The following is a 57,089-nucleotide window of genomic DNA, read 5'->3' as shown; positions in this document are numbered from 1 at the left end:
CCCGCGTCGTCGCTCCACGACGGCAACTTCGGCTACCCCACAGGGGGTAGAACGGGATACCCCGTTTGGTCCGCGACACCGCGGGCCCCGCCCGATTACGGTGTTCACATGGCGATGACCATGAAACCGGCACTCGGCGACATCCTGCTCGCCGCCGTGCTGATCGCGATCACCATCGCCACCATGGCCTGGCACATCACCGCGCCCCTGCCCGCCTACGTGCTCGCGGTGCTCACCGCGGCCCCGGTCGCGCTCCGCCAGGTCACGCCGGTGCTGACCATGGTGATCATCGCCGCCGCGCTCGCCGTCTACATCCTGGTCGGCTACGGCATGTTCCCCAATGCCGGCATGGGCATCATCGTCGCGCTGTTCACCGTGACGACACTGCGGCCCCGGCCCGTCGCGGCCGCCGCCGTGCTCGGCACGGTCGCGCTGATCGTGCTGTCCTACGCCACCAGGCCCGGTCCGTTCCAGTGGCCTGACTTCTTCCAGGACAATCTGCTGGTCGCCGGCGCGTGGGTGCTCGCGGACAGTACGCGGCGCTGGGGCGAACGTACGCGAAGGCTGGCGGAGGAGGCGACCCGCGCGGCGGCGAACGAGCGGGTGCGCATCGCCCGCGAACTGCACGACGTGGTTGCGCACCACATGTCCGTGATCTCGTTGCAGGCGGGCGTCGCCGGATACGTGCTCGACACCGATCTGCCGACCGCGCGGACCGCGATCACCACCGTCAGCGACGCGACCCGCGAGGCGCTCATCGAGATGCGCCGGCTGCTGGACGTGCTGCGGGTGGACCCGAGCGGCGAACTGGACGTGTCACCACAACCCGGTCTCGCGTTGCTCGGCGAACTCGTCGACCGCACCCGTGCCGCCGGCCTGCCGGTCGAGGTCGTGATCACCGGCGCCCCCCGGCCGCTGCCGCCCGGCACGGACCTGTGCGCGTACCGCATCCTGCAGGAATCGCTGACCAACGCGCTCAAGCACGCCGGCCCGGCCAGTGCCCGCGTCGAGGTCGGCTACGGCGAACGCACGCTCACCCTGCGGGTCAGCGACGACGGCCGTCCCGGCCACCGGGAGCCGGCCAACGTCTCAGGGTCGCACGGCATCCGCGGCATGCGCGAACGGGCCGAGCTGTACGGGGGCGTGCTCACCGCCGGCCCCGCCGAGGAGGGCGGGTTCCACGTCGTCGCCCGGCTGCCGATGGCGGACGTGCCATGACGATCCGCGTGCTCATCGCCGACGACCAGGCGCTGATCCGGGCCGGGCTCATCGCGCTGGTGAACGCCGCTCCGGGCCTGGAGGTCGCGGGCGAGGCGGCCGACGGCGAGCAGGCCGTCACCCTGACCGCCTCGGCCCGCCCGGACGTGGTGCTGATGGACATCAAGATGCCGGTGCTCGACGGAATCGCCGCCACCCGGCGCATCCTCGCCGCGCCCGAGCCGCCGCACGTGATCGTCCTGACCACGTTCGACCTGCCGGAGTACGTTTACACCGCGCTCGGCGAGGGCGCGTCCGGGTTCCTGCTCAAGGACACCCCGCCGGACCGGATCATCGCGGCCGTGCATACGGTGGTGGCGGGCGACATCCTCATCACCCCCCGGATCACGCAGCAACTCGTCGACACCTACGCCCACCACCACCGCACCACCTCCGTGGGGACGGCCGAACTGTCCACCCTCACCGCCCGGGAGACCGAAGTGCTCCGCCTCGTCGGCAACGGCCTGTCCAACGCCCAGATCGCCAACCGCCTCACTCTCAGCGAGGCCACGGTCAAGACCCACGTCAAGCGCCTGATGGGTAAACTCGGCCTGAGCAGCCGTGCCCAGGCGGTGGTCGTCGCGTACGAGACCGGCCTGGTCGTACCGGCGAGCCGGCCCCCGCACGACAGCGGGCCAACGGCGGGCTGTACCTGCGGGGGCTGATGCCGGACGGGCGGCGTAAGCCGATGGTGCCGACGGCGGAGCGGCTCATCGACGCCACGCCGGACAACCTTCGCCGCTCGAAACGCAGGCACCGCCATTCGCTGAGCCGCGGGAACGTAACACTCACCCCGGACGGATCTGTCCAGACAGGCCCGTACAGGATGAGTCGGTAGCTCACGGAGCGCACATGTACCGGGGCGGTGATGGCAGCGGAGGCCGAGCATCCGTCCGGTGAATCCGGAAGCGACCTCGGTGGACAGGTAGCGGCCGTCGATACGGGCCAGTTCTTGTGTGCCGAGCGACAGGACGATGTCATCCGGCCCGCGTTCGGGGTCTCCCTGCGCGTCCCCGACGGTGGCGAACCCGTGAAGGACCTGCACGTCCTCGTCGCGCACCAGCTGACTGGAGCCTACCCACGGCCTGCTCCTCCATCTTCGACGAGGTGATCGACCGCCGCCGGTCGAACTCGATGAAGTGGGCCTGCGCGCACGCGCTGCTGCCGGTCGGCCAAGCTCAGCCGCTTCCGTCTCTGGCTGCGCGTCTTCGATCGGTTCGGCCTGGGCTTCGACTCGCGAACGCCTCCGCACGTTCGTTGGGGCCCGGACGCGCCGGCGCGGGCAGCACCGAACGGCGTGCCCGCCCCTCGCGACGGCCCGCGCATGGTTCAGGACACGACCAGCCGCACGACCTGGTAGGGGACTCTCACGGTGCCGTGGATTGAGCGCCACGGTGCATCTGGCTTCTGGTGGCATTGGGCAGCGGGGAGTGCCCAAGTGTGCGTCGGACGACCAGCCGGAACGTATCGCTTCGGTATTTGTTTATTGTGTTACACAACGAGCGTTATACATACTGGTGACTTGCCGGGCTGGACCCGCGATCGGGCCGTGCCGGAAGAGCGCCGAGTAGAGGGATGCGGAATGAGCCCAGTGGATGTCGTGGTGGCCGGAGGTGGGCTGGCTGGTCTGGTTGCCGCCCGCGGCCTCGCCGAGGCGGGGATCGATGTCGTGCTGCTGGAGGCGCGGGACCGGGTCGGCGGCCGTGTCTGGACGACAGAGTTCGAGGCGGCCGGAGCCGCGGTGGATCTCGGCGCGGAGTGGGTGGCGACCACCTTTCACCACGCGGTCGTGCGGGAGGCGCGGCGCTACGGCCTCGAGCTGGTGCTCCCCTCCACCGAAGAGCGAGAGGAAAAGGTCCTTCCGGGCCGGGCTGCGCTGGCAGAGTACGAGCGCCTGCTCGCCCGGCTTGATGCCGATGCCGCAGGCATCGACTTCGGCCGTCCCGACTGGTACCGCACCGTCGAGCACCTGGACGTGACGATGGCCGAGTACATCCAGAGGCTCGGCTTGCGGACGAACGCGCATGAGGTGCTGCTCGCCGAGGCGTTCGCGCTGATGGGTGCCGGCGAGCACGACTACTCCGTGATCGGCCTCCTGCATGAGATCGCTGGTTTCGGGAATGCCCGCACGGCGTTCGGGGGCGGCTTCGCCCGGATCGGCGGCGGTGCCGACGGCATCGCCCGCGCCATCGCGAGGAAGCTGGGCGGCATCGTCCGGCTGGGCCACCGGATCGAGGCGATCGGGCCGCACGCCGACGGCGTGATGCTGTCCGGGGAGGGGTTCGCGGTGACCGCCACAGCAGCGATCATCGCTCTGCCCGTCAACGTCCTGCCTGATCTGCGGCTGGACGTCCCACTGGGGACGGCAGCCGCCAGGGTGGTCGCGCAGCGGCACGCCGGCCGTGCCGCCAAGGGGTGGGCGACGGTCTCGGGCGAGGCCGCCGGCCTGCACTCGACGGGCTGGCCCGACGCGATCGAGGCGTATGCGGTCCAAGGCCGGCGGCGTGCGGCGGTGGCTCGGTTCGGCGTGGCCGTACCCAGCCACGACGGGGCGCTCAGGCGGGCCTGGACGGCACTCGGCGAGCGGCACCCGCAGATCGGGCAGGAGTTGGAGGCTCTGTCGCACGACTGGATCCGCGATGAGTTCGCCCGGGGCACGTGGCATGCCGCCCGGCCTGGTCAGGGGGCCGGGTGGCGTGAGCTCGCGGCGATGCCCGCTCCGTTCTTCTTCGCCGGCGGCGACCTGTCCTGCCGCTGGTCGGGGTGGATGGACGGCGCGATCACCTCCGGCGCCGACACCGCCCTTCGCGCGGCGGCCTTCATCCAGGGCGGCCCAGTCCCGCACGCCCGCGGATGAGGCGACCCGGGTGGGCGGCAAGGGCGTCGGGTCGGTCGCCCGCCTGGAGGTCACCGCCACCAAGGGGTTCGCGCTGCGCGAGGTTGCGGCGATCCAGGTGGAGCGCACCGGCATCGTCGGCAACCGCGCGGAGACCGAATGCGCGCAGACCGTCCGGCACGTCGGCGACGTCCGGCCGTTCGCCTTCGACGCGCGCACGGTCGCGGGCCTCGTCAGGGCAGGTGATCCCGTCTGCCTGCAGCCGTAGTGTGCGGGAACGACGAAGCGGTCCACCGACCTGTCGCTGGACCGCTGGAGCGCCGGGATCGGCAACACAGGCGAGGTCAGAGCCGGGGGCGACGGGTGTGCCAGTCGGTCGCGCGCTGGTAGCGGGCGGCCACCGAGATCACGTCGGCGTCGGCCCATAGGCGGCCGATGAACTGCAGGCCGATCGGCAGGCCGTCGGAGTCGAAGCCGCCGGGCACGGTGATCGCGGGGAGCCCGGCGTGGCTGGGCGGCTCGGTCATCGAGTGGATCAGGAGGCCGAGCGGCGGAGCCTCCTGCCCGTCGACCAGGCGGGTGGGGCCGATGTCGCCGCCGTGTGGGAAGGCGGGAACGGGGGTCGTAGGTGTCACCAGGATGTCGGCGCCGGTCATCGCCGCGGTGAAGGCGTTGTAGATGTCGGTCTTGCCGCGCCTGAAGGCGGCGCTGACCTGCCGCCCGGTGACACTTTTGGCTCGTTCGGCCAACTCCAGGATCATCGGCCACAGCTCGACGCCGCCGGCCTGCATCTCCTCGGCGAACTCCAGGTACTCGTATCCGTTCAGATGGTCGAAGAACAGCATCGTGTCGGGCAGTTCGATGCCGACCTCCTCGACGGTTGCGCCGGCGGCCCGCATGTCGTCCAGCGCCTGAGTGAAGAGCCTGCGCACGCCGGGGTCGAGGACCTTCTGGCCCAGGTCGTGGCAGGCGGCGACGCGCACCCCGGTCAGGTCGCCGGGGGCCAGCGCGGCCTCGACGTAGCTGCGGGTGTCGCGGGGCACGGAGAACCGGTCGGAGGGATGGTGGCCCGCGGTCGCCTCGAACACCATCGCCGCGTCCAGCACGGTCCGGGCGATGGGGCCGTCGGTGCTGTCGCCGTCGGTGCTGTCGGCGGTGGGAATTCGTCCGATGGACGGTTTGATCCCCACCGCGCCACACAGCGACGACGGCACGCGGATGGATCCGCCGCCGTCCGAGCCCCAGGCGACCGGGCCGACGCCCGCGACGACGGCAGCGGCCGCGCCGCCGCTGGAGCCGCCCGCGTTGTAGCCCGGCCGCCAGGGAGTACTGGTCGAGCCCGTCAACTTGCTCTCGGTCACCCCGAGCAGCCCGAACTCCGGGGTCGTGGTCTTACCCAGCAGGATCACGCCCTGCTCCTTCAGCCGTGCCCAGCCGATCGCGTCCTCCTCCGGCACGTGGTCGGTGAAGGCCGTACAGCCGTAGGTGGTCCGCACCCCGGCCGTCTCGGCGAGGTCCTTGACCGTCATCGGCACCCCGAACAGGGGCGGCAGATCTTCCCCCGACCGCAGCCGCCGCTCGGCCACCTTGGCGTCCGCTCGCGCCTGGTCGGCGGTCAAGGTGACCATGATGTTCAGCTGCGGGTCGACCTGGTCCATCCGGTCGAGCACGGCGTCGACCACCTCCACCGGGGACACCTTGCCGCCGCGATACAGCTCACCGAGTTCCGCGGCGCTCTTCCAGTAAAGGTGGTCTGACATGGGCGTTGTGTCTCCTTCGAACTCAAGCCGGCCACAGGTGCTGTGACAAGCGTTGTGTGACGTAGCGAACATCACGTCACCCTGATTTCGCAAGAGGTGTCTTGCGGGTTATATGACGACGGTTATATGTTCACGGTTATGTCACCAGCATGATCTAGGTCACATGCAGGAAGTAGGAGAAGCCATGGACCTTGCCCATCTGGCCGGGCGCCGGCTCATGTTCGCGGCCATGGCCCTGATCGTGAGCGCCACGGTGGCCGCCTGCGGCGGAAGCTCCACCGAGACCCCCACCGCCCGGAAGCTCGACCCGGCGAAACTGACCTCGTCCCTGCCGGCCGCGAAGGGCGACGTCGATAAGATCATCTGGAATCTCACGACAGGTGAGCCCGACACGCTCGATCCGCGCAACGCCGCCGGCTACAGCTCCGGCCAGGTCGTCAAGAACGTGTGCGACTCGCTGCTCAGCATGAACGCCGACTTCAGCACCCGCCCGAGCCTGGCCACCATGGAACAGCGCTCGCCCACGGAACTCGTCTTCACCCTGCGCGACGGCGTCACCTTCTCGGACGGAACGCCGGTGACCGCCGACGACGTCGTCTACAGCCTGAAGCGCTCGGCCGACCCCACCGCCATCGTCAGCTTCGTCTTCCTCTACGTCGAGGCGATCAAGAAGACCGGCGACAAGGAGGTCACGGTCACCTTCAAGCAGCCTGACGCGCTGTTCGCCGACAGCATGGCGACGATCTCGGGGGCCGTCGTCAAGAAGGAATGGGCCGAGCGGGCCGGTAAGGACGTGGGCACCCCATCGGGCGGGCTGGTGTGCAGCGGCCCGTTCACGCTGGGGGAGTGGAAGAGCGGCAGCGGCATCACCCTCACGCGCAACGACGGCTACTGGAACAAGGAGCTGCGGCCGTTCGCCAAGGAGGTCGGCTTCACGTTCGTCACCGACGCGACCGCCGTGGCGCAGGCGTTGAATGCGGGGGAGATCGACGGCGCGTACGAACTGCCCTTCTCCACGGTGCCGAGCCTGCAGAAGTCGCAGAAAGGTCGGCTGATCTTCGGCCCGTCCACGCAGACTGTCTCCCTTGCCGTCGCCCGCCCCGACGGTCCTCTCGCCGACAACAAGCTCCGCCGGGCGCTGCAGCGCGCCGTCGATCGTGACGCGCTGGCGAAGGTCGTCTTCCACGGGGCCGCCGAGGCGAACTACACCTTGCTGGCCCCGGCCAGCTGGCCGGGCGGCCAGCGTGCCCTGTACCAGACGGCCTATGACGCCTACGTCAAGGAACGCTCCTATGACCTTCAGGCGGCCAAGACGCTGGTCCAAGGGTCGTCGTACAAGGGTGACACGGTCGTCCTCGCGACCATGGCCGGCGACGAGACGATGTCCAGGACGGCTCAGCTTGTCCAGCAGCAGGCCAAGGCCATCGGTGTGACCGTCAAGATCCAGACGATGCAGCCCCTGGTGTGGGCCGAGGCGTCCTACGACGCGTCCAAGCGTCCAGGAGTGGACCTGATGCTGAGTCAGAACTTCAACGCCGGACAGAGCCCGCTGGAACCGCTCGGCTTCGACCTGCTGCCGGAGCAGCCGTACAACTACACCGGCTATGCCAACGCCGAGGTCACAAAGCTGCTCACGGAGGCCCGGCAGACGCTCGATCCGGTCGAGAGCGCCCGGAAGATCATCGAGGCGCAGGAGATCTTCGAGCCGGACGCGAGCTCCGTCCCGTTGCTGTCGACCAACACGATCACCTTCCTGGGCAACCGCCTGACGGGCGCGGTGACGTCCTTCGCTTACTGGTCGATGCCGCAGATGGCCTACGTCGGCGCGGCCGGATGAGGCGCGATGGCCAACGCTGACAAGGCACCCGTGATTCGGCGGGTCGCCGGTACGGTGTCCGGCGCCCTCGGCACGATCGTGGCCGCGTCCTTCGTGATCTACGCCGGGCTGTCCATGGCGCCGGGGGATCCTGTCGCCAGGATCCTCGGCGCGCGGGCCACCGACGAGGCGCGGGCGGCGGTGCGCGCGCAGCTGGGACTGGACGACCCGCTGCTGGAGCGATACTGGCATTGGCTGATCGCCGCCCTGCGGGGCGACCTGGGCAGATCGCTGACCTACCGGCAGGACGTCACCGCGCTGCTGGGGCCGCGCCTGCAGACCACGCTGATGCTCGTGGCCATGGCGGCGGCCCTGGTGCTGGTCGTCGGGATCGTCGCCGGCGTGGCGGGCGGTGTCGCCCGCCGTGGACGGCCGATCGTCGCGACGCTCGTCGCCCTCGGCGTCGCCGTCCCGAGCTTCGTCGCGGCCAACGCCCTCATCGGGGCGTTCGCCGTCCGGCTCGGCTGGTTTCCCACCTATGGCGCGGGCGACGGGTTCCCGGACCGCATCTGGCATCTGACGCTTCCGGCCATCGCCCTGTCGATCGGGTACGGCGCGTACGTCTCCCAACTGACCTCCGCCGCGGTCGATGAAGAGTCGGGCAAGGAGTACGTGGAGACGAGCCGGGGCCGCGGCATCCCCGCCGGGATCATCGTGCGCAGGCACGTGCTGCGCAACGCCGCGCTTCCCGTGCTGACGGCCTCCGGCCTGGCGATCGCGGGCCTGGTCTCGGGGACGGTGGTCGTGGAGCAGGCGTTCGGGGTGGACGGCGTCGGCGCGCTGCTGGTGCAGAGCATCTCCAGCAAGGACTACGACGTGGTGACCGCGGTCAGCCTCATCATCGTGGTCGTCTTCGTCGTGATGACCACGATGATCGACCTGGTGCAGGTGGCGCTCGACCCGCGCGAGAGAGCGGGGGCGTGATGACGCTCACCTGGACCAGAACGGTGCCGAACGTGCGGTGGCGACAGGCCGGTGCGGGTGGCCCGCTGCTGCTGGTCTCCGGCGTCGTCGCGGGCCTGCTCACCGTGCTGGCGATCGCCGGGCCCTGGCTCGCGCCGTACGAGGCCGACGCCGCCGACGTGCTCGCCGCGAGCCAGGGACCGAGCGCGCAGCACTGGCTCGGCACCGACTCCCTGGGGCGGGACATCTTGTCCCGCGCGCTGGTGGGCGCCCGGCTCAGCTTCGCGGGGCCGGCCATGGTCGTGCTGATCAGCGCGGTGCTCGGCACCGCATTGGCCCTCTTCAGCGCCTGGCACGGCGGATGGGTGGACCGGACCTGCAACCGGGTGCTCAACGTCATGTTCGCCGTGCCCGGCATCCTGGTCGCTGTCCTGTCCTCGGCGGTCTTCGGCGCCGGGTTCTGGGCGCCGGTGCTCGCGCTCGGGCTCGTGTACGCCCCGTACATGGCCCGGGTGGTGCGCAGCGTGGCCGTGCGGGAGCGGCGTCGCGGCTACGTGGAGAGCCTCCAGCTCGCCGGCATGTCGCCGCTGCGGATCGGGCTGCGGCATCTGCTGCCCAACGTGTTCCCCATCCTGCTCGCCCAGGCCACCTACGGGTTCGGCACCGCGCTGGCCGACTTCGCCGCCGTCTCCTTCCTCGGGCTGGGCATCCAGCCGCCCCAGGCCGAGTGGGGCGTCATGGTCGCCGAGGGGCGTTCGGAGCTGCTGGATGGGGCCGTGCAGCAGAGTCTGGTCGCCGGCACCCTGATCGTCGTGACCGTGGTGGCGTTCAACGTCCTCGGCGCGCAACTGGCAGCCCGATCCGGAGGTCGCCGATGAACACCCTGCTGGAAGTGCGCGACCTTCACGTACAGGTCGCCGACCGCACCCTGGTCGACGACGTGAGCCTCACCGTCGGCGCCGCCGAGTCCGTGGGGCTCGTGGGCGAGTCCGGGTCGGGCAAGTCGTTGTCGATCAGAGCGGCCATGCGCCTGCTGCCGCGCGGGCTGAGAGCATCCGGCGAGATCGTCTTCGACGGCAAGGACGTCCTGACCACGTCCCGCAAGGAGCTGGCCCGCTACCGCGCCGGTGAGGTGGCCCTCATCCACCAGGATCCGCGTGCGCACATCAACCCGAGCCGGACTGTCGGCCAGTTTGTCACCGAAGGAGTCGTCGACACCCGCCGGATGCCGGCGGCGCAGGCGTGGGAGGCGGCCTGCGCCCTGATGCGGGACGTCGGCATCGTCGACGCGGAGCGGCGCATGCACCAGTACCCGCACCAGCTCTCCGGTGGGTTGCTACAACGGGTGATGATCGTCGCGGCGCTGCTGCCGGGCCCACGGCTCATCTTCGCCGACGAGCCGACCACCGCACTGGACGTCACGGTGCAGTCGGAGGTCATGGCCGTCCTGCTGGAGCAGATCCGGGAACAGGGCCGCAGCCTGCTGTTCCTCACCCATGACCTGGACCTCGCGGCGGCCGTCACCGACCGGCTGGCCGTCATGTACGCCGGGACGATCGTCGAGACAGGCCGCTCCGCCGAGCTGTGCGCACGGCCGTTGCACCCCTACACCGCCGGCCTGCTGCGATCCCGGCCATCGGCCACCCAGGTCCGGCGCCTTCAGGCGATCCCCGGACGGCCGATCGCCGCCTACGAGGCGGGGGCCGGCTGCCCCTTCTCGGCCAGGTGCGCGTTCGCCCAGGAGCGCTGTCACAGCGAGCGTCCGCCGCGGCGGGTGTTGGAAGGGCGGGAAGTGGCCTGCCACAGAGCCGAAGAGGTCGCCGGCTCGCTGCGGGAGCGTGCCTCATGAGCGCGCTGCCACCGGTGCTGGAGGTTCGCGACGTGTCGAAGATCTTCCCCGCGCGCCGGGCGCCCTCGCAGATCGCCCTGAGGGGCGTGAGCTTCTCGATCGACCGCGGCACCTGCCTGGCGCTCGTCGGCGAGTCGGGCTCGGGCAAGACGACCGCCGCCCGGATCATCGCGGGCCTGGAGCAGGCCACGTCGGGAACGGTGGTGGTCAACGAGCCGCGCGCGGCGCGAAGCGTGCAGATGGTCTTCCAGGATCCCTACGGCTCCCTTGACCCTCGCCAGACGATCGGCGCCGGCCTGCACGAGCTGCTGTCGCTGCACGGCCTGCGCCGCCGCGGCGAACGCGGCGAGCGGGTGACGAGGCTGCTCCACGACGTGGGGCTGGACGACCGGCACGCCGGGCAGCGGCCCGGATCGTTGTCGGGCGGCCAGCGCCAGCGCGCGGCCATCGCCCGGGCCCTCGCCCTGGAGCCGGCGCTGCTGATTCTCGACGAGGCCGTCTCGGCCCTCGACGTCAGCGTGCAGGCCCAGGTGCTCAACCTGCTGGCTGACATCCGCGAGCGCAGCGACATCAGCTACCTGTTCGTCTCCCATGATCTGGCGGTCGTACGGCAGGTGAGCGACACCTGCGTGGTGCTCCAGCATGGTCGCGTGGTGGAGCAGGGGCCGACGGCCGACATCATCGATCGTCCGGCTCAGCCCTACACCCAGGCGCTCATCGACGCGATCCCACGACCGAACTGGCGCCCCCGCCGCCGATCCACCTGACTCGCACGGCTCACGCCGCACCCGGTCCTTACCGGAATTGTTAATGTAACGGAGGTTATGTAACGTGGAATATATAAAGGAGGGGTGATGGGCATCGATGTCACGGACACGTCCGAAGTCGTCATTCTGACGGTGCCGCATCCACGCGACCTGCCCACGCTGGTGGGCAGGACGTTCACCACGCCCTGGTTCACCATGGACGCCGACCGCTCGGCGCGGTTCGAGTTCGCCACGTACCTGGACAGCTACCCCCACCCCTACGGCTCGGAAGAGGACGACGGGTACGGCGAAGACCTTGTCGAGGGCTTCCACCTGCTCGGCATGCTCGACTACCTGCTCAACCACGTACTGGTCTCGCAGACCCCGTGCACGCCGTGGAACTACGGCCTCGACCACGTGCGCTTCGTGTCCGTGATCCGCCTGACCGACCGGTTCAGGATCGCCGGAACGTTGCGCGAGGTCGTCGAGCGCGCAGAGCGGGGCCATCTCGTCGTTCTCGACCTCGTCGGCGAGGTGCAAGGCCGCGAGAAGCCGGGCTTCGTGGCCACCCAGCGAGTCCTGTGGACCCTGGCAGCCGCGAACGGCGGCTCCCCCGAGAAAGGACGAGAGCAGTCACATGTCTGACACCGCGATCGCAGGACTCGCCGAACACCACCGTGCACTGCTCGGCAAGACCATGCCCGAAGCCCTCGACGCCGCCGCCGAGCGCTGGGGCGACCGGCTCGCCCTCCACGAGATCGAACGGCTCCAGCGCTCGCGCACCTGGGGCGAGCTGCGGGCCGAGGTGAGCGCGCTGCGCTCGGGGCTGGAGGCCGCGGGCCTGGAACCTGGCGCCAAGGTCGGCGTGCTCATCAGCAACCGCATCGAGTTCCCCGTGACCTGGCTCGCCGTTGTCGAAGCGGGCGCCGCCACCGTGCCGCTGAACCCCAAATACACCAGCCGCGAGATCGACTTCGTGCTGTCCGACGCCGGGGCGACCTGGCTGGTCGGTGAGGGCGACCTCGTGGACCGGCACCTGGCCGACGGGAAGATCGGGCCGGTCGGGGCGGATCGTGTCGCCGCCGTCGGCCCGAGCACCGGCGCCGGCCTGGACTACGCTGGGCTGCTCGCCACGCCGGCCACCGCGCGCCACCACCAGGCCCAGCCCCTGGACGTGACGAACGTCCAGTTCACCTCCGGAACCACCGGCCTGCCCAAGGGCTGCCTGCTCACGCACGAGTACTGGCTGCAACTGGGCATCTTCGGAGCGGTCGCCTCCGTGGATCCGCAGCGGATGCTGGCCGATCACCCGTTCTACTACATGCAGAACCAGGCGTACTTGATGGCCGCCATCGCCTGTGGCGCGGCGCTGTACATCACGCCCGGGCTGAGCCGCCGCAAGTTCATGAGCTGGCTGCACGACTACCAGATCGACTTCGCCTGGATCGACGAGGACCTCCTGGAGTTCCCCGCCGGCGAGCTCGACCAGGAGCTGGCGCTCAGGCGGGCGCCGGTCGCCGGGCTGCCGCCCCAGGCCTACCGGCCCATCGAGGAGCGCTTCGGCATCAAGGCCCGCGAGTGCTACGCCAGCACCGAGATCGGAACGGGCACGATGGTGCCGTACGACCGCGACGACCTCGCCGGGAACGGTTCGATGGGCTTCTGCGCGCCGAACCGGGAATCGAAGGTCATCGACGAGCACCTCAGCGAGGTGCCCGCTGGCACCCCCGGCGAGCTCTGCTTCCGCGGCCCCGGCATGATGCTCGGCTACCACAACCGCCCCGAGGTCAACGCCGAGCTCTTCCTGCCGGGCGGCTGGTTCCGCACGGGCGACCTGGCGCGCAAAACCGAGGACGGCCAGCACTTCTTCCTCGGCCGGATCCGCGACATGATCCGCCGCAGCGGTGAGAACATCTCCGCCGCCGAGGTCGAGCAGTACCTGTGCGCGATGCCGGAGATCGACGACGCCGCCGCCGTCCCCGTGCCGGACCACGACCGGGAGGAGGAGGTCAAGGCCATCGTGGTGCCCGCCGAGGGCGTCACGCTGACGGCGCGGCAGGTCGTCGAGTGGGCCGGTACCGGGCTGGCCCCGTTCAAGGTGCCCCGGTACGTGGAGTTCCGGGACGAGCTGCCGTACACGCCCAGCGGAAAGATCCACAAAGCCGCGCTGCGCGCCGAGGAGCCGTTGCACGACGGCGTGATCGACACCAGGGCGTGAGCAAACATCAATGATCGGAAAGGCGCGCCGATATGATGTGACCAACGTTATATAACCGAGGTGGAGGAGGTGCTGTGCCGATCTACGTTGACCACGACGAACGGCGCAAGCAGATCATGGACGCCGCGGAACGGGTCCTCGGCGACGAAGGGCTCGATCGCTTCACGCTACGCAAGGTCGGCCAGCGGCTCGGCGGGTCGGTCACCCTGGTGACCCACTACTTTCCCAGCCGGGGCGCCCTACTGAAGGCCATGCTGGAGCGGACGCTGGACGACGCGCACGCCATGCGCGACGAGCTGACCGCGATCGAGGACCAGCACGACCGGCTCGAAGCGGTGCTGCGGTACTTCCTCCCCATCGACGAAGTGGCGCTCGCGCAGGAACGTGCGCGGGTCGCCCTGGTCAGCCACCGGAATGTGGATCCCGCCGTCGAAGAGTTCTTCGCGCGGATCGAGCCGAGCATGCGGGACGTCATCAGGAAGGGCATCGAGGGCTTCGTCGACCCCGACGAGCTCGACGCCATGGTGGACCTGGTGCGGGTCTGGGCGAGCGGCATGGTCCTGTCGGTGATCGAGCACCCGGAGATGTGGACGCCCGAACGCCAGCTCCAGGCGTTGCGGCACTTCCTTCGCGTGCTCGAGCTGCCGGAGCACGAGCGCACGGCCTGAACCCGGACGGGCCACATTCCGGACTTGGCGCGGAGCAGACAACACTACGAAACGCCGTACCAAGGACGTGAGAACGGTGACGTGGCCCGACGGGTCATTCGATGACTCCGTACTGAAACCCCTGTGGTTGGACAGCCCGAACAGGCCGCCGGCCAGGGATTCGCTCGACCAGCCGGCCGAGGCGGATCTGCTGATCGTCGGCGGCGGCTTCACCGGCCTGTGGAGCGCGTTGCGCGCGGTCGAACGCGACCCTGCCGCCAAGGTGCTGCTCATCGAGGCGGACCGCATCGCGGATCACGCCTCGGGCCGCAACGGTGGCTTCTGCGAAGCCACCATCACACACGGCGCCGCCAACGGACGGGCACGCTGGCCCGACGAATACGCCACCCTGCATGAGCTCGGGGTGCGCAACCTCGGCGAGATCGTGACCACCATAGAGCGGTACGACATCGACTGCGGCCTGGCCCGCGGCGGTGTCCTCACGGTCGCCACCCGCGACCACGAGATCGCCGACCTCGGACCGGGGACACAGGGCTTCCTCGACACGACGGCGGTCCGGAAACTGGTCGACTCACCAACCTACCTCGCGGGCCGCCACAGCCCGGACGTCGGCGTGCTGGTCGATCCCGCCCGCCTCGCCTGGGGCCTCGCCGACACCGCCGAGCGGCTGGGCGTGCGCCTGGCCGAACACACGCGGCTCGTCTCCCTTCATGACCGGGGCGGCCACGTCGAGGCCGCCACGGACCGGCTGGTCATCAAGGCCAAGAAGGTGATCATCGCCACGAACGCGTTCCGCAACCCGCTGCGCCGCCTGCGCCTGCCCGTCGTGCCGGTCTACGACTACGTCCTGGCGACCGAGCCGCTGAGCGACGAGCAGCTGAAAGCGATCGGATGGGACCCCGCCATGGGCGTGACGGACTCCGGCACCCGCTTCCACTACTACCGCATTACTCCTGACCGCCGGATCCTGTGGGGCGGCTACGACGCCGTCTACCACTTCGGCCGCTCCATCAGGGCACAGCACTACGACCGCCGGGAAACCTTCGACAAACTGGCCCGGCACTTCGCCCGGACCTTCCCGCAACTGGCCGGCATCCGCTTCACCCACCGCTGGTCCGGCGTCATCGACACCTCCTCACGTTTCTGCGCGTTCTTCGGCACCGCCCACCACGGCCGGACGGCGTACGCGACCGGCTTCACCGGCCTGGGCGTCGGCGCCTCACGCTTCGCCGCCGACGTCATGCTGGACCTGCTCGACGGCCGGCCGACCGAGCGGACCCGGCTGGAAATGGTACGCAGGAAGCCCTTGCCGTTCCCACCCGAGCCGCTGGCGTGGATCGGCATCCAGATCACCCAGTGGGCCATGCGCCGGCAGGACCGGACCGGCAGACGCAACGCATGGCTGCGCGTGCTCGACCGGTTCGGCATGGGATTCGACTCATGAGCGTCCCCGCGATCGCCTCCACGCGTCTGCTCAGCGCGGACGTGCCGGCGGAAGTGGCGACGCCGGACGGTGCGTCGGAGTCGCTCGCGACGGCCCATGTGGTGCTCCGGCGGAGCCGGACCCATGACATCGGCCTCTGGGAGGCGGGACCCGGGACCGACTCCGACGTCGAGAGGACCGAACTACGTGCTGGACGGGTGCGGTTCGTGACGCCCGTCTTCGCCGGCGAGAAGCTGCGCGCTCCTGGAGTCGTCGAGGAGGTCCGGCCGAAGCGCGACGGGTACCTGGTCCGCACACCACCCCCGACGGATTTTTCATGGTCAACGAGTGAAAGAGCAGGTGTGGACCTGTCATGAGCATCACTTCCGCCGGCTCGCTCCGGAGCGGCACCCCGGCACCGATCGACGCCCGCGCCGACGTCACCATGCTGCACCTGCGCGACGGAACGCGGCTGGCCACCGACGTCTACCTGCCCAACTCCCAGCGAAACGACCTGCAGACCGTGCTGGTGCGACTGCCCTATGACAAGTGCGGGCGTTACACCTTTGTCCCGGCGATCGCCGCCTATCTCAACGCTCACGGTTTCGCGGTCGTCGCCCAGGACGTCAGGGGGAAGTTCCGGTCCGACGGCGACCGCTTCCCGTTCGTCAACGAGGCCGCGGACGGCCACCAGACGATCGACTGGATCGTCGCGCAGCCGTGGAGCGACGGCACGGTCGGCATGCTGGGAGACTCCTACTACGGCTTCACCCAGTGGGCCGCGGTGGCGAGCGGCCACCCCGCGTTGCGGGCCATCGTGCCGCGCGTCACCGGCTCGCGGTTCATGGACATGTTCTCGCCCGATGTCGTGCCCAAGCTTCCGCTCTACGAGTGGGTCCTGCACACGTTCACGACGCCGGGCATGCTCGACGGAGCCGTCCTGCCGCCCGAACCGCTAGCCGGACTCGACTCGCTCCCCGAGTACGCGATGTATATGGCCCCATTGCTCGACGGTCTCGTTCGCGGTTGCGGCGACGGCGCACTGCTTCGGCGCTCGTTACCCACCGGCCCGCCCGCCCCGGCCATGAAGCTTCCCGCACTGCACATGGGCGGCTGGTGGGACAACCTCCAGCGAGGCCAGCTCGACGACTGGCACTGGACCGGCGCGGCGCACCAGTTCCTCCGCATGAACGCGACGGATCATGAAGACTTCGAGCTGCGTGAGGACGGTCACCCCCACGAGGACCACGAGGTCGACGACGACGCGCTGGCACGTTACCTGCCCAGAATGCTCGACGAACCCACCCAGTTCTTCGACCACTACCTGTCGGGCCGTCCGGGCCGGTGGCGGGCTCCCCGGGTGCGGTACCGGGTCGCGAACTCCGGCTGGCAGATCGCCGACCGCCGGCCGGCCGGGGACGCCGGCCTGGTGAAGCTGCACCTGACGCAGGGAGACCGCGCGCTCTCCAGCGTCGACGGTGATGGGCTGCGCCCGGAGGCGGAGGGCGTGGCCACGTGCGTCTCCTGGACGCACAACCCTCTCACCCCGGTTCCCTGCCTGGTCGACGTCGAGTGGAGCCAGCTCTCCGGGCTCCCGGACGAGCAGGTCGTCCATGCGCGCGATGATGTGGCGACCTTCACGGGCGAGGCGCAGGACACGCCGTTCGACATCGTGGGGCCGGCGGAGGTCGCATTGCGGATGGACGCCGACGCGCCGTCCACCCATGTGATCGTCCGGCTGCTCGACGTCTAGTCCTCGGGGCGGGCGCGCATGGTGTTGGAGGGGGCGGAGATCGTGTCCACCGCGGCCGGTCCGGCTCGGGTGCGCCTCGGCGACACCGCCTACCGGGTGCGCCCCGGGCACCGGCTGCGCCTGGCGATCAGCAGCTCCTGCTTCCCGCTCTATCTCGTGCATCCTGGCAACGACGAGGACCCGTGGCACGTGTCGCGCTCTCGACCCGCGCGGCAAACCCTGCACCTCGGCGGATCGGACGGCGCGGTCCTCCGTCTGCCGATCAGGGGGCGACTCGGGTAACCGACCCGCCGTACAGGCGCCCCGCTGCGTGCCTGTACGGGACCGCTTTCCGTCGATGGCCATGGCCGGGACCGCCGGCTGGGCCCGGGTGGCCCCCTCCGACGTCGATCGTGTGGTGGCTTTCACCTTGGCGGTCATCAGCCAAGGGCTCCCGCCGGCATCCGGATGCGCACCGTTGGACTGGATCTGCAGGTGTCGTCTATGGACAGTGTCGCCTCCGGCCTGGGGAGCTCGGGCAGGACGGAACGGCGTCAGGGGTGGGCGGATGGTGCCGTCCAGCCATGAATCTCTCAGTATGGCGAAGACATGTGTGGGCGGGGCGGAGAAGGACGTCCAGGTGGTGAAATCGCCATATCGCGCGCGGCGACGCCGATCGGGCCGTTCGACCAGGGTTGCCGGACGATCCGCTTGACCCTGTCGTAGCCGCTGGCGACTCGCGACGACCGACCAGCGGACTGAAAGTCTGCTCGGCCATGAGGGGAGCGCGGACAAAGCAAGCGCAGGAACCGATCTTTGATCACAAGCCGACTACGGCTTGGCTGAGCGGGGCCCTGGGGGTGTTCTTACTTGATCTTCTCCTGATCGTCACGCGGGTCAGACGTGACGTCGGCACCGCGCAGATGAGCAGCCACCGAGCAACCAACCATGATCAACAGCGCGATCGAAGGCCCGCGAGAACTGAGAAACCCCAGGTCGAATGCGGTGTTGGAGAGTAGGGCGGGTGGGACTTGAACCCACGACCCACGGATTATGAGAATCATTGGTCAATGCCGCTGGGTGCCGCGAAGTGTCGCTTTGTATCGCTTCAGCCGGAACTATCGCCCGCGTGGTGCCGCGTCGTGACCATGTGCGCCGGGTCGTATCGTGTACACGCGAGCAACCACCGAGCAACCCCGCATTCTTTGCCGTCTGCATTATGTGGTATTTGTCCCCTCCTCATTGAGAACTTCACCCTTGCGCAGAGCCAGATCTCCTCGCCGGTTGAACGTGCACGAGCAGCCATCGAGCAACCATGTGGCCGTCCTGGCCGACCGCCGCGCCGAGGTGGAGCGCGCCGTGGCCGCGCATCACCCGCCCATCAGGATGAGCGTGCGCCGCACCAGCTGCACCGGCTATCGCGACGGCATCGCCGCCGCCCGCTCCGCCGACCTCGGCCGCACTGGCGTACCCACGCCCGCCGCCTGCGAGCTCGGCTGACAGCCGCCTTCTGAGAGCACGTACAGACGGATGGTGACGTTCCCCTTCATGCCTTGGCGGCTGGCGATCGCGCCCTTACGTTGATGATCGTTTGCTGGCTCTTCGAACCGAGGGGTGATCATGGGATCCACGCGCATGAACCTGACCATTCTGGCGAGCATCCTCCTCATGGCCGGGCAGGTGACGGCCGCGGGCCCGGCCGCGGCGGACGGCTGCCCGGCGACCACCGACCAGTGGGAGGTCACCGACCTGGGTGTCACCGGGAACGCGCTCGACATCAACGACCTGGGACAGATCGCCGGCTCCAGCGTGAGCGCGACCGGCGAACAGCGGGCGACCGTCTGGGACGGCGCGCAGGTGGTCGATCTGGGCAGTCTCGGCGGCGGCCACGCCTACGCCGGCGCCCTCGACGAGGACGGCAACGTCGTCGGCAGCAGCTACACGGCGACGGAGAAGGGGCACGTCTTTCACTGGCGCGCCGGGACGATGACCGACCTCGGCCCCTTCAGCGGCTACGCCCAGGTCCACGACGTCAGCGCGGGCGTCGTCGTGGGCGAATATCGGTACCTGCTGCCCAATGGCACGGCCCGCTACCAGGCGTTCCGCATCCGGGACGGCATCAGGACCGACCTTACCGCCGTCTCCGGCAGCTATGCGGCGGCCGTCAACCCGGCCGGGCAGATCGCCGGCACCCAGCGCCGCCTCGAACCGCCCGGCCCGGCGAGCCAGCGGACCCACCGGGCCTTCCTCTGGGAGGACGGCGTCATCACCGAGCTCGGCACGCTCGGCGGCCAGTGGAGCCAGGCCGAAGGGATCAACGGCGATGGCCACATCGTCGGCCAGTCGGCGCTCGGCGCGGACGGCGTGCTCGCGGGCGGCTACATCTGGAGCGCCGAGGAGGGCATGCGGCGCCTGCCCGACGCCGGCGGCCTGGCCGCGCCCAAAGCCGTCAACGACGACGACGTGATCGCCGGCACGCACACCTGCACGGGGGCCGGCACCGCCGCCCACGCGGCGGTCTGGACCGGCCCCGGCGCGGCGCCGGCCCTGCTGCCCGACCCGGTGACCGGCACCGCCACGATGGCCAATGCCGTCAATGCGCAGGGCGAGATCACCGGATGGGCCGAGGCCCCCGACGGCTCGCGGCGCGCCCTCGTGTGGCGGCCCGCGCCCGGGAACTCCTGAGCCTCAGCCGGCCAGCGCGGCCGAGACCAGGGAGCGGGCCTCCTCCTGAACCTCGGCCAACTCTGCGCCTGCCGATAATGACATCCGCCCAGCTCATGGTCATGTGGGAGCCTCGTGTGGCGGCGCGAGCTCCAGCCACCAGGAAGGCAATCGCGTGCGGCATGATGATCGGCCGTGCTCCTTCGCCTGGCCTACCTCACCGTCACGAACACGTTCGCCGCACTGCGGCTGCTGCCCATGGGCGATCGAGACAAGGACATCGAGATCCTCGCCCTACGCCACCAGATCACCGTCCTCGAACGCCAACTCGGCGCCGACACCAAAGTCAGATTCGCTCCCGAACACCGAGCCTTTCTCGCCGCCCTCCTGACTTCGCTGCCCTGCGAGGTCCTATGTCGGCTACGGCTCCTGGTCCGACCGGACACCGTCCTAGGCTGGCACCGAGGTCTGATGAAACGGCGTCATGCCCGTACCTGCCGGCCGAAGCGGCCTGGTCGTCCACCCATCGTCCAGTCCATCCGCGCACTTGTCCTACGTCTGGTCCGGGAGAACCCCGGCTGGGGCTACCGGCGGGTGCACGGTGAGCTCGCCACCCTTGACATCAAGGTCGCGCCGTCCACTGTTTGGGAGATCCTCAGGCAGGAAGGTCTTCAACCGGCGCCCGAGCGGGCGTACACCACGTGGGCCGGCTTCCTGGGCTCGCAAGCCGACGCGCTACTGGGCGCCGATTTCATCGAGACCGTCACCCTCAACGGGCAACGCCAGTACATCCTGGCCGTCATCGAGCACGCCACCAGGCGCGTCCGCGTGCTCGGTACCACCGCGCACCCGAGCGCGAACTGGGTCATCCAGGCGATGAAGAACCTGGTGATGGACCTGGGCGATGCGGGCTGCCGGGCACGCCTTCTGCTCCGTGGCAGGGATGGGAAGTTCCCTGCGCTCATGGATGAGGTCCTCGCCGAGGCCGGCATCAAGACGGTGCTCACCGGTGTTCGGATGCCGCGCATGAACTCGATCATGGAGCGGTGGGTGCAGTCGTGCCGTCACGAGCTTCTCGATCGCTGCCTCGTATGGAACGAACGCCATCTTCGGCACGCCCTGCGCGAGTACGAACGCTGCTACAACCGGCACCGCGCCCATCAGGCCCTGAACCAAGCAGCTCCGCTGCGTACCGTTCCGGATCCGATCACCGATCCGAAGCGAATGGACGACCTGAACATACGCCGGCGAGATCGGCTCGGCGGGGTTCTCCACGAGTACTCATATGCCGCTTGACCTGCGTGGACGGAGTTTTCGGCAGGCGCAGGGTTGGAACGTTACATGTCCATGGCCCGCAAAGGGTGATCCAGGTCTTGGATGTGGCGGTTCGATGAAGCTCGCTCAGGCCGGTCCGGTAGATGGGTGAATGTCGTATCGGCGCGGGTATCCGGCTCGCCGATCTCCGCCATCGCGTCGCAGGAGATGCTGTAGCCGTAGGAGGCCAGGCGCGCGTGTACGACGGAGCCGAGTTCGAGCTTGGGCAGAATGGCGGCCAAGTGGGCGCGGATGGTCCGGTCGCGCACGTTCAGCCGGGCGGCCATCTCGCGGTACGACCAGCCCGCCGCCAGCAGCAGAAAAACTTCGAATTCCCGCGGAGTGAGCAGACGTAATTGCGCGATGCGTAATCGCCAGCAGCCATGTCCGATGACGCCGGGCTCCACTGATGGTTTCGCATCGTGCAGCACACGCTTCTCCTTACGTCATAGCCGATGGATCGGCTGGTACGGCCTGTCTCGCCGGCGGGACAACAACGAGCGCCGGTGAACGACGGGTACGCGTTCGGGGGGCCGGGTACTGCCTGGCCTCTTCTTCCCGAGTCCCAATGGAAATTAGTGCAGATACCTCTGGATTTCTGAGTTTCGGATATCGGCATTACTGACAATAGCTTGTGGCTCGTGAATCGGTAGACCATCATTTCGTGCGAGGCGCGCACCGCACGAATCTTTCAGAGCCCGTCCAAAAAACTCAGTGATAGGGGTAACAGTGGCTGACGACGCCTTTAACCTCGATGCCCGGGTCACCACGCCGGCTGCCGGCGCGGACCCGGCGGACCCGGCCAGCATCACCATCGTCACCCGGCTGGCCTGCACGAGGAGCTGGGCCACCTGCAGCGCTTCGTGCACCTGCGTGTGCACCGGCACCTGCACCATTTTCTGCCCGGCGGACAACGAGTAACAGCCGATATCCGGGGTTCCGCCGTCTGTGGAAGACGGCGGAACCCCGCGCCAAATGTCGTTCGAGAGATGGGGAAGCATGCCGCCAACCGAGACCATCACCGGCATCTGGCCGGGCGTGGGTTCAGGGCCTTCCGCGGTTCGGGCCCGAGAGCTGGCTGAACTCGTCGTCCAGCGGATCGGGACCACTGACGACGTCCTTCGCCATGTCGCCCGGGCTGCCGGTCAGGCGACCTATCCCGCGGGGTGGTACCCGCCTTCGCTGAGCCACGGCAGCGCCGGGCTGGCGCTGCTCCATCTCGAATCGGCCCGCGCCGGGATCGGCGAGCCGGAGCGGGCCTTCGACGCCGTACGCGAGGCGGTGGCCGCCACCGCCACCGACCCGTTGCAGAGCGCCGGCCTGTTCGGGGGGACCTCCGGGCTGGCGCTGGCAGTGGCCGAGTGCGCCCGTCTCGAACCCCGGTTCCGGCCCAGCCTGGACAGGTTGCACGACCAGCTCGCGCGGCAGGTGCTCGACACGCAGTGGCCCAGGATGGAGCGGCACCTCGCCGACGAGCACTACGACCTGATCAGCGGTGCCGCGGGAATCCTGGCGTACCTGGCCTCGATCGAGGAGCCCGGTCAGGAGGTGCGCCGGGCGGCCGGTGAGCTGGCCGGCTTTCTCATCTGGCTCAGCCAGGCGGCCGATGACCCCGGCGTCCCGCATCGCTGGCTGCTGACCCCCGACTATTACCCGCCCATGAGCAACCACCGGCAGCAGTACCCCCACGGTTATCTGAATCTGGGCTTCTCCCACGGAGTTCCCGGCATCGCCGCCGCGCTCGCCGCCGCCTGGGGGGCGGGGATCAGGGAGCCGGGCACGAGGGCGGCGATCGACGCGCTGACCTCGTGGATCCGCGGCACGCAGGGCCAGGACAGGTTCGGCCCGGTCTGGCCGGAGGGCGTCGCCGTCGACGAGCGTGGCGTCGAACTGTCGTCCCACACTCATTGCGATCAGCTCGCCTGGTGCTACGGCACGGCGAGCGTCAGCGCGGCGCTGCTGACCACGGCCAGGTGCACCGGTGACGCGGAACTGCTGAAGGTGGCCGTCGAAGGCTTCGAGACGGCGCTCGCACGTACGAGAGCGGCGGCCTGTGCCTCGCCGACCCTGTGCCACGGTCACGCCGGCATCCTGCTGCTCTGTCTCGACTTCGGCGAGGTCAGCGAGCGCGCCCGGGAGATGGTGCCGGTGCTGCTCGACGAGCTGATCGCCTATGGCGACCCGGCGCTGCCACTGGTCTTCGTCGATCAGGAGCGGACGGGCGTACATGTGGACGACCCCAGCCTGCTCACCGGCGCCATCGGGGTGGCCCTGGTCCTGCTGGCCGCGACCGGTGATCGCCGCCCCGGCTGGTTCCTGCCCTTCACCGCGCGGTGACGGTGATGGCCCGCTACGAAGCCGCCGAGTTCTTCCTGCTCAGAGCCCCGGCCCTGTCAGTCGAGACCTTCCGGGAGCTGATGGCCGATCCCGAGCGTCTGCTCGCCCTCGCCCGTGATCCCTACGTCCGCCGGGCGTTACTGGTGGCCAGTCCCGATCTGGGCGCCGCCGTCGATCGCGGCGACCTGACCGCGCCCGGCAAGGCGGAGCGGGTTCGCTCGCGGCTGATGCGCTATCTGATCAGAATGGCCACCAGACCGACCCCCTTCGGGGCGTTCTCCGGCGTCGCGATGGGACTGTTCGGCGCGCGGAGCACCGCCGCGCTCGGCTCGTCCGCCATCGCGAAGGTACGGGTCCGCGCGGACATGGGCTGGCTCATGGCCCTGATCAAGAAGATCGAGCAGGACGAGGCACTGCTGCCTCACCTCGACGTGGTCGCCAACGCCACGCTCCACCGCGTCGGCGACCGCATGGTCCTGCCCTACGCCGACGTCTACGGTGAGCAGGACAACCGTGCGGTGCGCATCCGCGCCACCCCCGCTGTCGACCTGGTCGTCTCGACCGCCGCGACTCCCGTGCCGTACGCGACCGTCGTGAGCGAGCTGGCCGCGGCCTACCCCCAGGTGCCGGCCGAGACCGTGACCCGGCTGGTGCGCGAGTTGTGGGACCTCAACGTGCTGACCAGCGACCTGCGGCCCCCGCTCACCGAGCCGCATCCCGAGCAGCACCTGCTCAAGCGGCTCATCGGCGTTCCCGAGGCGGCCTCCGTCACCGAGCCCCTGGAGGAGATCGTCGATCTCGCGCGGGCGGCGGACGACACGGCCGGACTCATCGCGCTCGAGGCGGCCCAGCGGCGCCTGCTGCCGGAGTACAAGCGGCACACCTACCAGCTCGACGCCGCGGTCAGCGCGCGTGAACCGTACCTGTCCGCCGACGTGGGGACCGCTGTGGCCGGTGCCATGGACTGCCTGATGCGGCTGGCCGGCACCGCTCCCGATCAGCTCCAGCACATCGCGGAGTACCGCGACGCCTTCCTGGAGCGCTACGGGCACGAGGCACGGGTGCCGCTGCTGGAGCTGCTCGGCTCCGACGGGGGCATGGAGGCGCCCACCGGCTACACCGAGCCTGCCCGCAGCTACGACCTGCGCTCCGCGTCCAGGCCCGAGAGCTCCCGCTATGACCGTGTCATCTCCGAGCTGGCCGCGCACGCCTGGTGGATGGGCGCCGATGAGGTGGAGCTCACCGACGAGTGGGTGGACCGGCTGGCGGGCAGCGCGGCCGCGCGTCCGCCGCTGCCCGCGGTGGACGTCTTCGCGCAGGTCAGCGCCGCGAGCCTGGACGACATCGACCGGGGCGACTGGCAGGTCGTGCTGTCGTCCGTCGGCCTGGCGCCCGGCGGCCGGACGTACGGACGCTTCTTCGATTTGCTGGACGACGGCGCTGAGCAGCGGCTGCGCGAGTACGCCCGGCGTGAGGAGGAGTTGTTCCCCGACGCGGTGTTCGCCGAGCTGGCCTACCTGCCCAGTCGCGGCAGGTTCGGCAACGTCGCGTTCCGGCCCCTGCTCCGGCCGTACGAGGTGCCGATCAACACCACTCCCGCCGTCTCTCCCGATCGGGTGATCGACCTGGCGGACATCATGGTCGGGGCGACGGACCAGCGCATGTACCTGTGGTCACGGCGGCTGGGCAAGGAGCTCGTGGTGACGCAGAACCACATGCTCTCACCCGCCGTGGCGCCGAACATCAGCCGCTTCCTGATCGAGGTCTCCCAGGACGGCTTTCTCCTGCCGATGGGCTTCCGCTGGGGACACCTGGAGGAGGCGCCGTTCCTGCCCAGGGTGCGGCGAGGCAAAGTGATCCTGCGGTCGGCGCAGTGGACCGTGCGCACGCTGGGCGTGGACTGGCGTGAGAAGTGGCGCGTGCCTCGCCACGTCCTCCTGTGCGACAACGACAACAAGCTGCTCCTCGACCTCGACAACCCGGCCGCCGAGGCCGAGCTGCGGCGGGAGATCGACCGCACCGGTCAGGTCGTGCTGCAGGAGCTGCGGCCGGATTTCGACGGGCTGTGGCTCAGGGACGAGCAGGACCGTCCGTACACGGCGGAGATCGTCGTTCCCGTCGTCCTCGAGGAGGCGCCGCGCAAGCGGCGCATCAGCCCGCAGCCGGACCTGCCCGCCCAGCGCTTCCTGCCCGGCGGCGACTGGTCGTTCCTCAAGGTGTACGCCGCCTTCGAGCGGCACGACGAGATCATCGCCGGCCCGCTGCGGGAGCTGGTCGCGGCGCTGCGCGCGGCCGGCCTGATCGACCGTTGGTTCTACATGCGGTACGCCGATCCCCGCCCGCACCTGCGGGTGCGATGCCGGGGGGCGGCCTCCGAGCTGTTACCCGCGCTCACGGCCTGGGGCAACGATCTGGTGCGGCGCGGGCTGGCGAACGATCTCCAGGTCGCCACGTACGAGCCCGAGCTCGCGAGATACGGCGGCACCCGGACGTTCGACCTGGCGGAGCGCTTCTTCCAGGCCAACAGCGACGTGACCGCCGACCTGATCGCCAGGCAGCCGGACATCCAGGCCGAGCACCTGGCCGTGGCCACGGTGGACACCCTGTGCGCGCTGTGGGGGCTGGCTCCGATTGAGCGAATAGCCGCGGTTCCCGCCTACAGCGGTGAGGACGATTCGCACCGCCGGTTCCGCGAGCACCACGCGTACCTGTGCGAGCTGCTGGTGCCGAACGAGCGCCGCCCGCACGCCCAGGGCCGCGCCGACCGCGAGCTGCTCGCCGCCGTCCTCGGCCCGCAGGGCCCTGCGGCGCGGGATGTGGCGGACGCCGTGCGCGCGGCGGCGGCTGATGGCGAGCTGGCAGGTACGGAGCAGCAGGTGCTCAACAGTCTCATGCACATGCAGATCAACCGGCTGCTGCCGATCGACCTCAACCGGGAGGGCCGCTGCTACGCGTTGTGGCACCACGCGTTGCGCGCGATCCGCGGACGCCTCGTAGCGGAGGCCTGACATGAACTGGTGGTGGCTGACCAAGCTGTTCTGGCGGCTGAGCCCGGCCAAGGTCACCGGATACGTCTTCGTGACGCTGCTCTCGGCCACCGTGCCCGGTGTGCAGGTCGGCCTCACGGCGAGCGCGGTGCAGGCGGTGGTGGACGCGATCGGCGGCACCGACGCCTCACCGGTGCTCACGATGGGGCTGCTCCTGCTGGGGCTGACGATGTTCCAGCACGTCGTGTCCGCCGCGGGCCAGTACCTCGACACGGTGCTGCGGCTGGAATTGTCGGCCAAGGTCAGCGAGCTGATCATGACCAAGGGCATCCGGCTGGACCTGCAGCAGTACGAGGACTCGGAGGCCTACGACCAGCTTCAGCGCGCCTTTCAGGAGAGCGGCGGAGGCCGGGTCTACCGGCTCATGACCGAGCTGGTCAGCAGTGCCCGCGACACGGTCACGTTGCTGTCCGTCAGCGTGGTGATCTTCTCGTGGAGTCCGTGGATCGCGTTGCTCGTGCTGGTCTCGCCGGTGCCCTCGATGCTGGCGCACCTGAAGTACGGCAAGAAGACGTACGAGATCGAGTTCGCCAGGACGGCCGACCGGCGCCGCATGTTCTACTACCAGTACCTCGCCACGACCGACCACTCCTACAAGGAAGTCCGGCTGTTCCAGCTCGGGTCGTTCCTGCTGGAGCGTTACCGCGGGCTGATCCACCGGTTCCTGCGCATGGACCGCGATCTGGCCCGCAACCAGTCGCTGGTCACCGGCTCGCTGGGCCTGATCAGCGCTCTGACGGCGTCCGGCGCGCTGTGCTGGGCCATGTTCGAGACGATCGGCAGCGGGCAGATCGGCCAGCTCGCCGGCTTCATGCAGGCGGTGGGAGTCGTCCAGGTGTCGGCGCTCAGCGTGCTGCTCAGCGTCAGCGGCATGTACGAGAACACCCTGTTCATCGGCAACCTGTTCAGGTTCCTGAAGCTTCCCGAGCACCAGATCCGCGGGGGCGACCTGCCCTTCCCCGCCAAGCTCCGGCACGGCATCGAGTTCCGCGACGTGACCTTCGTCTACCCCGGCACCTCGGTCACCGTGCTGGAGCAGGTGAGCTTCGTCATCCCGGCCGGGCAGTGCGCGGCCTTCGTCGGGCCCAACGGCGCGGGCAAGACCACGATCGTCAAACTGCTCGCCCGGCTGTACGAGCCGACGAGCGGCCAGATCCTCGTCGACGGCGTGCCCATCGAGCACTACGACCTCGACGACCTGCACCGGAACCTGGGGGTCATCTTCCAGGACTTCATCAAGTACGACATGACGGTGCGGCACAACATCGGCTTCGGCCAGGTCGGTGCGCTCGACGACGACGAGCGGATCAGGCAGGCCGCCGTACGCGGGGGCGCGGAAGGCATCGTGGACGCGCTCCCCGGCCGGTACAACGCCATGCTGGGCCGGCACTTCGAAGAGGGCAAGCAGTTGTCCGGCGGGCAGTGGCAGAAGATCGCCCTGAGCCGGGCCTTCATGCGCCAGGCCCCGATCGTGGTGCTCGATGAGCCGACCGCGGCAATCGACGCCGAGGCGGAGGCCGAAGTGTTCGGCCGGCTGCGGGAGATCTCCCGGGGCGCCACCGCGCTGCTCATCGCCCACCGGTTCTCGACCGTGCGCATCGCGGACAAGATCCTGGTGATCGACGGGGGCAAGGTGACGGAGGAGGGCACTCACGAGGAGCTCCTGACGATCGACGGCACCTACGCCCGCCTGTTCCACCTGCAGGCCGCCGGTTATCTCCCGGAACCGGCGGCCTGAACAGGCGGACCACGGCGGGTCCGGCCGGCTGTCACAGGGGGGTGGACTGGCTGACCTGCCGCAGGAAGGCGAGACCGTCGTACTGCTCGGCCAGGACCGTCGGCATGAAGGCGAACTTGGCGGTCAGCCGCCCGGCCACCCCGCCGAAGCCCCGCGTGTGGTTGGTCGCCGCCAGCCAGTCGGCCACGGGCTCCGGGCGGTCCCCGCCGCGCAGATCGACCACGTAGTCGCCGGGGGATGCCGCGGCCAGGCGGCCTTCCACGACCCGCGGCGTGTCGACCAGCGGGATGCTGAAACGGGCCGGCGGCTTACCCCGGACCAGCCTGCCGAATCGCTGCCGATGGGCGCGGAACTCGCCCTCGCCGAACAGCACCCCGAGCGCGTAGTACTCCTCGCCGAACTCCCGGGCCAGGTGCGACCCCATCGCGGGCACGCCGCCGCCGCTGTACGCCCCCTTCATGATGTGGCCGTTGTGCGCCCACACCACGACCTTGGCGTCAGGCTCGGCCATGAGCCGGCTGACGTTCTCGGCCATGTAGCGGTCGCGGACGACGCCGAGCGCTTGCAAGTCGGCGGCGGTGCGTGCCTTGCTCGCCACGTCGGCGGCTTGCCGCACGATCCGGGCGTGTTCGCGGGCGTCGGCGGAGCCGTGCGCGGCCACGTACTCCTCGAGGCGCCGGGCATCCGCCTCGATCCGCGGGTCCAGCGGCTTCCACGGCCCCTCCAGGCCCGTTCGCTTCAGGCCGTCGAGCGGGTCGAGCAAGGGGGCGGCGGACTCGTCCAGGACAGCGCGCAGCGCCTGGAGCGACGCCACGGCGTACTGCGGGTCGATCCCCACAACGCGGACCGGATGCGCGGCGGTGCGGTTGTGCTCGCGCAGCCGTTCGATCACCGTCAGCATCTCCGTGGTGTTCCACGTCCAGAAGCCCAGGCCGGCCAGCACCTCACGGGGATCGCCCGTCCCGTGGCGGACGTACTGGTCCAGGGCCAGCGACGCCGCGGCGCTGGCCTCGATCGCGAGTGTGGTGAAACCCAGCTCTTTGCTGAGAAATTCCATTAACCGCCATCTGACCTGGAAGAACTCCGCACTGCCGTGCGTGGCCTCGCCGATCCCCACCAGGCGGACCTTCTTCAGAATGGCCCGCAGCGGCTCGAGCTCCGCCGGCTCGGAGTCTGGTTGGAGGCTTCCGAGCGGAATCGCCCGGTCGGCCAGCCACACTGCGACATCGTCAGGCATGTACGAACTCCATTCGGTGATGACGCACCATTGTGTCAAGGTTGGAGTGGACGCCCGCCAGGGGCGGCAAGCCGCCATCCATCGGGAGGATGAACTTCATGAGTTCCGACAAAAGGCGTGAGGATGACAAGCCACATCTGGATGGCATGTTTGGAGAATTACTCTCGTTTTGGGCATTTGGCCCCAATGCTGATGCATCCGAGCATAATTACCGATACCATCCCCTAAAGCTAGTAATCTGGACAATAGCAGCGATCGGTGTTTCGGCCGTCGTTTCGGCCGTGCGGCTCGCCCTGTTCGGCGAGCCCACGGTGGGATGGGCGGTGGCGCTGTTCCCGCTGGTGCTGCCGCTCACCGGCGCGTTGGCGCACCGCCCGCCCCGATACGTCCCCGGCCTGGTGGCGGGGCTGGTGGCAGGCCTGGTCACGGCACTGCTCCTGGGGGTCGACCTCGGCTCGTCGCTCAGCTCGTTCTGGACGGGGTTCGCCGCCATGTGCGCCGGCTTCCTGATGTGCTCGGTGGTGTTCGCCGCTGTCACCTGGCCGAGGCCCGCACCTCCCGACGAGGACCTCGGCAGTCGATAGTCACCCCGCACATCCCCGTCACGGATCTCGCATTGCTATTGACATGTCCATAAGGCCCGCGCCCTATGCTGGGGGAGTTTCCGTCAGGGGGTGAATCCGTTGCAACCTCGATTGAGCCTCAAGTTCCTGGGTGAGACAGTCGGTATTCTGGGCGAAGAAGCGCTTGATCTCGGCTCACCGAAGCAACAGGCGGTTCTCGGTGCGCTCGCCTTACAGGCGGACAAAGCAGTAAGCACGCACCAACTGGTGGAGGCGGTTTGGGGGATCGTCCATCCGGCCAATGCGGTGAGTAACGTGCACGTCTATGTGCGTGGGCTCCGTAACGTCTTCGAGCCCAGGCGGCAACCACGCGCCGCGGGCCGTTACTTGCTGCATCGGCCTTCCGGATACGTCATGCCTCACCAATTTCTGGATCTCGACGTCGAGATCTTCACGCGGCGACTGGCCGATGCGCGGCGATTACTCGAGAGTGGCTCCTACGGCGACGCGGTGCTGGCCTACCGAAACGGTCTGGCCCTGTGGCGTGGCACGCCGCTGGCCGAGGTCCCCGGCCCGTTCGCGGAGACCAAGCGCGCGAGCCTCATCGAACTCAAGAACATCGCGGTCGAAGAATGCATCGACAGCGAACTCAATCTGGGGCGCCACAACGAGCTCATCCCCGCCCTGTCCACTTTGGTGCGGGAGCAGCCCTGGCGAGAGCGCCTGTACAGCCAGCTGATGCTGGCGCTCTACCGGGCCGGCAGGCAAAGAGAGGCGCTGACGGTCTTCCAGGAGGCCCGGCACAACCTGCTCGACGAGCTGGGCATAGAGCCCGGAGTAGACCTGAGTCTTCTCCACGAGCGGATCCTCAGAGCGCATCCGGCCCTCAACCTGCCGGCTTCCGCCCGTATCGGCGCGGCGGCGCCGGCGGCGCCCAGCCGCTTGCCGGACACACCGAGAATGTTGCCGCCCGAGGTGCCCGACTTCACCGGAAGGTGCGCCGAGCTGGATCAGATACATCGATATGTCAAAGCCTGGGAAAATGGCGAGTCGGCCCCTCTGGTCGCCATCTCCGGTATGGCCGGCGTCGGTAAGACCGCCTTGGCCGTGCACGCGGCGAACCAGATCAGGGAAGCGTTTCCGGGCGGGCAGATCTACCTCAATCTCAACGGGTACGGCGAAGGCGTTCCGCCGACACCGCCGGCCGACGCCCTGGCCGTGCTGCTGGCCAAGTTGGGCGCTCAACCACAAACCCTTCCGCAGTCCCTGGAGAAACGAATGGAGCTTTTCCGGGAACTGCTCGGGGACCACCGATTACTGCTGGTGCTGGACAACGCCCGTTCGTCCGAACAGGTGAGGCCGCTCATACCGGCCCGGTCGAACTGCTTCACCATCATCACCAGCCGGAACCGCCTGGCCGGTCTGGTGGCCCGCAACAGCGCGAAACTGATGGTGCTCGACATCCTGGACGCCACGGAATCGACTCACCTTCTCCGGCAGATCGTGGGATCCGGCCGGGTGGACAGCGACCTCGCCGCGGCGACCACGCTGTGCCGCCTTTGCGGAGGGCTTCCCCTCGCGCTCCGCATCGCGGGGTCCAGAGCGGCCACGAGACCGCGAAGCATATTGGCGTCCCTGGCGGACGAGCTGAAGACCGAAACGGAACGACTCGGCAAGCTCATCGTCGTCGATGACGATGAGATCCCCTCACTCCGAGCCGTTTTCTCCTGGTCCCACCAATCACTCAAGCCACTCGACGCGCGGATGTTCACGCTGCTGGGCCTGCTGCGGGGAAACCACATCTCGCCGCAGGTGGCTGCCGCGCTGGCGGGCGTCTCGCGGGAGCGGGCGACCGCGATCCTGAACAGCCTGGTCGACCAGAACCTGCTGGAGGAGGTCTGGCCGGCCGGGTTCCGGCTGCACGATCTCCTGCAGATCTACGCGAGCGAGCTCGCATCGGCATTGCCCGGCGAGGAGCAGCGCAAGCCGATGGCGCGGGTGCTCTCCTACTACGCCTTCAGCGCGGCGGCGGCCAATCGCATTCTGGCCCCGCACCGCTCGGCCGTCACCTTGCCCGGTCGTAGCGACTACACCGAGGTCTTCGCCTCGTACGACGAGGCGCTCGCCTGGTGCTCGGCCGAGCTGGTCAACATCGAAGCCGTGGTCCGCCAGGCCGTCGACCAGGGGTTCGACGAGATCGCGGCGAGGCTTCCGATCGTGTTGTGGAATTTCCTGTTCCTGCAGAAGCCCTGGTCCACCTGGATCGAGATCCACTGCAAAGGGCTCGTCTCCGCACGACGGACGGGCAACAAGAGCATCGAGGCCTGGCTGCTCCACAATCTCGCGAACGCCTATCGGGAGCTCGGCCGTCTCGCCGAGGCCTTGGACGCGTTCACCCGTGCCCTCGAATTCCGGCGACAGCTCAGCGACTCAGAAGGAGAAGCGTGGAGCCTCACCGGCGCGGCGCTGACCATGACCGCGCAGGGCGATTTCAGCAAGTCTCTGGCCCAGTTCGAACAGGCCCTGCAGATATTCGCCACCCTTGGCGACAGGTACGGCGAAGCCGTCACCCGGCTGTATCGCACGGAGACGCTGCGTATGACCGGACGTCTCACCGAGGCCCTCGACTGCGGCAACCTGGCGCTCGCCATATTCCTGGAACTGCGGGACCAGCAGGGCGTGGGAGCCGTGCTGCATGCGCTCGGTGAAATACTGCACGCCCTGGGACGAAGTACAGAGGCCCTTACCCAGCTCGCGGGGGCTCGCGCAATCCGGCAGCAGATCGGTGACCGGTCAGGAGAGGGCGAATCGTGTTCTACGATCGCGAAGGTTCTGCATTCACTTGACCGGAAAGCGGAGGCGGGGCGTTTCCTGCGCGCCGCGACAAAGATATTCAAGGAACTGGGTGACCCTCGGCTGGACGACGTCCAGCGGAGGCTGCGCAACAATGACGTCGAGAACGTGGTGGAGACTGAATGACCCTGTCTGACTCCGTACCTGATTCCTTGCCGACCTCCGCGGACTTCGTGGCCGATCCCCATGCCTTCTACGCGATCCTGCGCAGCCGCCGCCCCGCCCATTTCGTGAGGTTCGACAACGGTCTGTACGGGTGGCTCATCACGCGTTACGACGACGCCCGGCTCGTTCTGGCCGATCCCCGTCTGAGCAAGGATCCGAGGAACGCTCCGCAGGACTGGCAGGAGGCCGGCCGCGGCAAGCCGCTGGAAGACCGCTCAGGGTTGGGCACACACCTGCTGACGCTCGATCCTCCCGACCACACCCGCATGCGATCCGCTGTTTCCGGCTTTTTCCTGCGCCATCGGCTGACGGCCATGCAAAGGGTCATCGAGCGTACGGTCGACGCCCTGATCGATCAGTTGGCTCCCGCTGCGGAAGGCGACCTGATCGCGCAGTTCGCCGTGCCGCTGCAGATGACCGTCATCTGCGAGATCCTCGGTATCCCGCCCGCGCACAGGCAGGACTTCGGCCGCTGGTGCGACGATGTCGTGTCCTCCCGGCCCGACGACTCTTCCGAGTCCCACGACGGCCAGGCACGCGCGGAAGCCCTACGGAACCTGATGGGCTACATCGGCGGCATCATCGAGGAGAAGCGCCGGCACCCCGGAGAGGATCTGATCAGCACCCTCGTGAATCCCGGGGAACCGGATGGCGAACAGGCCGAGCTGACCGATCACGAGATCACCTCCTTGATCTTTCTCCTGCTCGTCGCGGGATACGAGACGACGATCAATCTCATCGGGAACGGGATGCTCGCCCTCCTGCGCCACCCTGACCAGCTCGCTCTCCTCCGGCGTCCGTCCGAGAGCCTGCTTGAGCAGGCCATCGAGGAGCTGCTTCGCTACGACAGCCCGGTCGAGATCTCCACCTGGCGTTTCACCCGGCAACCTCTCCCGATAGGGGAGACGGTCATTCCCGCGGGGCAGCCGGTGCTGGTCGTCCTGTCCGCCGCGAACCGCGATCCGCGCGCCTTCCCGGACCCGGATCGGCTGGATATCCAGCGGCCCGGTATCACGCACCTGAGCTTCGGTCACGGGGCGCATTACTGTCTCGGTGCCATGCTGGCCCGCCTCGAAGGGCGCATCGCCATCAGCGCCCTCATTCGGAGATTTCCGGACATGAGGCTTGCTGTCCACCCTGACCGGCTGGAGTGGCGATCGAGCCTGACCATCCGGGGCCCGGTGCGGTTGCCTGTGCGGTTTGTCGCCTGAACGGCTGCCCGCCCCATACAGAGAAATCGTGTTGAGCGACGTATGAGATTCTCCTTACGCGGACGAGCATTGCCTGACGCGCCGCTGGTGATGGCGATCGTCAACAGGACACCCGACTCCTTCTACGACCGGGGCGCCACCTTCGCATGGGAGGCGGCGTTACGACGGGTGGACCAAGCGGTCAGCGCGGGGGCGGACATCGTGGACATCGGCGGGGTGAAAGCCGGTCCCGGTGACGAGGTGAGCGTCGCCGAAGAGACCGACCGGGTCGTCGCTATCGTCGCGGAGGTCCGGAGCAGGCATCCGAACCTGATCATCAGCGTCGACACGTGGCGGCACGAGGTGGCGCGGGAGGTCTGCGAGGTGGGGGCCGACCTGCTGAACGACACCTGGGGCGGTGCGGACCCGCTGCTCGCCGAGGTCGCCGCCGAATACGGAGCCGGCCTGGTCTGCGCGCACGCGGGCGGGCAGAGCCCCCGGACGCGACCCCACCGGGTGGAGTACGACGACGTGGTCGCCGACGTGATCCTACGCACCACCGCGCTCGCCGAGCGGGCCGTCGCGCTCGGCGTGCCGAAGCACAGCGTTCTGATCGATCCGGCTCACGACTTCGGCAAGAACACCTGGCATTCGCTGGAGGTCACGCGGCGCATCGGTGAGATGGTGGGGACGGGATGGCCGGTCCTGGTGTCCCTGTCCAACAAGGACTTCATCGGGGAGTCCCTGGACCTGCCGGTCGATGAGCGCCTGTACGGCACCCTCGCCGCGACCGCGCTGTGCGCGTGGGAGGGAGCGCGGGTGTTCCGCGTGCACGAGGTGGCGCAGACGCGGCAGGTGCTCGACATGATGGCCGTGCTGCGGGGCGACCGGTCGCCCGCGCGGGCCGTGCGAGGGCTGGCGTGATCGCCGCCGTCGCCTGCGTCCCGCAGACGCCGCTGCTGCTGCCGGGGTTGGGGGGACGACCCGTTCCCGAGATCGACCGGCTGCGTGACGCGGCGGCCGGTGCGGTGACGTTCCTGCTGGAGCAGGAGGTGGATGAGGTGATCGTGGTGGGCGCGGCGCGGAGCACGGGCCCCCATCCCGCTGACGCCCCTGATCCCACGGCGCGTCTCGCGCCGGCACCCGGGCGCCGATCAGTGCCCGGGGAACTGCCCGTCCCGCTCGCGGTGGCGCGGTCCCTGCTGGCGGGGTGTGACATGCCATGGAGCCTGTACGGGGCGGCTCAGGACGCCGGTCCCGAGGTCCACCGCGACCTCGGAGCGCCACTCGGACGGCGGCCCGGTCGCGGCGGCCTCCTGGTGGCCGCGGATGGAAGCGCGTGCCGTACCGAGAAGGCTCCGGGGTATTTCGATCCGCGTGCCCTCGGCCTCGACCAGCGGATCGTCACAGCGCTGCGCCACGGCGACGTGTCCGGCCTGGCGGCCCTGGACCCGGAAGCGTGCCGGGACCTGCTGGTGAGCGGCCGGGCCGCCTGGCACGTCATGGCCGGCGCCTGCGAAGGAGGCCGGTGGCTGGCGCGGATGCTGTACGAGGATGATCCGTTCGGCGTGGCCTACTGGGTCGCGACCTGGCTGAGGTGCGACGGCGAGCCGCGTGCACCGCTCTGATTGCCAGGTCAGCGGGTCTTGCGCCAGTACACGCCGGCGCCGTCGATCTGGACGATGGGCTCGTCGATGGCGTGCCGCTTGCGGTAGTCGGACACCGCGAGCCGGCAGGTCGGCACCTGGCGGTAGTCGTCGACGATCAGGAACCCGCCGACCGCCAGCCGCGGGTACAGGTGCACGAGCGCGTCCATCGTGGACTCGTACATGTCGCCGTCCAGCCGGAGCACGGCCAGTTCCTTGATCGGGGCGTCCGGCAGGGTGTCGCGGAAATAGCCCGGCAGGAACTCCACCTGCTCATCCAGCAGGTCGTAGCGGCGGAAGTTCTCCCGTACCGTCTCGAGCGGCACCCCGAGCACGTCGTTGAGCAGGTGGAACGGCATGACCTGGTCAACGGGGTACTTCTCGGCGTCGGCCTCGGGCAGCCCCTCGAAGGAATCAGCCACCCAGACCTTTCTGTCCCGCACGTCGTACGCCTTGAGCACGCCGCGCATGAGAATGGTCGCCCCGCCCCGCCACACACCGGTTTCTATCAGGTCGCCGGGCACTTGTTCGGCTATCACCTGCTCGATGCATGCTTGGAGGTTGTCCAGGCGGGCGAGCCCGATCATCGTGTGCGCGACCAGGGGGAAGTCTCGCCCGGTCTCGCGTACGCGGCCGTCGAAGGGCACCTCCTCTCGCCGGAGGGACGCCTGCTCCGCGGTGGCCGGATATCGGAGCCCGCCGTCACGGTAAATATTGTTGATCAGCACTTTCTTCAGCAGGTCCAGATATAGGTCCTTGGGCATGTGCGACCTCATTGCGTCGAGGAGGGATTGCGGAAATGCGCGGTTCTCGTCCGTCCCGCCGGCGGGACGGACGAGAATCACGGGATGCCGACTGTCACGATAACGCGCCGGCGTCGCGCCCATCGTTCTGCTCGGCGGGACATCGGCTTGTTCCGGGAAGCACGGCGACCATATTCTCCGATGCTGCGAATATTCGCCGGCATCGAGAAACGAGGTGGCAATGAGCAGGGTGGGGACCACGCCCATGGCAGCGGCGGCAGCGCCGCGAGTGGCATGGAAAGGCCTCTCGGCGGTCTTTCTCATTTTCATGGTGCTTTCGCTGGCCACGCTCGGCGGGTACGGCTATTTCAGCGACGAGCTCTACCTCATCGCCGCCGGACGCCATCTCGACTGGAGCTACGTGGATCAGCAGCCGCTGGTGCCGCTGCTGGCCTGGCTGGCGGACACATTGTTCCCCGGCTCGCTCATCGCGTTGCGCCTGGTGACGACCCTGGCCATAGCCGTCGGCGCGGTGGTCACCGGGCTCATCACCAGGGAGCTGGGTGGCGGCTCCGTGGCGCAGGTCGTCGCCGCGGTCGCGTACGGCGTCGCGTTCATCGCGCAGGGACAGACGCTGGATACCGGAGCGCTCGACCTGGTCCTGTGGACGCTGGTCCTCTGGCTCGTGGTGCGCTGGGTGCGGCTGCGCGAGCAGGGAGTCGATCGGGATCGCCTCCTGCTGGCGGCCGGGGTGGTGACGGCTGTTTCTTTGCAGGTCAAGTTGCTGATCCCGCTGTTGTGGGTGCTGCTGGTCGTCAGCGCGCTCGCGGTCGGGCCCCGGGATCTGCCCCGCCGGCCGCTGCTGTGGGCGGGCGGGCTGATCGCGGTGGCCTCGGCTCTTCCCGGGTTGCTGTGGCAGGCCGTCAACGGCTGGCCGGTGCTGGAGTTCGCCGAGGTCGTGGCCGAGGAGGAGGCCCTGTTCGGGCGGCGCGGCGTGGGCTTCGTCGTGTGGGTCGCGCTGCTGGCGGGGATCGTCGCGGGAACGGTGCTGATGGTCTACGGCCTGTGGCGGTTGCTCGCCTCCAGGGCGCTGCGGCCGTACCGCTTTCTCGGGCTGGCGGCGCTGGGGGTGATTATGTACGTGGGGCTCACCGGTGGGCGCTTCTACCACGTCATCGGGGTCTTCCCGGTGCTGTGGGCGGCCGGCGCGCTCAGGTTCGAGTCGCTGGTGGCCCGCCGGCGATGGTGGTGGGCCGCCGGGCCGATCCTCGCCCTGTCCGCCTGCTTCGCGCTCATGGGGCTGCGCTGGACTCCGGAGTCGGCGATCAGGCAGCCCACGGAGGAAGAGCTGTCCGACGTGGCGGTCTCGACGACGATCTCCCAGTTCGGCTGGCAGGAACTGGCCGACTCGGTCGCGCGGGTCCACGGCGCGCTGCCGCAAGGCCTGCGCGAGAAGAGCGTGATCCTCACCGAGACCTACTGGCAGGCGGGCGCCGTCGAGGTGTACCGCGAGGGTCGAGGGCTGCCGCCGGTCTTCAGCGGGTCCCGGGGCTATTGGTACTTCGGCGTGCCGCCGCAGGATGCCACGACTGTGCTCTATGTCGGCAAGAACCCCGGCGAGCTGCGGCGAAGCTGTGGCGCGCTCCGCCAGGCAGGCGCCGTGGAGGGCCGGGTAGGTCTGGAGATCGGCACTCCGATCTGGGTGTGCGAGCAGGTCACCGAGCCGTGGAGCAGCCTCTGGCCGCGCCTGCGCCGGTTGGAGATCGTCGGGTGAACAGCGTTCGGGCCGGCGTCGTCGGCTGACCGGCGCGCGGGCCGGCATCGGCGGGTGATCGGCGCGCGGGCCGGCGAGGTGTTCGGCGTCGTCGGCCCGCGCGTCCGCTCAGGGCCTGTGCGCCGCCTCGGGAGGGGCCCAGGCGACTCCTCTGTTCTCGATGAACCAGTCCACCGTGCGCGCCATCCCCTCCTCCAGCGACACCAGCGACTCGGGCGGAATACCCACACTGAGCAGCGTGGACGGGTCCGCCGTCACCGGAGTGTCGGGGGTCTCGCCCGGCCGCATGGGCAGATCCACGATGGGCACCCGCGGATATCCGCGCTCCTCGCAGAGATCGAGGATCAGCTCGGCGACCTCCCTGATCGTGCCCGAGGTCGCCGGGCCCACCTCGACGGCGTGCTCCAGGACCTCACCCGACGCGGACGTCTCCAGCGCGGACACCAGGGCGCGGGCGGCGTCGCCCACCCACACCATGTCGGAGATCTGCCGCCCCCCGCCGTACAACTCGACCGGGAGCCCGGAGATCGCCCGGCACACCACCGCAGGGGTGATCTTCCTGACCTTGCCGGAGGCGAAGGGAGGCGCCGCCTTCTGCCGTGGGCCGTAGGCGTTGACCACGCGCACGCTGTTGACCCGGGTCTTCCGATGAGCGTTGTACATCTGGACGAACCGCTCCACCGCGGTCTTCGTGATCGAGTAGCTGTTGTTCATCCAGTGGTTCCCGACGCAGATGTAGACACCGGGCAAGTCGTACTGCGCCACCGCCTCAAGGAAGTTCAACCCGCCCTGCAGGTTGGTCTCGACGGCGGGTCTGGGGTTGTCGATGGTCTCCTGCGTGCCGAGCACGGCGGCGAGGTGGATGATCCCGTCGCATTGAGCCGCCAGCTCGCACATCGCGGTGGCGTCGCGAATGTCTCCGAGCATCACCTCCGACAGGCCGGCGGGGCACCGTCCTCTATGATCGAAAACAATGGGAATGTGTCCTTGATTGATGAGTTCTTCGCAGACGTACTGGCCGATGAAGCCGTTTCCTCCGGTGACGCCGACTTTCATGATGTGCTCGCGTTCCTTTCTTTCGAATGTGGCTAATTGGCAGCCGGTGCTAGGATACAAAAATCATTCCGGAGAAGAAGCCGTCGGGAGGCGCGATGGAAGGCGGAGTTACCGTTCTAGTGCCTTGTCTGAACGAAGGGCGTCAGGTCGACGTCGCGTACGAGAAGCTGGTCGAGGCTCTGCGGGATATCGATGACCTGGAAATTCTGTTCGTCGACGACGGCAGTACGGACGATTCTCTGGCCCGTATACGTGCCCTGTCCCGGGCGGATTCCCGGGTGAACTACCTGTCCTTTTCCCGGAACTTCGGCCTGGGCGCCGTGGAGGTGGCGGGGTTCCGTTACGCGGCGAAGAAATGGACCGTGCAATGCGACGCCGACCTGCAGGTGCCGCCGGAGGAGATCGGCCGGCTGCTGGACAAGGCGGCCGAGGGCTACGACGTCGTCTTCGGGGAGCGGCGAAACCGCCAGGATCCGTGGATCAGGAAGGCAGGCTCCGGAGCGCTGCAGTGGCTGGCCGTACGAGTCTTCGGGATCGGCTTCCCGCCCGGCGCCTCCAACTTCCGCGTCGTGCGCAGCTCCGTGGCCAGGACCATAGCGGGGCTGGGGCTGACGTGGTTCATCCCGGCGGTGTCGCTGGTGGGTGCCACGTACGCGCTCGTGCCGGTCTCCCACCAGGCGCGGGCCGAGGGCGAGTCGCGGCTGCGGCTGAGCCGGCTGGTGGCCTACAGCCTGGAGCTGTTCTTCGGGTTCTCCTGGCGCCCGCTCACCGCCTTGTACGCGACGGCCGCCCTGGGAGCCCTGCTCGCGGTCGTGTCCGTGGTGGCCGGCCTGGCTGGGGGAGCGGGGCCGGTCCTGCTCGGATCCGTCGCCGTGCTGCTGGGCGGCCTTGCCCTGGCCGCTCTCGGGCTGATCGCGCGCTACCTGCAGCGGCTCATGAAGCAGGCCGGGCGACTGCGGCCCTACTACGTTCGCGAGGCCAGCATCCTCCTGCACGCCGCGGACGCCCTGGAGAGCGACGCGCCGACCCCGACCGTCCGCCGCGAACCGGCCGCAGCGAAGTCCAGCGGTACGACCGGGCCCAGCGTCGCGGTCGGCTGAGCGCGGCGTCCCGCCGGCGAGACAGGGCCGGCACAGCGCGGAGTTCAGCAACGCGGGGTTCACCAACGCGGACGGAATCAACGCGGACGGAATAACGCAACTCACCGGACGAAGGAGTGTCCATGTCCTTTCCGAAGCAAATATCCGGCAGCCGGTGCCGGGTTTGCGGCGGTCCTGTGTCGGAATTCTTTGATTTCGGCCGGCAGCCGCTGTCCGATGCCTTTCATGAGCAGCCGCCCGCCGACGAGCTCTTCTTCCGCCTGGCCGTGGGGAACTGCTCGTGGTGCACCATGGTCCAGCTCATGGAAGAGGTGCCGAGAGACCGCATGTTCCACGCCGGATACCCGTACCTCTCGTCCGGATCGGCCGTGATGCGTGACCACTTCGGCAAGGTGGCCGGGCGTTTCCTGGAGACGGAGCTGACCGGCCCGAACCCGTTCGTCGTCGAGCTGGGCTGCAACGACGGGGTGATGCTGCGCACGATCGCCGAGGCGGGCGTTCGGCACCTGGGGGTGGAGCCCTCGGGCGGGGTCGCGGATCTGGCCGCCGCGAAGGGCGTACGCGTGCGCAAGAGCTTCTTCGAAGAGCAGGTGGCTACGGAGATTCTCGCCCAGGACGGCCCGGCCGACGTGATCTACGCGGCCAACACGTTGTGCCACATCCCCTATCTCGGCTCGATCCTGCGGGGCGTGGACGCGCTCCTGGCCCCCGACGGGGTGTTCGTGTTCGAGGACCCGTACTTCTCTGACATCGTGGAGCGCGCCTCCTTCGATCAGATCTACGACGAGCACTTCTACCTGTTCACCGTGCGCTCCGTGCAGTCCGCGGCCCGTCCGTACGGACTCGAGCTCGTCGATGTGGAACGTCTGCCGGTACACGGCGGGGAAGTGCGCTACACGCTGGCGCGGGCGGGCGGCAGGCGACCGGCCCCGGCGGTCGCCGAGTTGCTGGCCGAGGAGCACGAGCGGCGGCTGACGGAGGCGGAGACCCTGGCCGGTTTCGGCTCCCGCGTCGAGGGGATCCGGGAGCGGCTCGTCACCCTGTTGCGGGAGCTGAAAGCCAAAGGCAAGCGGGTCGCCGGTTACGGCGCCACCGCCAAGAGCGCCACCGTGCTGAACTACTGCGGCATCGGTCCTGACCTGATCCCGTACATCACTGACACCACAAAAGCCAAGCAGGGCACGAAGACCCCCGGCTCGCACATCCCGGTTCTGGGGCCGGAGGCGTTCCGCGACCCTTATCCGGACTACGCCGTGCTGTTCGCCTGGAACCACGCGGCCGAGATCATGGAGAAGGAGGTGGGTTTCGCCGGCGTGGGCGGGGAGTGGATCACCTACGTGCCGGACGTCTGCGTGGTCTGAGCGGTGGCCGCCACCACGTCCTCCAGTCCTGACGGCCAGGTCGCCGCCGGGCGCCAGCCGGTGGCGCGGGTGAAGGCGGAGGCGTCCACGACGCAACTGTGGAAGTCGGCCGGCGTCGCGTCCGCCGGCGGCTCGGTCGGCAGGACCGGGACCGGCGGCCGGCCGGAGCGGGCGGCGACCGCCGCGGCGATGGCGGTGAACAGGTTCGAGAGACGGATGGGCGTTCCGGTACCGATCAGCCACGGCGCGGACGCCTCGCGGGCAGACCCGAGGGCGCGGCCGTGATCATGGGCCGCGAGCAGCGCGGACGCCACATCCTTCACGTGCAGGAGATCACGCATGGTGCTCCCGTCGCGCCACATGAGGAGCGGCCGGTCCTCCCAGGCGCGCCGGGCCATCGCCGCCACCACGCCCTTGCCGGGACCGGACGGGCTGACGCCGTATACGGTAGGGAGCCGCAGCGTGATCCCCCGTACCGCGCCTTCCGCGCTCGCCGCCGCGAGCAGCCGCTCGGCGGCGACCTTGTGCCGGTCGTAGGCCGTGGACGGACGATCGGGCTCGCCGCCGCTCACCAGACCGTCCACCCCCGCCTGACTGGCCGAGCCGGTGAAGACGACGACGGGCCGGTCCGTACGGCTCCGCAGCGCGTCCACCACCCGGCCGAGCAGCCCGACGTTGACCGCCCTGCCCTCCTCGTCCCCGCCCGCCACCCGCCAGGCGCCCGTGCCCGAGATCTGCGCGACCAGGTGAAAGACGGCGTCGGCGTCGGCGACGGCGGCCTCGATGACGCCGGGCGCGCGGAGGTCGGCCGGGACGACCTCGACCTGAGCCGGGCCCTGAGGCACGGCGGCGGGGTGGCGGGAGACCAGCCTGAGCCGGATGGGGCGCGCGGCGAGCCGCCGGGCGAGTTCGCCGCCGATGAAGCCGGACGCGCCGAGCAGCGTGACGAGTGGCCGGTCAGGCACGGTGACCCGCCGCCAGGCGCCGACACGTCTCGTAGTCGGGCAGTACCCGGGCCGTCAGCGCTTCCGCGAGTGTCGGCGCGATGCGATCGCGCTCGGACAGGATCGGATCGAGGCCGTCGGGGATGGGCAGGCCGAGCGCGGGGTCCAGAGGGGAGAGCGCCCGCTCGACGGCCGGGTCGTAGAAGGCGGAGAGCAGGTACGAGATGATCGTGTCCTCCTCCAGGATCACGAAGCCGTGCGCCACGCCGATGGGCAGGTACAACGACCGGCAGGTCTCCTCGTCCAGTTCCACGGCCTCCCAGGCGCCGAAGGTCGGCGATCCGGTCCGGATGTCGACGATCAGGTCCAGGGCACGGCCCCGCGGGCAGTAGACATACTTGGCGTTGCCCGGTGGAGCCAGGGTGTAGTGCAGCCCCCTGATCACCCCGCGCCTGGACCGGCTGTGGCTGGTCTGCGCCACGGGGAACAGCAGCCCGCCGACGGCCGCTTCGAAGGCCGGCGCCTGATAGGGCGAGGTGAACATCCCGCGTTCGTCCGGAAAGACCTCGGGGGTGAACTCGACTGCTCCCTCGATGGCGAGTTCGCGTACGCGCACGATCACCACATCCTTTCGATCACCACAGGCTGTGCAGGCACGACAGGAGGCTGCGCGCCTCGACATTGAGATAGTGGCCGTGCCGCAGGAGGTCCGTGAGCTGGCCGACGGTCACCCAGCGGAAACCCTCGGGCACGTCCGGCGGCGGCCCTGGGCGGGTCTCCACGACCATGTAGCGGGTCAGCGCGTGATAGAAACGACCGCCCTCCTCGGACATGACGCAGTCGAAGCGCACCCGGCTGCGGTCCACGGTGAGCAGGTCCCTGGCGAACGCGTGGCCGCCGGGATCCTGTCCTGCCGTGAGGTGCAGCGTGGGGGCGAGCTCGACCACGTCCCGCAGTCCCGGCTCACGCCGCGCCTGCACGAGCAGGTGCAGAACGCCGTCGAAGGCAGCGGTGAGGAAACCCGCCAGCGCCCTTCCCCGGGGGGCCAGCAGCGGCTGCGTCCACCGGGTCACCTCCCGGTTTCCCGCCTCCACCGCGACGGCCAGGATGCGAAAGTCCTTGTCGTCGAGGTTCGCGATCTTGTTCTCGGTGCGCGACCAGCTTTCCACCTCGGCCAGGGGGACCAGCCGGGTCCGCCAGTCGCATCCGGTCCTGGCCTCGGTGAGCCAGCTCGTGATCTCGTCCGTGGTGTGCAGCCCCCGCGACGCCCGGTAGGAGCGCAGCAGGGCGTCAGTGAACGGGTCCGCGGCCTCCTCGGGAGGAGTCATGGGCATGCAGGCCAGCACTGTGCGGGCGTCCATGTTCACGAGGTTCGGCCTTCTCAGCAGAGAGCGCAGCGCCGGCAGCGATAGCCAGTGGAAGTCCTCCCGCACCGGGACGTCGTCCGCCGTCTCGACGACCATGTTGCGGTTGCGCTTGTGCCAGAACCAGCTCCCCTGCTCCGACTGCAGGCTGTCGACCAGTACCTTCCCCTGAGCGGGGCCGGCGAAGTGCTCGAGGTAGCGGGTGGTGGAGCCGCGGTGCACGCGGGTGAAATTGCTGCGGGTGGCCTGGACCGTGGGGGAGAGCTGGAGCGTGTTGACGTTTCCCGGCTCCATCTTGGCCTGCATCAGGGCGTGCGGCACACCGCCGATCTCCTTGACCAGGATACCCAGGATGCCGATCTCGGGCTGATTGATGATCGGCTGTGACCAGGAGAGCGCCGTGCCCTCCTCGACCTTCACGCCCTCGACGGTGAAGAAGCGCCCGCTCCGGTGGACGAGGTTGCCGCTGCCCGGCTCGAAGTGCCAGGCGTCCAGTTCGCGGAAGGGAATGCGCCGCACTGCGAACTTCGTTGCCCGGTGCCGGGCGGCCCACCACCGGACGAAGTCGTCGTTCACAGCGTGTCCAAAGTGCGGCGGAGGGCGTCGATGACCTTGTCCTGGTCGTCGGCCGACAGCGACGGGTACATCGGCAGGGAGAAGATCTCGTCGGCGAGCCGTTCCGTGACGGGCAGAGCGCCGGGGCCGTAGCCCAGGTGGCTGAAGCCGCTCATCGTGTGCACCGGCCATCGGTAGCTCACGTTGAGCGAGATGTCGCAGCTCTCCAGCGCCTTCAGGATGTGCTCCCGCTCGGGGTGTCGGACGACGTACAGGTAGTAGACGTGCTCGTTGCCCGGCGCCACGGACGGCAGGACGAGATCGGTGTCGGCCAGCCGTTCCGCGTACCGGGCGGCGATCGCCCTGCGCGCGTCGATGTACCGGTCCATCCGGGTGAGCTTCCTGCGCAGGACCTCGGCCTGGACCTCGTCGAGCCGGCTGTTGTGGCCCGGGGTCGCCACCACGTAGTAGCGGTCCTCCATGCCGTAGTAGCGCAGGCGCCGCAGGTTCGCCGCCACCGCGTCGTCATCGGTGATGGTGGCCCCGCCGTCGCCGTAGGCGCCGAGCACCTTGGTCGGGTAGAAGGAGAAGGCGGCCGCCGCACCCCAGGAGCCGGCGACCCTGCCGTGCTGGCGGGCGCCGTGCGCCTGGGCGCAGTCCTCCAGCACCGGAATCCCGTGCTCGGCGGCCAGTTCCAGCAGCGGCGCCATGTCCACGCACTGCCCGTACAGGTGGACGGGGAGAAGGCAGCGGGTACGGTCGGTCATGGCGACCGCCACCGCCTCGACGTCCATCAGGTACGTGTCCTCCCGCACGTCCACGAAGACCGGAGTGGCGCCCACCGCGTCGATGGCCACCACGGTGGGCGCGGCGGTGTTCGACACTGTGATGACCTGGTCGCCCGGCTTGACGCCGAGGGCCTGCAATCCCAGCACGATGGCATTGGTGCCGTTGTCCACGCCGATGCAATGAGATACGCCATGGTATGCGGCGAACAGCCGCTCGAATTGCTCCACCTTGGGGCCGAGAATGAGCTGGCCGGACCGGAACACCTCATCGACGGCCGCCAAAATGTCCGCACGCTCGTTCTCGTACTCCTGTATGTAGTCCCAGACGAGAAGAGGCATGATCGCGAGTTACCTCCGCAAAGAGAAGGACGGCCGGGCCGGCGCTCGTTTCATCGAGCCGTCGACAGCCTCGACCTCGGGTCGTTCATCGCCGCACGGCCGCTCGGGCCGGCGCCGCTGTTTCGGGAAAGTGGCCGGCCCGTGGACGAGTCGGCCGTGCCCATCGCAGTCCCCGGTGTTCCGTGCGCCGCCGGAATCCGTGGTTGCTACTAAGGCCATCGAATGCGATGCGAATCTGTCCACCATGACTAGCCGATCCGGACGGCTTCGCGCAAGAGAAACAATGGCCGGCAGCCGATCCCGGAGCGCGTCGCCGGATATGTAAAAGTGTTCTCACTTCCAGGGGCTGTATATGTGTTCCAGGGTTTGCGTCTCCAGCTATTCGCGTCCTGCCGGCGGGACACCGGTCCGGTACGCCGCGAAAGCCGGGACAGCTACACCATGTAAGCGATGCCAAGGGGTGGTGAAGTGAAATGCGATATGCGCGGCTCGGCCGAACGGCGCTCAAGGTGAGCAGGCTTTGCCTCGGGACTCTGAACCTCGGCGTGCGGACCACTGAGGCCGAGGCGATGGCCCTCATGGACGAGGCGCTGGAGCAGGGCATCAACTTCTTCGACACCGCGAACCACTACGGGTGGCAGATCCACCGTGGCCTCACCGAGGAGATCGTCGGTGCCTGGTTCGCCCGAGGGGCCGGGAGGCGGGAGAAGGTCGTTCTCGGCACGAAGGTGTTCAGCCCGATGAGCGACTGGCCCAATGACGGCGGGTTGTCCTCGCGGCACATCATCGCCTCGTGCGAGGCCTCGTTGCGCCGACTGGGCACCGACTGGATCGACCTTTTCCAGATGCACCACGTGGACCGGGACGCGCCGTGGGAGGAGGTCTGGCAGGCCATGGAGATCCTGGTCGGTCAGGGGAAGGTCCGCTACGTGGGCTCCTCGAACTTCGCCGGCTGGCATCTGGCCTCGGCTCAGGAGGCGGCCAACCGGCGGAACTTCCTGGGGCTGGCCTCCGAGCAGTGTGTCTACAACCTGGTGACCCGGCATGTCGAGGTGGAGCTCATCCCGGCGGCGCAGGCCTACGGGATCGGGGTGCTGGCCTGGTCGCCTCTGCACGGCGGGCTGCTCGGCGGAGCCCTGCGCAAGCTGGAGGAGGGAACGGCGATGAAGACGGCCCAGGGCAGGGCGATGGTCGCGCTGGACCGGCACAGGGACGCCGTCGAGGCCTTCGAGCAGCTCTGCGCGGAACTGGGCGCCGATCCGGCGGAGATCGCGCTGGCGTGGGTGCTGTCACACCCGGGTGTGACGGGGGCCGTCATCGGGCCGCGCACCTCGGGCCACCTGAAGGGGGCGCTGCGAGCGCTGGAACTGAGCCTCGACGCGGAGGTGCTGGACCGGTTGGAGGAGCTCTTCCCGCCGATCGGCAACGGCGGCCCTGGGCCGGAGGCCTGGGCCTGGTGAGCCCGTGCTCCTCACGCCACATACTTTATGACGCAAGGTACCGTGCCGTACGATGCACAGCATGGAGAACGAGACGACGACCGGGTCAGAGACCGCGGACCTGAGCCGTCTCCGACGGGAGCTGACCCGCGGCACCGCCGAGATGGCGGTGCTGTCGGTCCTCAGCTCCAGCAGGCGTTACGGCTATGAGTTGCTGAAGCTTCTGCGAGGCACGGGCCTGAAGATGCTCGAGATCAAGGAGGGCACCCTCTACCCCTTGCTGCACCGGCTGGAGACCGCGGGCCTGGTCGTCCCGACATGGGAGGCCGAAGGGCGGATCCGGCCACGTAAGTACTACGAGATCACCGATCAGGGGCGGCGCCGTCTGCTGCTGCTGCGAGCCGAGTGGGACGGGTTGGTGGAGGCGATGAAGGAGCTTCGCGCGATGCTGGACGAGGTGCGTAAATGAGGGACGACGAGCAGATCATCGAGGACTACGCCCGCGAGTTCGAGCGCCATCTCGTGGGGCCCGCCAAGGACAAGGAGCGCCGCACGCAGGAGCTCGTCGGTCACCTGTCCGACGCGGCGGAGGACGGCGAGCTGGCCGGCACCCTGGAGCGGCTCGGTCCGCCCGAGTCCGCGGCGGCCACGTTCGCCAAGAAGCCCACGCCCGACTACGCGCCGCTCGGCAGGCGGATCACGGCCATTCTGATCGATCACCTTCCGCTGATCGGGGTGTCGGTCGCCATGCTCGTGCAGTCCATCCAGCGTGGTCACGACTACTACTTCGCCCTACCGCCCCGGCTGAGCTTCGACCAGGGCGACGGGCTTCTCCACTTCGTGGGGGTGCCGCTCGCGATCGTCTGGTCGATCGTCGTCCTGGGCATCATGGAGGGCGTCCGGGGGACCACCCCCGGGAAGATGCTCATGAAACTGCGGGTGGTCACGGAATCCGGCACCAAGATTCACGTGGGCGACGGCATCTTCCGCCGCGTCTGCCTGCTGCTCGGGCCCTTCGCGTGGATCGACTGGCTGCCCATCGCCTTCAACGAGCGCCGGCGGATCCTGGAGCACCTGACGCACACCGTCGTGATCGACGCCGACGGCAGCCGGCAGCAGGCGGCTCCAAGCCTGAAGCGGCGAGACTGAGACGTGGTGGCGCGAGTAGCGAGCAGGGGGAGCGCCGTGACCGTGCCGATCTCCGTGCCGATTTCCGTCTCCGTCTGAAGGGCGGGCATGTCCCCGACATTTGGTCTCTATCTCCCGCAGGTGCGCCGCAGCGCCACCGAGCTGCTGGACCTGGCGCAGGCCGCCGAGTCGTGCGGGTTCGGGTCGGTGTGGTTCATGGACCACCTGCGGCTGCCCGGCCTGCCGGGCGGCACCTTCGAGGGCTGGACGCTCGCCACGGCCGTCGCGGCCAGGACCACGACGATCCGCGTCGGCCACCTGGTGCTCTGCGCGGCGTTCCGGCCCCCCGCGCTGCTGGCCAGGATGGCCGTGACGCTCGACCACGTCAGCGGCGGGCGGCTCGACCTGGGGCTGGGGTGGGGCTCCTCGCCGAGCGAGCTGGCCGAACTGGGGCTCAGCCATGATCCGCCGGCCGTACGCTTGGCCAAGCTGGCCGAGACGATCGACCTCGTGCGGATCATGGCGAGCGGGGAGCCGGTCGACTTCCACGGCGCGTACTTCGCCGTACGGGACGAGCAGGCCGGCCCGCCCGCGATCCAGCGCCCTCTCCCGCTGTACGTCGGCGGGACGGGGCCGCGCACCCTCGAACTCGTCAGGACGAAGGCCGAATGGTGGAACTGCTGGGCGCCGGACCGCCACCGGCTCGCGGAGCTGATCCCGCGGGCGTGGCCCGCGCGGATCTCGGCGAACTACTCCATCGGGTTCGGCAGGTCCCGGGCCTCATCCGAATGGGCCCTGTACGGCACGCCCGACGCGATCGCGAAGGAACTGCGTCACGATCGTGAGCTGGGCGTGGAGCACTTCGCGGTTCAGATGGTCGACCCCAAGGGCGGCGTGGCGGATCTCGAGCGCTTCATGGCAGAGGTCGCGCCCGCCGTCTCATGACCCCGCCTGCCCCTTGCGGTTGTCCGCCCAGCGGGACTGGGCGGACCCCGGGACCACGCCCGCGAAGGCCGGGCATTTCACGACGCCGTCCGGCAGGTCGGCCGGGTCGATCCCTTGGGCCACCTGCCGGCGCAGGGGCCCGACCCGTTCCGCGATCGGCTGCAGCAGCCCCATGTCGAAACCGAACAGCTCCGCCGCCGTTCCGCCGAGCATGCGCTCCACCTCTGCCTCAGGGACGCCTGCGTAGCTGAAGGAGATGGCCTCCCGCGAGTAGGGATAGCTGGCCTCCACGTGCGGATAGTCGCTGCCCCACATGATCTGGCCGACCCCGATGCGCTCCCGGATGGCGGTCTCCGACGGGTGCATGAAGCTCGCCCCCACGTAGCACTGGCGGGTCCAGTACTCGCTGGGCAGCAGCGACAGGTTCCCGGCCACCTGGGCCCCGTGCGAGAGCTCCCCGCTGGAGTCGGCCCTCATGGACCGGCAGAAGTCGTCCATGGCTTTGAGCTGGGCGGGGATCCAGCCCAGGCCCTCCTCGGTGAAGACCACCCGCAGGCCGGGGTGGCGCTCCAGCACGCCGCCGAGTATCAGGTGCCGGAGCGTGCGCTGGTCCCACCACCGCAGGTCCAGCATGAAGAACACGTGGTCCTCCGGGCGGTCCCCGGTCCTGGGGGCCGCGCTGCCGCTGTGGCAGTTGATCGGTACCCCCAGCTCGGCGCAGGTCCGCCAGAGGTCGTCGTAGCGCTCGTGGTAGTACAGCGGGGGCAGGCCGGAACCGGGCGGGGTGCCCGGCAGGAGCAGGCCGCCGCGCAGCCCGGCATCCACGGCCCAGCGGATCTCGCGTGCCGCCTGGTCGACGTCGTACAGCATGATCTGGAAAACGCCGGAGCGGCGCCCCTCGGCCTGAGCGCAGAAGTCGGCCAGCCACCGGTTGTGCGCCTGGAGGCCGGCCCAGCGGCGGTCCAGATCCTGCCTGGACTCCGAGGCGCGCTGGCTGCCGAGGGAGGAGGCGGCGAAGAAGGGCGGGATCGTGTTGGGGAACAGGACCTCCGCGACGACACCGTCCTCCTCCAGCTCCTTCAGCCGCCGTTCGGAATCCCAGTTCCGGTTGCCGTCCTCGCCCTTGAGATCTTCGTACGGGATCTCGTAGGCAGCCGCCCAGCGGTCGAACTCCTCGTGGTAGGAGGAGTCCAGGTAGTCCCTGTAGTCCAGCAGGTTCGCGCCGCCGTGACAGTCCGACGAGATGACGGCGTAGCGCTGATGATCAGCCATTCTGCCTCGTTCGCTCGAATCGATGGTCGCCGTCGGGCACGACGAAGTCCATGTGGGCGCCGGTCATCCCCTCGCCGAAGCCCAGGTGCACCGGGCCCGCACCCTCGTTGAGCTGCGAGTTGTACTGCCACTCGATGTGGGGCAGCAGCGCCATGTTGGTGCCGATGCCGAGTTCGAGAACGTGGCCGTCGTACTCGGGGTTGGTGGCGTCCTTGATGGCCTCGGTGAAGTCCTTGCCGCTGTCGCCGACGGCCGAGACCAGCCGGCTGTTCTCCAGCTCCAACCTGATGCCGCCCTGCACGGCGATCTCGTCGCGGACCCGCTTGGCACGCTCGATGCGCTCGGCGCCCTCAGCGGTGACGCGCGCGTCGGTGGCGACCAGGACGCCCGAGGCCACCGCCGTGCCCTCGATCGTGAAGGCGCCGTGCCAGTCCTTCGACGAAGGGGCGGTGATCGACATCTCGGCGTAGGCGGCGATGCTGACCCACTGACCGGGCTTGATCGCCGGGTTCAGCCAGGCGCTGGCGTTCAGCTCCATCGCGAGCGAGCATTTCAGGTCGGTGCCCGCGCTGTTGCTGAAAATCAGCGCGCCGGACTCCTCGGCGATGCGGCGGGCCCAATAGCGGTTCCACTTGCACGCCTTTTCGTAGTCGGTCTCGAGCACCAGCCGCATGGTGTATTTCGCGATTTCCAGCGTAGGATCGAAGCTGGAGATCGGAATGAGCAGGGCGCGCATTCCCTTAAATGTCCTGCGGACGTCTCTGGTGACCAGGCCGTTGCGCAGGAAAACGGCCACATTGGCTTCCGGAGGAAGTTCTCCGGCGTTTTCGACGAGCAGAGTTCTGAGGCCGAGTTCTCGGCCGTATTCGGCGAGCTCGGCGTCGTCGACGGCGATGTGCACATCCCCTTCCGGGAAGACCTGCCTGAGGCCTCCTTCGGGGATTCTTCTGAGCGTGCTCAGGTCAGTTGTCATGGCGTCACCATAATGGCGGGCCGGCATGCTGGCAACCAACTGAAAACGCGAATAAAAAGGCTCTGGAGTCGCTTGTGTCAAAGCAATTGAAGATGCTCGTGGGCTATGCGTCGCCACATCTCGGTGCGATTTCCGTGGCGGCTCTTCTCACGCTGGCGGGCAACGCCGCGGCGCTGGCGCAGCCGCTCGCCGCCGGCCGGATGGTCGACGCCCTCGGGTCGGGGCAGGACATGACCGCCGTCCTGATGGGCCTGGCGGCGCTGGTGCTGGTCGGCGCGGGCGCCAACGCGCTGTCCGCGTACGTCCTGGGCAAGGCGGCGGAGAGCGTGGTCTTCTCCGCGCGCATGGATCTCGCGGCCCGCTTCGCCCGCCTGCGCCTGTCCGCCATGGACCGGACGCGGCCCGGTGACCTTCTGGCGCGGATGATGTCCGACACCGTCCTGCTGCGGGAGGTGGCGACCAGGTCGCTGGTGGACGGCTTCGTCGGGATCCTCTCGGTGGTGGCCATGCTGGTCGCCATGTTCCTGCTCGACTCGCTGCTCTTCACGGGAACCGCTGCCGTCTTCGCCGCCAACCTCGTCGTGCTCGGACTGCTGGCGCCCAAGATCGGCAGGGCCACCCGGCAGGCGCAGGAGGCTGTCGGCGTGGTCGGTTCCGCGACCGAGAAGCTGCTGGGCGCCTTCCGTACGATCAAGGCCTTCGGCGCCGAGGCCGGGCAGATCGCGGTGATTCGCGAAGCCGCGGAACGCGCTCAGCGCCACGGCGTCTCCGCCGTCCGCTGGAACGCGTTGATCGGCTCCGCGATGGGCTTCACGGTGCCGGCGGCCGTACTCGCGGTGCTCGGACTGGGGGGCGCCCGGGTGGCGACCGGCAGCATCGAGCTGTCGACGCTGATCGCGTTCCTGCTGTACCTGTTCTACCTGGTGGGCCCGGTCGAGCAGGTGATGCACGCGGTCTCGCAGCTACAGGCGGGGGCAGCCGCGGCCGATCGGCTCCGGGAGGTCTCCGTGCTGGAGGTCGAGCCCGGGCGGACCGGCGAGGACGGGCCGGGGACGTGGGACCGCCCGGCCTCGCTCCGCTTCGACGACGTGCGCTTCCGCTACGACGACGAGCGCGAGCAGGTGCACCGCGGGGTCAGCTTCACCGTTCCACCCGGCGGTATGACCGCCTTCGTCGGCCCTTCCGGCGCGGGCAAGTCCACGGTGTTCGCCCTGGCCGAGAGGTTCTACGACCCTGACTCCGGCAGGGTGCTCCTCGACGGGATGGACCTGCGCGACTGGCCATTGGACGCGTTGCGGGGCGCCATGGGCTACGTCGAGCAGGACGCGCCCGTCCTGGACGGCACGCTGCGGGACAACCTCCTGCTGGGCACGCCCCACGCCGCCGATTCCGAGATCCGCGACGTCCTGGTGGCCACGAGGCTCGACGGGCTGGTGGACGGGCTGCCCAGCGGGCTCGACACGGTGGTCGGCCATCGGGGGAACCGTCTGTCCGGCGGGGAGCGGCAACGGGTGGCCATCGCGCGGGCGCTGCTCCGCAAGCCGAGGCTGCTGCTGCTGGACGAGGTCACGTCCCAGCTGGACGCGGTGAACGAGCTGGCGCTGCGCGAGGCGGTCGCGACGGCGGCCCGGATGACGACGGTGCTGGTGGTGGCGCACCGGTTGTCCACAGTGATGCGGGCGGACCAGATCGTGGTGATGGACGCGGGCCGGGTGCGGGCGGTGGGGACACACGCGGAGCTGGTCGCGGGCGACGAGCTGTACGCGGAACTGGCCGCGACCCAGTTCCTGACCGCCGAGTCCCAAGGGGATCACGCGCGAGGGTGAAGGGCCGCGGGGCCGTGTTCCCGCCTGTCCTGCCGGCGGGACGGCCCCTGGCACTACGCGTACGCGGACGCCAGATAGCGCTCCCTGCATCGGCCCCGCTGGATCTTGCCGCTGCTGGTGCGCGGCAGGCTGCCCGGCCGGACGAGGAGCAACCGGTGGACCGTCACCCCGTGCCGGCTCGTCACCGAACGGCGCAGTTCCTGGACGAAGTCCTGCCGGTCGGCGTGGCCGGCGCCCTGCCGCACGTGGTCGCACTCGACGAGGATCACCAGACGCTCGGCTCCGTCGAGGTCCACTGAGAACGCCGCCGCGACCGTGCGCTCGTGCGCCTGCTCGATGGTCGCCTCGATGTCGGACGGATGATGGTTGCGCCCTCTGATGATGATCACTTCGCTGGCGCGGCCCACGATGTAGAGGTGATTGTCGTGCTGGAAGCCCAGGTCACCCGTGCGCAGCCAGCCGTCGCCCGCGCCGAAGGCCGCGGCGGTGCGCTCAGCCGCCCTCCAGTAGCCGTCGGCCACGTTGGGTCCCCGCAGCAGGATCTCGCCCACCCGGCCGGGCGGCAGCTCGTCGCCGCCTGGATCGGCGATGCGGATCGACATCCCGGTCTTGGGCCGTCCGCAGCCGACGAGCCGCTGCGCCGGCCGGGTATCGTCGGCCACGACGACCTCGCCCGCGGCCAGCGCGGCACGCTCGAAACGCGTCGCGGTCATGCCCTCGCCGAGTGGGGGCGCGGTTACGGCCAGGGTGGCCTCGGCCAGCCCGTAGCTCGGCGCCAGGACCTCGGGCGCAAGCCCGGCTCCCGCGAAGGCCGCCGTGAACGCCTCCACGTCCTCGGCGTGGACCGCCTCTCCCGCGATGTTGAGCGAGCGGAGCGACCGCAGATCGAGTGACCGCAGATCGAGCGTCCGCGAGCGATCGGCCCGGCGCGCGGCGCGTACGCACTGTGTCAGGCCGAAGGGCGGGGTGACGCTCCAGTCGGCCCGGTAGCGGGTGATCGCCTCCAGCCAGCGCAGCGGGTCCTGGATGAACGCCATCGGGCTGAGATGGATCGTGTGCGCGCCCACGCTCAGCGGATGCGCGATGCCGAAGACCAGACCCATGTCGTGGGAGAACGGCACCCAGGAGGCGAGCGTGGCCGCCCCGGGGAAGTGGGCCCGCAACTGGGCCGAGCCCGCGGCGAGGCCGCGCCGGGTGATGCGCACTCCTGCGGGCGACCGCGTGGAGCCCGACGTGTACTGCAGGTAGGCGAGCCCGTCCGGGTCGATGTCCGGAGGACGCCAGGCCGTCGAGGGTCGGCAGGAGTCGGTCTCTATGAGCGTCGGCGTCGTCCCCGTGCAGCGCTCCAGCGCGCGGCGCACGGCCGGGGCCGCGTCCGAAGAGGTGAGCACGGCTTCCGGGCGGCAGTCGGCCAGCACGGACTCGAGCCGCTCCCGGCCGCGCGACGCGTCCGGGGCGGGCAGGGGTACAGCGACGACCCCGGCGTACTGGCAGCCGAGGAAGGCGATGACGTAGCTGGGATCGTGCGGGCACAGCAGGGCCACGCGCGCCCTCGGCGAGCAGACGTGCGCCAGCTCGGCCGCCACGGCCGCGGCTCGTTCGTCCAGCTCGCCGTAGGTGAGCGTGGTCGACTCGGCGTGCCGGCCGCCCTGGCGGACGACATAGCGGAGCGAGGTCACGGCCGGGGCCGATCCGTGGATCCCGGCCCGGCGGCGTACGGCCTCGGACAGCAGCTCCATCGTCATGAAGCCGATGACATGAGGCGGCGGAGCGTACGCTCGGCGCCGAACCCCACCCACTGCTCGCGGTACATCGCGAAGATGTGCAGGTCCCAGTGCCTGCCCTGGAAGTACAGGTGATCGCGCAGGATGCCCTCCTCGGCCAGCATGTTGATCGACAGTCCCATGCTGGGCAGGCTGGCCTCGGTGGTCCTGATGTACACCTTGTGGATGTTCCAGGTGGTGAAGGCGTAGTTCATGGTCAGCAGCGCGGCCTCGGCCCCGAGTCCCGGCAGGTTGGTCACCGGGTTCGTGTAGATGCCGAACTCGACGTGGCCGGCGGGGTCGAAGGCGTGCAGGGAGCTGAAGCCGGTCGCGTCGCCGGTGTCGCGCCGCTCGATGCGGAACTGGGCGGCGGCGCCGCGCGCGAACTCGGTCAGGAACGCCTTCTGCGTCGGCAGGGTGCTCAGCCCCTGCCCCAGAAGGAGCCGGTAGAGCACCACGCCGTCGTCGTCGCCGGCCGCCACCAGACGGACCCGGCGCGATTCGAGAGTCGAGAGGGGCATGAAAGGCAGCTCCTACCGCGGCTCTGGCTGGTCGTCGGCGGCCATCTCGACGAGGAAGCCGGCCAACTCGAGAAACGTCTCGCCCTTGAATTCGGGAACCTTCTCGAGCACGACGATCCCCAGGCTGTCCTCAATGTTGAGAATGAGCTGGACTAGGGTGAACGAATCGAGGTCGGTAAGCTCGATCTGGTCGGGCAGGTCGGGCAGCTCCTCCCGATACGCCTCGGCGGTCGCCAGGATGAGCAGATGCACTTCGTGTTTGTCCAGAATGACGTCAGGCATCGTGTTCGTGTTCCCTTTCTTGAGCTGGCGCGAGCGCCTCCAGGACGTTCGCGGCGTGCTTCTCCCAGGTATTACGGTGAATCGCGTAAATGCTCAGGTCCTGGTGCCTGCCGCGGGCGAAGACATGCCGGGGGAGCAACGCCTCCCGATCGAGCAGCGGCTGCAACAGCGGCCCGGTCAGCCCCAGGACGTCGTGCTCGTCCTCGGCCGCGTGCAGGTAGATCTTCCGCAGGTTCCACATGGCGAAGGCGTAGTTGACCACCAGGGCCACCGTCTCTTGACCTGGCCCGGAAGCGGAACCCAGCTTGAGCTCGGCGGCGACGTGACCGGCCGGGTTGAAGTCGCGCAACGTGGCCACGCCGACGGGGCCGGCCTCGCCGGCGCCGTGGACGAGGAACTGTGCCATGGCGCCGTGCCCGAAGCCGTCGAGGAACGTCTCCAGCGTCGGCAGCACCCCGGACCCGAATCGGACCAGCAGTTCGTACACCTTTTTTCCGTCATCCGCTGAGATCGGCCGCAGTTCGACGCCGGATGATTTGATGAGCGGGAAGAACATTGATGGCCACCTCGATTCACGTCCCGCCGGCGGGACAGTTGTCGTGCCAAATCGACTTCGGCCGACGTTTCTGACCAGTATTCGCATCAACTGGTCGCCCGTCAAAAATGGGCCGCGAAACCCCATTGCTGCTACCGTGCTCGGCATGCGGGTGTTATTCGCGTCTTATGGAGAAAAAACTCAGTTCTTTAGCATGGTGCAACTCGCTTGTGCCTTCTTCGCGGCGGGCCACGAGGTCCGGGTGGCGAGTGAACCGGCGATGGCCGACGTCATCACGAGTGCCGGCCTTACGGCCGTTCCCGTCGGCACGAACAGCGAGTTGTACCGCATCCTCTACA

50 protein-coding genes and 1 pseudogene (1 of these 51 only partly in view) are annotated in these 57,089 nt (G+C 69.1%); 36 read left to right on the top strand and 15 right to left on the bottom strand.

The annotated features are described in order from the left end of the window. Window positions 1–108: 108 nt before the first annotated feature. The 4 genes from ABZX61_RS41315 to ABZX61_RS41300 all read left to right on the top strand — a co-directional run bounded on the left by ABZX61_RS41315 (window position 109) and on the right by ABZX61_RS41300 (window position 4,361). The gene (locus tag ABZX61_RS41315) at window positions 109–1,218 is read left to right on the top strand and encodes a sensor histidine kinase (RefSeq protein ID WP_355202250.1); all 1,110 of its coding nucleotides are present in this window, start codon (window positions 109–111) and stop codon (window positions 1,216–1,218) included. Further along, window positions 1,215–1,922: a response regulator transcription factor gene (locus tag ABZX61_RS41310; RefSeq protein ID WP_355202248.1), complete on the top strand. Its 708-nt coding sequence runs from the start codon at window positions 1,215–1,217 to the stop codon at window positions 1,920–1,922. The genes ABZX61_RS41315 and ABZX61_RS41310 overlap by 4 nt, the downstream gene beginning before the upstream one ends. A gap of 917 nt (window positions 1,923–2,839) precedes the next feature. Then, complete coding sequence (locus tag ABZX61_RS41305; protein ID WP_355202245.1) at window positions 2,840–4,114, top strand: FAD-dependent oxidoreductase; 1,275 nt, start codon at window positions 2,840–2,842, stop codon at window positions 4,112–4,114. A 10-nt stretch (window positions 4,115–4,124) separates the two neighbouring features. Further along, window positions 4,125–4,361, top strand: a complete 237-nt coding sequence (locus tag ABZX61_RS41300) for a hypothetical protein (RefSeq protein WP_355202242.1) — start codon at window positions 4,125–4,127, stop codon at window positions 4,359–4,361. Window positions 4,362–4,437: 76 nt separating this feature from the next. On the opposite strand, the gene ABZX61_RS41295 is transcribed toward ABZX61_RS41300, so the two are convergent. Further along, the gene (locus tag ABZX61_RS41295) at window positions 4,438–5,853 is read right to left on the bottom strand and encodes an amidase (RefSeq protein ID WP_355202239.1); all 1,416 of its coding nucleotides are present in this window, start codon (window positions 5,851–5,853) and stop codon (window positions 4,438–4,440) included. Between the two features lie 184 nt (window positions 5,854–6,037). Here ABZX61_RS41295 and ABZX61_RS41290 point away from each other — a divergent pair, with 184 nt between their 5' ends. From ABZX61_RS41290 to ABZX61_RS41225, 14 genes and pseudogenes are all read left to right on the top strand, one after another. Further along, window positions 6,038–7,690 carry an ABC transporter substrate-binding protein gene (locus ABZX61_RS41290; protein WP_355202236.1) on the top strand — a complete coding sequence of 551 codons (1,653 nt, stop codon included), beginning with the start codon at window positions 6,038–6,040 and terminating at the stop codon, window positions 7,688–7,690. A 6-nt stretch (window positions 7,691–7,696) separates the two neighbouring features. Beyond that, entirely contained in the window at window positions 7,697–8,653 is a 957-nt protein-coding gene (locus ABZX61_RS41285) for an ABC transporter permease (protein ID WP_355202234.1), read from the top strand. Then, entirely contained in the window at window positions 8,653–9,510 is an 858-nt protein-coding gene (locus ABZX61_RS41280) for an ABC transporter permease (RefSeq protein WP_355202660.1), read from the top strand. The genes ABZX61_RS41285 and ABZX61_RS41280 overlap by 1 nt, the downstream gene beginning before the upstream one ends. Further along, the gene (locus ABZX61_RS41275; protein ID WP_355202231.1) at window positions 9,507–10,481 is read left to right on the top strand and encodes an ABC transporter ATP-binding protein; all 975 of its coding nucleotides are present in this window, start codon (window positions 9,507–9,509) and stop codon (window positions 10,479–10,481) included. The genes ABZX61_RS41280 and ABZX61_RS41275 overlap by 4 nt, the downstream gene beginning before the upstream one ends. Then, window positions 10,478–11,248, top strand: coding sequence for an ATP-binding cassette domain-containing protein (locus tag ABZX61_RS41270; protein ID WP_355202228.1), 771 nt, complete (start codon window positions 10,478–10,480; stop codon window positions 11,246–11,248). The genes ABZX61_RS41275 and ABZX61_RS41270 overlap by 4 nt, the downstream gene beginning before the upstream one ends. A gap of 87 nt (window positions 11,249–11,335) precedes the next feature. Beyond that, window positions 11,336–11,872 (top strand): hypothetical protein, encoded by a 537-nt coding sequence (locus ABZX61_RS41265; protein WP_355202225.1) that lies wholly within the window; start codon window positions 11,336–11,338, stop codon window positions 11,870–11,872. Further along, window positions 11,865–13,445, top strand: coding sequence for a class I adenylate-forming enzyme family protein (locus tag ABZX61_RS41260; protein ID WP_355202222.1), 1,581 nt, complete (start codon window positions 11,865–11,867; stop codon window positions 13,443–13,445). The genes ABZX61_RS41265 and ABZX61_RS41260 overlap by 8 nt, the downstream gene beginning before the upstream one ends. 74 nt (window positions 13,446–13,519) lie before the next feature. After that, window positions 13,520–14,113: a TetR/AcrR family transcriptional regulator gene (locus ABZX61_RS41255; RefSeq protein ID WP_355202220.1), complete on the top strand. Its 594-nt coding sequence runs from the start codon at window positions 13,520–13,522 to the stop codon at window positions 14,111–14,113. A 127-nt stretch (window positions 14,114–14,240) separates the two neighbouring features. After that, a complete protein-coding gene (locus tag ABZX61_RS41250; protein ID WP_355202217.1) occupies window positions 14,241–15,557 on the top strand; it encodes an FAD-dependent oxidoreductase in 1,317 nt (438 codons plus the stop codon). Further along, complete coding sequence (locus ABZX61_RS41245) at window positions 15,554–15,913, top strand: hypothetical protein (protein ID WP_355202214.1); 360 nt, start codon at window positions 15,554–15,556, stop codon at window positions 15,911–15,913. The genes ABZX61_RS41250 and ABZX61_RS41245 overlap by 4 nt, the downstream gene beginning before the upstream one ends. Then, window positions 15,910–17,571 (top strand): annotated as a pseudogene (locus ABZX61_RS41240) (CocE/NonD family hydrolase). Before ABZX61_RS41245 ends, ABZX61_RS41240 begins: the two are co-directional and overlap by 4 nt. A gap of 981 nt (window positions 17,572–18,552) precedes the next feature. Beyond that, a complete protein-coding gene (locus tag ABZX61_RS41235) occupies window positions 18,553–18,768 on the top strand; it encodes a hypothetical protein (protein ID WP_355202211.1) in 216 nt (71 codons plus the stop codon). Between the two features lie 135 nt (window positions 18,769–18,903). After that, window positions 18,904–19,953, top strand: coding sequence for a hypothetical protein (locus ABZX61_RS41230; protein ID WP_355202208.1), 1,050 nt, complete (start codon window positions 18,904–18,906; stop codon window positions 19,951–19,953). A gap of 174 nt (window positions 19,954–20,127) precedes the next feature. Continuing rightward, window positions 20,128–21,228, top strand: coding sequence for an integrase core domain-containing protein (locus ABZX61_RS41225; RefSeq protein ID WP_355202205.1), 1,101 nt, complete (start codon window positions 20,128–20,130; stop codon window positions 21,226–21,228). 41 nt (window positions 21,229–21,269) lie between these two features. On the opposite strand, the gene ABZX61_RS41220 is transcribed toward ABZX61_RS41225, so the two are convergent. Further along, window positions 21,270–21,677: a helix-turn-helix transcriptional regulator gene (locus ABZX61_RS41220; protein WP_355202203.1), complete on the bottom strand. Its 408-nt coding sequence runs from the start codon at window positions 21,675–21,677 to the stop codon at window positions 21,270–21,272. A 298-nt stretch (window positions 21,678–21,975) separates the two neighbouring features. On the opposite strand from ABZX61_RS41220, the gene ABZX61_RS41215 reads away from it, so the two are divergent. The 4 genes from ABZX61_RS41215 (at window position 21,976) to ABZX61_RS41200 (ending at window position 28,368) form a co-directional block, all read left to right on the top strand. After that, complete coding sequence (locus ABZX61_RS41215) at window positions 21,976–22,167, top strand: hypothetical protein (RefSeq protein WP_355202201.1); 192 nt, start codon at window positions 21,976–21,978, stop codon at window positions 22,165–22,167. Between the two features lie 78 nt (window positions 22,168–22,245). Continuing rightward, complete coding sequence (locus tag ABZX61_RS41210; RefSeq protein ID WP_355202198.1) at window positions 22,246–23,583, top strand: lanthionine synthetase C family protein; 1,338 nt, start codon at window positions 22,246–22,248, stop codon at window positions 23,581–23,583. A 5-nt stretch (window positions 23,584–23,588) separates the two neighbouring features. After that, window positions 23,589–26,591, top strand: a complete 3,003-nt coding sequence (locus tag ABZX61_RS41205) for a lantibiotic dehydratase (RefSeq protein ID WP_355202196.1) — start codon at window positions 23,589–23,591, stop codon at window positions 26,589–26,591. A gap of 1 nt (window position 26,592) precedes the next feature. Next, window positions 26,593–28,368: an ABC transporter ATP-binding protein gene (locus ABZX61_RS41200; protein WP_355202194.1), complete on the top strand. Its 1,776-nt coding sequence runs from the start codon at window positions 26,593–26,595 to the stop codon at window positions 28,366–28,368. A 31-nt stretch (window positions 28,369–28,399) separates the two neighbouring features. Here the strand turns inward: ABZX61_RS41200 and ABZX61_RS41195 are convergent, their stop codons facing one another. Next, on the bottom strand, window positions 28,400–29,605 hold the full coding sequence (locus ABZX61_RS41195) for an erythromycin esterase family protein (RefSeq protein WP_355202191.1): 1,206 nt from the start codon (window positions 29,603–29,605) through the stop codon (window positions 28,400–28,402). Between the two features lie 281 nt (window positions 29,606–29,886). Between ABZX61_RS41195 and ABZX61_RS41190 the strand changes: the two genes are divergently transcribed. The 5 genes from ABZX61_RS41190 to ABZX61_RS41170 all read left to right on the top strand — a co-directional run bounded on the left by ABZX61_RS41190 (window position 29,887) and on the right by ABZX61_RS41170 (window position 36,004). Beyond that, a complete protein-coding gene (locus tag ABZX61_RS41190; protein ID WP_355202189.1) occupies window positions 29,887–30,189 on the top strand; it encodes a hypothetical protein in 303 nt (100 codons plus the stop codon). Window positions 30,190–30,279: 90 nt separating this feature from the next. Next, entirely contained in the window at window positions 30,280–33,147 is a 2,868-nt protein-coding gene (locus ABZX61_RS41185) for a BTAD domain-containing putative transcriptional regulator (RefSeq protein ID WP_355202186.1), read from the top strand. Beyond that, complete coding sequence (locus ABZX61_RS41180) at window positions 33,144–34,397, top strand: cytochrome P450 (protein ID WP_355202183.1); 1,254 nt, start codon at window positions 33,144–33,146, stop codon at window positions 34,395–34,397. The genes ABZX61_RS41185 and ABZX61_RS41180 overlap by 4 nt, the downstream gene beginning before the upstream one ends. A gap of 42 nt (window positions 34,398–34,439) precedes the next feature. Beyond that, window positions 34,440–35,300 carry a dihydropteroate synthase gene (gene folP / locus ABZX61_RS41175; RefSeq protein WP_355202181.1) on the top strand — a complete coding sequence of 287 codons (861 nt, stop codon included), beginning with the start codon at window positions 34,440–34,442 and terminating at the stop codon, window positions 35,298–35,300. Then, entirely contained in the window at window positions 35,297–36,004 is a 708-nt protein-coding gene (locus ABZX61_RS41170) for a hypothetical protein (RefSeq protein ID WP_355202178.1), read from the top strand. The genes folP and ABZX61_RS41170 overlap by 4 nt, the downstream gene beginning before the upstream one ends. Window positions 36,005–36,012: 8 nt before the next feature. On the opposite strand, the gene ABZX61_RS41165 is transcribed toward ABZX61_RS41170, so the two are convergent. After that, window positions 36,013–36,786, bottom strand: coding sequence for a TylF/MycF family methyltransferase (locus ABZX61_RS41165; protein ID WP_355202176.1), 774 nt, complete (start codon window positions 36,784–36,786; stop codon window positions 36,013–36,015). A 307-nt stretch (window positions 36,787–37,093) separates the two neighbouring features. Between ABZX61_RS41165 and ABZX61_RS41160 the strand changes: the two genes are divergently transcribed. Continuing rightward, window positions 37,094–38,539, top strand: a complete 1,446-nt coding sequence (locus tag ABZX61_RS41160; protein WP_355202173.1) for a glycosyltransferase family 39 protein — start codon at window positions 37,094–37,096, stop codon at window positions 38,537–38,539. A gap of 108 nt (window positions 38,540–38,647) precedes the next feature. Here ABZX61_RS41160 and ABZX61_RS41155 read toward each other — a convergent pair whose 3' ends face one another. Next, complete coding sequence (locus tag ABZX61_RS41155) at window positions 38,648–39,595, bottom strand: NAD-dependent epimerase/dehydratase family protein (RefSeq protein ID WP_354914749.1); 948 nt, start codon at window positions 39,593–39,595, stop codon at window positions 38,648–38,650. Between the two features lie 95 nt (window positions 39,596–39,690). Here ABZX61_RS41155 and ABZX61_RS41150 point away from each other — a divergent pair, with 95 nt between their 5' ends. Together ABZX61_RS41150 and ABZX61_RS41145 are read left to right on the top strand one after the other, a co-directional pair. Then, on the top strand, window positions 39,691–40,695 hold the full coding sequence (locus tag ABZX61_RS41150; protein WP_355202170.1) for a glycosyltransferase family 2 protein: 1,005 nt from the start codon (window positions 39,691–39,693) through the stop codon (window positions 40,693–40,695). 122 nt (window positions 40,696–40,817) lie between these two features. Next, a complete protein-coding gene (locus tag ABZX61_RS41145) occupies window positions 40,818–42,056 on the top strand; it encodes a class I SAM-dependent methyltransferase (RefSeq protein ID WP_355202167.1) in 1,239 nt (412 codons plus the stop codon). Here ABZX61_RS41145 and ABZX61_RS41140 read toward each other — a convergent pair. Genes ABZX61_RS41140 through ABZX61_RS41125 form a run of 4 tightly spaced genes read right to left on the bottom strand, consistent with a single transcriptional unit; the run spans window position 42,029 to window position 46,046 of the window. Next, window positions 42,029–43,021 (bottom strand): NAD(P)-dependent oxidoreductase, encoded by a 993-nt coding sequence (locus ABZX61_RS41140; RefSeq protein ID WP_355202164.1) that lies wholly within the window; start codon window positions 43,019–43,021, stop codon window positions 42,029–42,031. The two genes, ABZX61_RS41145 and ABZX61_RS41140, sit on opposite strands and share 28 nt — an antisense overlap. Then, the gene (locus tag ABZX61_RS41135) at window positions 43,014–43,616 is read right to left on the bottom strand and encodes a dTDP-4-dehydrorhamnose 3,5-epimerase family protein (protein ID WP_355202161.1); all 603 of its coding nucleotides are present in this window, start codon (window positions 43,614–43,616) and stop codon (window positions 43,014–43,016) included. The genes ABZX61_RS41140 and ABZX61_RS41135 overlap by 8 nt, the downstream gene beginning before the upstream one ends. A 19-nt stretch (window positions 43,617–43,635) precedes the next feature. Beyond that, the gene (locus ABZX61_RS41130) at window positions 43,636–44,940 is read right to left on the bottom strand and encodes an NDP-hexose 2,3-dehydratase family protein (protein WP_355202158.1); all 1,305 of its coding nucleotides are present in this window, start codon (window positions 44,938–44,940) and stop codon (window positions 43,636–43,638) included. Next, window positions 44,937–46,046 carry a DegT/DnrJ/EryC1/StrS family aminotransferase gene (locus ABZX61_RS41125; RefSeq protein WP_355202155.1) on the bottom strand — a complete coding sequence of 370 codons (1,110 nt, stop codon included), beginning with the start codon at window positions 46,044–46,046 and terminating at the stop codon, window positions 44,937–44,939. Before ABZX61_RS41125 ends, ABZX61_RS41130 begins: the two co-directional genes overlap by 4 nt. 473 nt (window positions 46,047–46,519) lie before the next feature. Between ABZX61_RS41125 and ABZX61_RS41120 the strand changes: the two genes are divergently transcribed. The 4 genes from ABZX61_RS41120 to ABZX61_RS41105 all read left to right on the top strand — a co-directional run bounded on the left by ABZX61_RS41120 (window position 46,520) and on the right by ABZX61_RS41105 (window position 49,558). Beyond that, window positions 46,520–47,506 (top strand): aldo/keto reductase, encoded by a 987-nt coding sequence (locus tag ABZX61_RS41120; protein WP_354914763.1) that lies wholly within the window; start codon window positions 46,520–46,522, stop codon window positions 47,504–47,506. 61 nt (window positions 47,507–47,567) lie between these two features. Further along, window positions 47,568–47,954 (top strand): PadR family transcriptional regulator, encoded by a 387-nt coding sequence (locus ABZX61_RS41115; protein ID WP_355202152.1) that lies wholly within the window; start codon window positions 47,568–47,570, stop codon window positions 47,952–47,954. Next, window positions 47,951–48,634, top strand: a complete 684-nt coding sequence (locus ABZX61_RS41110; protein WP_355202149.1) for an RDD family protein — start codon at window positions 47,951–47,953, stop codon at window positions 48,632–48,634. Before ABZX61_RS41115 ends, ABZX61_RS41110 begins: the two co-directional genes overlap by 4 nt. Window positions 48,635–48,721: 87 nt before the next feature. Then, on the top strand, window positions 48,722–49,558 hold the full coding sequence (locus tag ABZX61_RS41105) for an LLM class flavin-dependent oxidoreductase (RefSeq protein WP_355202146.1): 837 nt from the start codon (window positions 48,722–48,724) through the stop codon (window positions 49,556–49,558). Here the strand turns inward: ABZX61_RS41105 and ABZX61_RS41100 are convergent. Together ABZX61_RS41100 and ABZX61_RS41095 are read right to left on the bottom strand one after the other, a co-directional pair. Then, entirely contained in the window at window positions 49,553–50,830 is a 1,278-nt protein-coding gene (locus ABZX61_RS41100) for an amidohydrolase family protein (RefSeq protein ID WP_355202143.1), read from the bottom strand. The two genes, ABZX61_RS41105 and ABZX61_RS41100, sit on opposite strands and share 6 nt — an antisense overlap. Next, on the bottom strand, window positions 50,823–51,830 hold the full coding sequence (locus ABZX61_RS41095; protein ID WP_355202140.1) for a hypothetical protein: 1,008 nt from the start codon (window positions 51,828–51,830) through the stop codon (window positions 50,823–50,825). Before ABZX61_RS41095 ends, ABZX61_RS41100 begins: the two co-directional genes overlap by 8 nt. Window positions 51,831–51,937: 107 nt before the next feature. Here ABZX61_RS41095 and ABZX61_RS41090 point away from each other — a divergent pair, with 107 nt between their 5' ends. Then, window positions 51,938–53,629 (top strand): ABC transporter ATP-binding protein, encoded by a 1,692-nt coding sequence (locus ABZX61_RS41090; protein WP_355202137.1) that lies wholly within the window; start codon window positions 51,938–51,940, stop codon window positions 53,627–53,629. A 53-nt stretch (window positions 53,630–53,682) separates the two neighbouring features. Here the strand turns inward: ABZX61_RS41090 and ABZX61_RS41085 are convergent, their stop codons facing one another. The 4 genes from ABZX61_RS41085 to ABZX61_RS41070 are packed head-to-tail and all read right to left on the bottom strand — an operon-like array spanning window position 53,683 to window position 56,682. Continuing rightward, entirely contained in the window at window positions 53,683–55,374 is a 1,692-nt protein-coding gene (locus ABZX61_RS41085; protein WP_355202134.1) for a fatty acyl-AMP ligase, read from the bottom strand. Further along, on the bottom strand, window positions 55,371–55,913 hold the full coding sequence (locus ABZX61_RS41080) for a GNAT family protein (RefSeq protein ID WP_355202131.1): 543 nt from the start codon (window positions 55,911–55,913) through the stop codon (window positions 55,371–55,373). The genes ABZX61_RS41085 and ABZX61_RS41080 overlap by 4 nt, the downstream gene beginning before the upstream one ends. A gap of 12 nt (window positions 55,914–55,925) precedes the next feature. Continuing rightward, window positions 55,926–56,195, bottom strand: a complete 270-nt coding sequence (locus ABZX61_RS41075; protein WP_355202128.1) for a hypothetical protein — start codon at window positions 56,193–56,195, stop codon at window positions 55,926–55,928. After that, entirely contained in the window at window positions 56,188–56,682 is a 495-nt protein-coding gene (locus ABZX61_RS41070; protein ID WP_355202680.1) for a hypothetical protein, read from the bottom strand. Before ABZX61_RS41070 ends, ABZX61_RS41075 begins: the two co-directional genes overlap by 8 nt. Here ABZX61_RS41070 and ABZX61_RS41065 point away from each other — a divergent pair. Then, window positions 56,600–57,089, top strand: the 5' end (the start) of a protein-coding gene (locus tag ABZX61_RS41065; RefSeq protein ID WP_355202125.1) for an activator-dependent family glycosyltransferase. 1,076 nt of this gene lie beyond the right edge of the window; the window shows 490 of its 1,566 coding nt (coding positions 1–490); the start codon lies at window positions 56,600–56,602; its stop codon lies off the right edge, out of view. The two genes, ABZX61_RS41070 and ABZX61_RS41065, sit on opposite strands and share 83 nt — an antisense overlap.

The sequence above is a fragment of the Nonomuraea sp. NPDC003709 genome (genome assembly GCF_040610775.1).
GTDB classification, from domain to species: Bacteria; Actinomycetota; Actinomycetes; order Streptosporangiales; family Streptosporangiaceae; genus Nonomuraea; species Nonomuraea angiospora_A.
This window is presented reverse-complemented; position numbering and strand designations above follow the sequence as displayed.

Bases quoted from the DNA above. Each gene is read 5' to 3' on its own strand.
- ABZX61_RS41315 (WP_355202250.1), top strand. From the start codon at position 109: ATGGCGATGACCATGAAACCGGCACTCGGCGACATCCTGCTCGCCGCC.
- ABZX61_RS41310 (WP_355202248.1), top strand. From the start codon at position 1,215: ATGACGATCCGCGTGCTCATCGCCGACGACCAGGCGCTGATCCGGGCC.
- ABZX61_RS41305 (WP_355202245.1), top strand. From the start codon at position 2,840: ATGAGCCCAGTGGATGTCGTGGTGGCCGGAGGTGGGCTGGCTGGTCTG.
- ABZX61_RS41295 (WP_355202239.1), bottom strand. From the start codon at position 5,853: ATGTCAGACCACCTTTACTGGAAGAGCGCCGCGGAACTCGGTGAGCTG.
- ABZX61_RS41290 (WP_355202236.1), top strand. From the start codon at position 6,038: ATGGACCTTGCCCATCTGGCCGGGCGCCGGCTCATGTTCGCGGCCATG.
- ABZX61_RS41285 (WP_355202234.1), top strand. From the start codon at position 7,697: ATGGCCAACGCTGACAAGGCACCCGTGATTCGGCGGGTCGCCGGTACG.
- ABZX61_RS41280 (WP_355202660.1), top strand. From the start codon at position 8,653: ATGACGCTCACCTGGACCAGAACGGTGCCGAACGTGCGGTGGCGACAG.
- ABZX61_RS41275 (WP_355202231.1), top strand. From the start codon at position 9,507: ATGAACACCCTGCTGGAAGTGCGCGACCTTCACGTACAGGTCGCCGAC.
- ABZX61_RS41270 (WP_355202228.1), top strand. From the start codon at position 10,478: ATGAGCGCGCTGCCACCGGTGCTGGAGGTTCGCGACGTGTCGAAGATC.
- ABZX61_RS41265 (WP_355202225.1), top strand. From the start codon at position 11,336: ATGGGCATCGATGTCACGGACACGTCCGAAGTCGTCATTCTGACGGTG.
- ABZX61_RS41260 (WP_355202222.1), top strand. From the start codon at position 11,865: ATGTCTGACACCGCGATCGCAGGACTCGCCGAACACCACCGTGCACTG.
- ABZX61_RS41245 (WP_355202214.1), top strand. From the start codon at position 15,554: ATGAGCGTCCCCGCGATCGCCTCCACGCGTCTGCTCAGCGCGGACGTG.
- ABZX61_RS41230 (WP_355202208.1), top strand. From the start codon at position 18,904: ATGAACCTGACCATTCTGGCGAGCATCCTCCTCATGGCCGGGCAGGTG.
- ABZX61_RS41210 (WP_355202198.1), top strand. From the start codon at position 22,246: ATGCCGCCAACCGAGACCATCACCGGCATCTGGCCGGGCGTGGGTTCA.
- ABZX61_RS41205 (WP_355202196.1), top strand. From the start codon at position 23,589: ATGGCCCGCTACGAAGCCGCCGAGTTCTTCCTGCTCAGAGCCCCGGCC.
- ABZX61_RS41200 (WP_355202194.1), top strand. From the start codon at position 26,593: ATGAACTGGTGGTGGCTGACCAAGCTGTTCTGGCGGCTGAGCCCGGCC.
- ABZX61_RS41195 (WP_355202191.1), bottom strand. From the start codon at position 29,605: ATGCCTGACGATGTCGCAGTGTGGCTGGCCGACCGGGCGATTCCGCTC.
- ABZX61_RS41180 (WP_355202183.1), top strand. From the start codon at position 33,144: ATGACCCTGTCTGACTCCGTACCTGATTCCTTGCCGACCTCCGCGGAC.
- folP (WP_355202181.1), top strand. From the start codon at position 34,440: ATGAGATTCTCCTTACGCGGACGAGCATTGCCTGACGCGCCGCTGGTG.
- ABZX61_RS41165 (WP_355202176.1), bottom strand. From the start codon at position 36,786: ATGCCCAAGGACCTATATCTGGACCTGCTGAAGAAAGTGCTGATCAAC.
- ABZX61_RS41160 (WP_355202173.1), top strand. From the start codon at position 37,094: ATGGTGCTTTCGCTGGCCACGCTCGGCGGGTACGGCTATTTCAGCGAC.
- ABZX61_RS41155 (WP_354914749.1), bottom strand. From the start codon at position 39,595: ATGAAAGTCGGCGTCACCGGAGGAAACGGCTTCATCGGCCAGTACGTC.
- ABZX61_RS41150 (WP_355202170.1), top strand. From the start codon at position 39,691: ATGGAAGGCGGAGTTACCGTTCTAGTGCCTTGTCTGAACGAAGGGCGT.
- ABZX61_RS41145 (WP_355202167.1), top strand. From the start codon at position 40,818: ATGTCCTTTCCGAAGCAAATATCCGGCAGCCGGTGCCGGGTTTGCGGC.
- ABZX61_RS41125 (WP_355202155.1), bottom strand. From the start codon at position 46,046: ATGCCTCTTCTCGTCTGGGACTACATACAGGAGTACGAGAACGAGCGT.
- ABZX61_RS41120 (WP_354914763.1), top strand. From the start codon at position 46,520: ATGCGATATGCGCGGCTCGGCCGAACGGCGCTCAAGGTGAGCAGGCTT.
- ABZX61_RS41115 (WP_355202152.1), top strand. From the start codon at position 47,568: ATGGAGAACGAGACGACGACCGGGTCAGAGACCGCGGACCTGAGCCGT.
- ABZX61_RS41110 (WP_355202149.1), top strand. From the start codon at position 47,951: ATGAGGGACGACGAGCAGATCATCGAGGACTACGCCCGCGAGTTCGAG.
- ABZX61_RS41105 (WP_355202146.1), top strand. From the start codon at position 48,722: ATGTCCCCGACATTTGGTCTCTATCTCCCGCAGGTGCGCCGCAGCGCC.
- ABZX61_RS41100 (WP_355202143.1), bottom strand. From the start codon at position 50,830: ATGGCTGATCATCAGCGCTACGCCGTCATCTCGTCGGACTGTCACGGC.
- ABZX61_RS41095 (WP_355202140.1), bottom strand. From the start codon at position 51,830: ATGCCGGCCCGCCATTATGGTGACGCCATGACAACTGACCTGAGCACG.
- ABZX61_RS41085 (WP_355202134.1), bottom strand. From the start codon at position 55,374: ATGACGATGGAGCTGCTGTCCGAGGCCGTACGCCGCCGGGCCGGGATC.
- ABZX61_RS41080 (WP_355202131.1), bottom strand. From the start codon at position 55,913: ATGCCCCTCTCGACTCTCGAATCGCGCCGGGTCCGTCTGGTGGCGGCC.
- ABZX61_RS41075 (WP_355202128.1), bottom strand. From the start codon at position 56,195: ATGCCTGACGTCATTCTGGACAAACACGAAGTGCATCTGCTCATCCTG.